The sequence below is a fragment of the Terrabacter aeriphilus genome, from assembly GCF_039542985.1.
Taxonomy (GTDB): Bacteria; Actinomycetota; Actinomycetes; order Actinomycetales; family Dermatophilaceae; genus Terrabacter; species Terrabacter aeriphilus.
Genome location: NZ_BAABIW010000006.1, coordinates 55,691 through 111,321 on the forward strand (window position 1 = coordinate 55,691; position 55,631 = coordinate 111,321).

Sequence of the window (55,631 nt, forward strand, 5' to 3'; positions counted from 1 at the left end):
CGGCGACGGGGTGGAGCCGGTCGCGCTCATGCCCGACGTGCACGTGATCCCGGGCATCTGGACGCCGATCCGCGGCTACGACGTGCTCCTCGCTTCGCTCGAGCAGCAGGGCTACCGGCGCGGCACCGGCGGGAAGCCGGCCACGCTCATCCCGTTCGCCTACGACTGGCGCCTCTCCAACCGCTACAACGGCGAGCGCCTCAAGGCCGTCGTCGAGCCGGCCCTCGAGCAGCTGCGCGCGCAGGGTGGGGCGTATGCCGACGCCGAGGTCGTCTTCGTCTGCCACTCCATGGGCGGTCTCGTCGCCCGGTGGTACGTCGAGAGGTGCGGGGGAGCCGAGGTGACGCGCACGCTGATCACCCTGGGCACCCCCTGGCGCGGCGCCACGGACGCGCTCGAGCAGCTCGTCAACGGGGTCAGGAAGGGGATCGGCCCGCTGTCGATCGACCTGACCGCCTTCTCCCGGAGCCTGCCCTCGCTCTTCCAGCTGCTGCCCGAGTTCGCGTGCATCGCCGACCCGGGCGCGGAGGGTGGCTACGCGAAGACGACGGAGGTGTCGCTGCCGAACGTCAGCACCGCGATGGTCGCCGATGCGATGGCCTTCCACACCGACCTGCAGGCGGCGGAGGCCGCGCGACCGGGCAGTCGCGCGGCGCACCTCGTCGTCGGCGTCCGGCAGCCCACGGCGACGACCGTCCAGATCGCCGGCGGCCACGTCACGACCTACCGGGGCTTCGGGGCCGACGACGACCTCGGCGACGGCACGGTGCCGCTGACGGGCGCGGTGGGGCTCGGGGAGTCGCTCGACACGAACCTCGCGGTGCGGGTGCCCGAGCAGCACGCCAACCTCCAGTGCAACCAGACCGTGCTCGACCAGGTGCAGGAGATCCTCTCGGCCCGGCCGCTGCGCCGGCGCGAGCTGACGGACACGAGCGTGCGCGCCGTCGTGCCCGACCTCGTCACCGCGCAGGAGGGCCTCGGCGTCGCCTTCGACCTCGAGCCCGACGTGGCCGGCGTCGACCCGTCGGGCAAGGCGGTCACCGTCACGGTGCGCGCCGCGGACGGCCGGGTGCTCGCCACGGCCGCCCCGTCGGTCGTCGACGGGCACGGTGAGGCGTCCTTCGCGGGCCTCCCGCCGGGCACGCACACGGTGACGATCGCGGGGTCGGCCCCGAGCTCGACGGTGCGACCCGTCACCTCGACCACGCTCGTGTGGCCCGACGGGGTGGTTGGGTAGGTGCAGCGGGACGGGCGCACCGACGCGCCGGCCCGAAGCGACCGGAGGACCCATGAGCGACACCAGCCGTCCTGACAGCACGATCGGCTACGACTGCGTCGCCCTCGACTGCGCCGACCCGGCCGGGGTCGCGCAGTTCTACGCCGACCTGCTCGGCGGCCGGGTGGAGGCCGACCCGGACGGCGACTGGTTCAACGTGCTGTGGGACGGGCCGCGCATCGCGACGCAGCTCGCGCCGGACCACGAGTCGCCCGACTGGCCACGAGGCCAGCAGCAGGCCCACCTCGACTTCGTCGTCGTCGACATCGCCGCGGCCCACGAGCGCGTGCTCGCCCTCGGCGGCACCGCCCTCGACCCCACCTCCCCGCCGCAGCCGGCACCGGACCGGGGCTTCCGGGTCTACGCCGACCCGGCCGGCCACCCCTTCTGCCTCTGCCGCCCGACCGAGGACGCCTGGGGCTGAGCCCTGCTCACCCCACGGGGTCGCGGCGCTCGAGGACGATCCCGAAGTGCTCGACGAGGGCCCGGCGTACGTCGTCCTCCGAGAGCCGGGTCTCGTGCCGCCGGCCGTGCGTCGTCGTAATGAGCCGGTCGCCGCTCAGGGTGACCCGGCCGGTCGGGGTGAGCCGCGAGACGACCCGTGAGCGCGTGAAGTGGCTCTCGGGCGAGGTCTGCTGCCAGTGGTGGCGCGCCTCGAAGTCCGAGAGGGCGTGCGGCGTCGCCGTGAAGACGTACTGCGTGCGCCACGGCTCGTCGGGTCGGCGCTCGCGGTAGTGCCAGTCGGCGCCGGCCGCGAGGAGGCCGACGTGCTTGCCGGGCTCGGCCCGCTCCTCGTGGTCGCGCAGCACGAGCGGCTCGACGAAGGCGTCGCCGAAGCCGACGTCCGCGAGCACCGGCCCGTCGAGGTCGCCCCCCGAGACCACGAGCGCGAGGTGGTCGAACTCGGGGGTGAGCCCGCCGTCGCCCGTGGCGACGCGGGCCGACACGAGGTCGACGGCATACCCGAGGTGGCGCAGCAGCAGGGCGAAGAGGCCGTTGAGCTCGTAGCAGTAGCCGCCGCGCCTTCGCCTGACGACCTTGTCCAGCAGGGCAGCCCGGTCGAGCCGGATCGGCCGGCCGAGCGAGATGTCGAGGTTCTCGAAGGGCACGGCCAGCAGGTGCGCGAGGTGCAGCGACGAGAGGGCCGCGCGCGTCGGGGCGTGCGGGGCCGGCGCGCCGATGCGCGCGAGGTAGGCAGCCGCCTCCGTGTCGGTCAGGGCGGGGCCTTCGAGGGCGGGGTCGGTCGGGGTCACGGGCCCATGCTGCGACCTCGAGCGCACCTGAGGTCAAGCGGGGGCGGGCAGGGGCAGGGTGACGCCGACGAGCGTGACGCCGCGCCCGTCGCGGTCGTATGCCGTCTGCTCGAGCAGCTGCCCCGCCGCGGTGCGCAGGGCGGCGGGGTCGAGGGTCGGCGCGTCGAGCGGTGCGCGCTCGACCGCGGTGGTGCCGTCGTCGTAGCGGACGAGCACCTCGAGGCGCCGGGGGAGCCGGGGCGGGTCGTCGAGGCCGCGGACCCGCGTGACCGCGCGCTCGATGCACGTGTCGAGGACGGCGACGACCTTCGAGCGGGTGCGCGTGGCGGGGAACGAGCGGCTCGCGCTCACGGACCGTCGCGCGCCGGGGAGGCGGATCGTCGCGTCGTCGGTGCCGCGCGCGATGGAGACGAGCCGGCGTGCCATGGCCGTGCCGACGACGAACGTCAGGTCCTCGACGTCGAGGCCGTCGAGGTCGGCCACGTCGAACAGCCCTGTCGCGTGGAGCTTCTCGTACGTCGTGGCGCCGACGCCCCAGAGGTCGTCGAGCCGCAGGCCCGGGCGGAGGTGGGCCTCGAGCCCTGCGTCGACGACGACGAGGCCATCGGGCTTCGCGCGGCGGCTCGCGAGCTTCGCCATGAGCTTGGTGCGTCCGACACCGACCGAGACGGGCAGGCCGACCTCGGCGCGGGCCGCCTCGCGCAGGGCGCGCGCGAGGCCGACCGGGTCGCCGTCGTCGCGACCGGTCACGTCGAGGAAGGCCTCCTCCACCGAGCCGGGCTCGACGAGCGGCGTGAAGCGGTGGAAGAGCGCGAAGAGCGCGGCCGAGGCCTCGGCGTAGGCCTCGTCGCGGTAGCCGCTGACGAGCACCTGCGGCCACCGACGCTGCACCTGGCGCAGCGGCATACCGGCGTGGATGCCGAGCGCGCGGGCCTCGTAGGACGGGCAGGCGACGACCTCGTGGGCCACGACCATGGGCCGCCCGCGCATCCGCGGGTCGTCGCGCTGCTCGACCGCCGCGAAGAACGCGTCGGCGTCGGCGTGCAGGATCACCACGGGACGAGTCTGCGCCTGACCACCGACAGCTGCCGGGCCACCGACAGCGGCTGGACCACCGACACCGGCTCAGTAACCGGCGTGGTCGAGGGCCTCGGTTGTCAGCTGCCGGCCGAGCTCGATCATCTCGGCCGCCCGGTGGAAGTCGAGGGTGCGCACGGCGTTGGAGGGCACGGTGACGAGGACGTCGGGCGGGTTGCTCGCCATCCGGTAGCGCGAGATGAGGGCGCTCATCGTGTCGAACGACATGTTGAGCAGGTCGACGAGCCCGACGTCCGCCGACCGGACGACGAGCGCCTCGGTCGGGGTCTGCGGCACGGCCGCGTCCGCCCCGGGCGGGAGGGGCGCCTCCGGGTCGACGTCACGGGGGTGCGCGCCGAACCGGCTCGTGATCGCCCGCACGCGCTCGGACTCGAGCACCTCGGTGGCGCTGCGTCGCAGCCGGGTCGCCCACTCCTCGCGCGGCCGCTGCTCCGACGACTCCTTGACCGGCGTCGTCGGGCCGCCGGTCGCGCGCATGCCCGAGAGCGACACGGCGATGGTGAGGTCGGCCGAGGCGGCGGCGGTCGGCTCGATGGGGATCGGGTTGATCAGGCCGCCGTCGACGAGCACGCGCCCGTTGATGACGGCGGGAGTGATGACGCCGGGGATGGCGATCGAGGCGCGGATCGCGTGCTCGACCGGGCCGCGCTGGAACCACACCTCGCGGCGCGCGTTGATGTCGGTGGCGACCGCGGTGAACGGGATCGGGAGGCTCTCGATGGTCGCGCCGTCGAGGATCTCGCCCACCTTCGCGATGATCCGCTCGGCGCGGATCGCGCCGCCCGGCGAGGCGATGTTGAGGTCGAGCAGGCGCCACACCTCGCGCTGCGTCAGGCTGCGCGCCCACGCCGTGTACTCCTCGAGCCGCCCGGCTGCGGCGACCCCGCCGACGAGCGCGCCCATCGAGGTGCCGGCGATCGAGACCACCTCGAAACCGCGCTCGGCGAGCACCTCGAGCGCCCCCACGTGGGCGTAGCCCCGGGCGCCGCCCGAGCCCAGCACGACCGCTGCACGCATCCCCTCAGCCACGCTCCGACGATAGCCCGAGGTACCAGATCTCCATGGCATCGAGGCGGTCGCGGTCGGCGACCATCTCCACGCGCGTGACGCGGTCCTGCTCGACGGTGAAGCGGAACGCGACCTGGGGGCGCCCGTGCAGCGTCCACACGGCACCGAGGCCGCCGTCGAAGGCGGCGAGCCGTGCCGAGCGGGCGCCGCCGTTGAACCGCCCGGCGACGGCCTCGGGGCCGTGCAGCGCGGCTGGCGCGCCCATGACGACGGCGGCCTCGTCGGCGGTCAGCACGACGTCGGGGTCGAGCATCGTGAGGAGCGCGGCGAAGTCGCCGCCGCGGGCGGCCGTCAGGAAGGCGCTGACCACCTCGCGCTGCCGGGTGCGCGCGGGAGCGTGCTCACCGGCGTCCGCCGCCCGCACGCGCCGCCGGGCGCGGCTCGCGAGCTGGCGCGTCGCCGCGGGGGAGCGGTCGACGACGTCGGCGATCTGCTCGAAGGGCATGCCGAAGAGGTCGTGCAGCACGAAGGCGAGCCGCTCGGCAGGTGCGAGCGTGGCGAGCACGACGAGGAGGGCGAGGCCGATGCTGTCGGCGAGCTCCGCCTCGCTCGCGGGGTCGGGCGCGGGTGGTGCCGCCACGGCGTGAAGGCAGGCCGTCCCGGCGGCTCCGGCGCCGCCCCCGGCCGCGACGAGCTCGGCGAGGCCGCCGTCCCAGTCCTGCTCGCGCCGGCTGGCGCGGGATCGCAACATGTCGAGGCTGATCCGGCCGACCACGGTCGTCAGCCAGCCGGCGAGGTTGTCGACCTCGCTCGTGTCGCTGCGGTGCAGCCGCAGCCAGGCCTCCTGCACCGCGTCGTCGGCGTCGGCGGCCGAGCCGAGCACGCGGTGGGCGACCGCGCGCAGCCGCGGCCGGTGCTCCTCGAAGGCCCGGGTGAGCCACTCGTCGCCGTCGTCACCGGCCCCGCCTGCGCCGGTCCCGTCGGTGTCCTTCTCGCTGGTGTCCATCGTCGTCACATCCTCCGCTCGGCATCCGTCATAGCACTGACGAGCCGGAGCCACTCGATGTGACGACGGCGTCCCCGAGACACGAACCCACTAAGGAGCGCACCATGTCCGCCGTCAACACCCTCATCTACCCCGTCACCGACCTCGCCGCCGCCAAGGCGGTCTTCACCGCGCTGCTGCACACCGAGCCGCACACCGACGAGCCCTACTACGTCGGCTACTCCGTCGACGGGCAGGAGATCGCCCTCGACCCGAACGGGCACCGCAAGGGCCTGACCGGCGCCACGCCGTACTGGCCCGTCGACGACCTCGGGGAGGCCCTGACCGCCCTCGTCGAGTCCGGTGCAACCGTGTGCCAGCCGGCCACGGAGGTCGGCGGCGGTCGCACCGTCGCGGTGCTCGCCGACGCGGACGGCAACATGGTCGGGCTGATGCAGGGATGACGGGCGACGGCCACCTCGATCTCATCGCCCTTCTCCGCGTGGATCTGCACGTCGTGACCGTGCTGCGCGCCGGCGACTCCACGACCGTGGCCTGCCGTGCCGCGCTCGGCGCACCCCGGGCCCGCTCCGGTGCGTCGTCTCCGGGGACCGATGACGCAGCTTCGTGGTGGGTGTCCGCTCCCACGGGACCAGCGACGGGGGCAGGGTGCGTCATCCGTCCGCGCGGAGGGCGGCAGGAGGTCCTACCGTCGCGGTGCTCTCGATGCGGACGGCAAGTGGTCGGGCTGATGCAGGGCTGAGCTACGCGTCTTGACGGGTCGCGAATCACACTGTGCCGCAACGGCTTCCGACCCATCATGAGCGCGAGGGGGCTGAGTGGCGGACGCGGTCGACGGCATACGGCCGGGGGAGGACCTTGCGCCCGGGCTCGGACCTGTGCACTATGGAGGGACAGATGTAAGCGCTTACACCGAGCGCGACGTGACTCGACGACGAGACCCGGAGGAGGATCACCATGGCCACCGTGCCCTCGTCCTCCCCCTCGACCGGGGCCACGATCTACTCCGTCGCGGAGCGGGCCGGCGTCTCGATCGCCACCGTCTCGCGGGTGCTGCAGGGCGCCGGCACCGTGTCGTCGAAGACCTCCCAGAAGGTGCTCGACGCCGTCGACGCCCTCAACTACGTGCCCCTGGGCGCTGCCCGAAGCCTCGCCGTGCGCCACCACGAGGCCCACGGGCTCGTGCTGCCGGAGCTCTCCGGTCCCTACTACTCCGAGCTGCTCATCGGGTTCGAGTCGCGCGCGGCCGAGCTCGGCCAGAGCGTGACGCTCATGCTGACCGAGGGCAAGGGCGACATCGGCCGGGCCGTGCGCCAGCTCGCCACCCGGGTCGACGCCATCGCGGTGCTCGGCTCGGCCGCCATGCCGCCCGCGGTCGCGCGGGCCCTGCACGGGCAGAAGCCCGTCGTCATCATCGCCGGCACGCCCCAGGACGGCATCGAGGGCGTCGGCGCCGAGAACGCCGCGAGCGCCGAGCGGCTGACCGAGCACGTGCTGGCACACGGGCGCACCCGCCTCCTCTTCGTCGGCGACCCCGCCGGCGCCCCCGACATCGCCGACCGCCACGTGGGCTTCGTCGCCGCGCACGCGGCGCGGGGCCTCGTGCCCGCCGCACCGGTGCGCGTGGCCTTCCGCGAGGCCGACGGCCGGGCCGTCGCCGAGCGGCTCCTCTCCGGCGAGCTCGAGGCCGACGCCCTCGTGTGCGCCAACGACGAGCTCGCGCTCGCCGCCATGACCCGGCTCCAGGATGCCGGCCGCGACGTGCCCGGCGACGTGGCCGTCGTCGGCTGGGACGACGTCATGACCGCTCGCTACGTGCGCCCCGGCCTCACCACGGTGCGCCAGCCCGTGCGCGAGCTCGGCGCCGTCGCGGCCGAGCGGCTGCACGACCGCGTCGCGGGGGGCGCCCCGCGGCTCGAGCCACAGGTGCTCGCCACCGAGCTCGTCGTCCGCACCTCGTGCGGGTGCCCACGCCCCTGAGGCTCGCGCCGGCCCCGGGCGCCTCGCCCCGCCTGCCCCCGCCCACCTGACCCCACCTCGACCACCGACGCCTGACCCCCACCCCCCGACACCGCCGTCGGAGAACACCGAGAAAGCGAGAGACCGATGAGACGCACCACAGCCATCACCGTCGCGTGCATGACTGCCGCGGCCCTCACCGTGACCGCGTGCGGCCGCAGCGCCGACACCGGCGCCACCACGGGCGGCCAGACCGGCGCCGCCGTCAGCACCGGCAAGGCCACCGGCACCATCACCGTCTGGGCGATGGGCGCCGAGGGCGACAAGCTGCCCGAGCTGACCAAGGACTTCGAGGCGGCCAACCCCGGCGTCAAGGTGCAGGTCACCGCCATCCCGTGGGACGCCGCGCACGACAAGTTCACCGCCTCCATCGCCTCGGGCAACACCCCCGACGTCGCCATGGTCGGCACGACGTGGATGGGCGAGTTCGCGAGCAGCGACGCGCTCGACCCGACGCCGGCCCAGATCGACAAGAGCGGCTTCTTCGAGGGCGCGCAGAAGACCACCGAGGTGAACGGCACCTCCTACGGCATCCCGTGGTACGTCGAGACCCGCGTGCTCTTCTACCGCAGCGACCTCGCCAAGAAGGCCGGCTTCGACGCCGCGCCCACCGACTGGCAGGGCCTCAAGGACATGGCCAAGGCCATGCAGACCAAGGCCGGTGCGCAGTACGGCATCGGCCTGCAGGCCGGCGGCGAGGGCTCGTGGCAGACCGTCATGCCGTTCGCCTGGAGCGACGGCGCCGACCTCACCAAGGACGGCGGCAAGGCCTACAACTTCGACAGCCCGCAGCTGCTCAAGGCCACGCAGTACTACCAGTCGTTCTTCACCGACGGCATCTCCAACAAGAGCGCCCCCGCGACCCCGACGACGGAGCCCGACTTCGTCAGCGGCAAGGTGCCGATGTTCATCTCCGGCCCGTGGATGATGTCCGCGGTCGAGAAGGTCGGCGGCGCCGGCTTCAAGGACAAGTACAACGTCGCCCCGATCCCCGCCGGCTCAGCCGGGTCGTCCTCGTTCGTCGGCGGCTCGAACTTCGTCGTCTTCAAGAACACCAAGAACCGCGACACGTCGTGGAAGTTCGTCCAGTGGCTGAGCGACCCCAAGGTCCAGGCCAAGTGGTACACCCTCTCCACCGACCTGCCCTCGGTCAAGAGCGCGTGGGACCAGGGCGACCTCGCCTCCGACGAGAAGCTCGCCGTCTTCGGCAAGCAGCTCGAGACCGCCAAGGCCCCGCCGTCGTTCCCGACGTGGGAGCAGGCCGTCAAGGGCCTCGACGGCGAGCTCGAGAAGATCACGAAGACGGGCGAGGACCCGGCGACGGGCCTCAAGACCGCCCAGGCGTCGGCCGAGTCCATCGGGACGGGTCTGTAGTCCGATGACCGTCCAGACCGGCACGACCGGCACCCGTCGGCGGGACGACTCGTCCCGCCGGCGGGAGGGGCGGGCGGCCTGGATCCTCGCGATCCCGTTCTGCCTGCTCTTCCTCGCCTTCACGGCGTGGCCGGTGATCCAGTCGCTCTTCATGAGCTTCACCGACACGAAGGCGCGCGACCTGCGCAACCCCTTCGCCGTCAACATCGTCGGGTTCGACAACTTCGCCAAGGCCCTGTCGGACCCGACCTTCCGCAAGGCGGCCGGCAACACCGCCTACTTCGTCCTCGTCGGCATGCCGCTCACCCTCGTCGTCGCGCTCGCCGCGGCCGTCGCGCTCGACAAGGGCATCACCCGCTTCCGCGCGATCTTCCGCCTCGGCTTCTACATGCCGGTCATCACCTCGATCGTCGCCGTCGCGGTCGTCTGGCGCTTCCTGCTGCAGGACCCGGGCGGCCTCATCAACACCGTGCTCGGCTGGGTCGGCATCACCGGCCCCAACTGGCTCGGCGACCCGAACTGGTCGATGCCCTCGCTCATCCTCATGGCGGCGTGGCGCAACTTCGGCACCGCGATGATCATCTTCCTCGCCGGCCTGCAGGCCGTGCCCGCCGAGCTGCACGAGGCCGCCGCGATCGACGGCGCCGGGGCGTGGAAGAGGTTCCGCTACGTCACGCTCCCGCTGCTGCGCCCGACCCTGCTCTTCGTGATGGTGACGACCGCCATCGGCTACCTGCAGTTCTTCGAGGAGCCCTACGTCATGACCAAGGGCGGCCCCCTCAACAGCACCATCTCGCTGTCGATGAGCACCTACCAGCAGTTCGGCTTCGGCAACTACGGCCTCGCCTCGGCGATGAGCTACCTCATCTTCGTCGTCATCGCGATCGTCACCGCCATCCAGTTCCGACTGCTCCGAGAGAGGACCTGACATGTCCGTCGACACGAAGGCCCCGCCCGCCGCGGATCGCTCGCGTCGCGCGCACCGTCCCGCCGGGCCCGCCCGCGCGTCGTCCGGCATGGCCGGCTCGAGCCGCGGCAACCGCTGGTGGCTCTACCTCGTGCTGACCGTCGCCCTCGTGGCCGTCATCGCACCGTTCGTCTGGATGGTGCTCGGCAGCTTCAAGGGCGAGGGCGAGCTGCGCCAGGTGCCGCCCACCTGGCTGCCCGAGAGCGCGTCGCTCGACAACTACACCCAGCTGTTCAGCAAGCTGAACTTCGGCCAGTACTTCTCCAACTCGATCGTCGTCGCCGTCGTCGTCACGGCCGGCAACCTCATCTTCTGCTCGATGCTCGGCTACGCCCTGGCGATGCTCGACTTCAAGGGCAAGAAGGCGATCTTCGTCGCGGTCATGGGCACGCTGATGATCCCCGGTGTCGTGACCTTCGTGCCGCTCTTCGTCCTCGTCGCCAACGCGGGCCTCGTCAACACGCTGCCCGGTCTGTTCCTGCCGTTCCTCGTCAGCCCGTTCGGCGTCTTCCTCATGCGCCAGTTCATCCTCGGGCTGCCCAAGGACCTGCTCGACGCCGGTCGCGTCGACGGTGCCGGCGAGCTGCGGATCTTCTTCCGCATCATCCTGCCGCTCTGCGGGCCGGCCCTCGCGACCCTCGGGATCCTCACCTTCCTCGGCAGCTGGAACAACTTCCTCTGGCCGCTCGTCGTGGCCCAGACCGAGGACCACTACACCCTGCCCGTCGCGCTGGCCCTCTACTCCACCGGCCAGAACAGCACGAACTACGGGCTGCTGCTCGCCGGCGCCACCGTCGTGATCATCCCGATCCTCGTCGTCTTCCTCATCTTCCAGAAGCGCTTCATCGAGGGCATCGCCACCACCGGCCTCAAGTAACGGAAACGGAGCACCGCCGCATGACCGACATGACCGACAGGACCGACCGCACCCCGCAGACCCTGCTCACCCCGAGCCGGCGCAGCCTCATCGTCGGCGGCGCGGCCTCCGTCGCGGCCCTCGCGCTCGCCCCGGCAGCCCGAGCCTCCACCGCGCCGACGGCATCCGCGACGGCGGCAGGCGCCCCGGCGCTCGTGCGCCGCGGCGGCCTCGCGTTCGACCGCCGCCGCGTCCAGCGGTGGGCCTCCGACACGTGGCGCAGCCTCGTCGCGATGACCGACGCCCGCACCGGCCTGCCCGCCGACAACATCCCCGAGTCGCTCGCGGCGGGGGACCGGTCGGGCTACACGTCGCCGACGAACATCGGTGGCTACCTGTGGTCGACGATCGCCGCCCGCGAGCTCGGCGTCATCTCGGCGCGTGAGGCGAGCGCGCGGCTGGTCCGCACCCTCACCACGGTCGAGCGGATGGAGCACCACACCCCGAGCGGGATGTACTACAACTGGTACGACGAGGCCACCGGCAAGGCGCTGCTCTCGTGGCCCGGCTCCGGCGACCGCGTCGACCGCTTCTGCTCGAGCGTCGACAACGGCTGGCTGGGCGCCGCCCTCCTCGTCGTGGCCGGCTCCGACCGCACGGCAGCGCCCCTCGCGCGCAAGATCTTCGGCCGTATGCGGTGGGACGCCTTCTACGACGACAACAGCGACCCGGCTCACCAGGTGCGCCCCGGCGGCCTCATGCACGGCGGCTTCTACCCGTACGAGGACGGGCGCCCCGGCGGCACGTACCAGGGCACCCACATCGGCGGGGACCCCGTGTGGCTGACGACCCACCACTACGACACGGCCGTGTCGGAGACGCGCATCACGACCTACCTCGGCATCATCACCGGCCAGGTCCCGGCCACGGCGTACTACGCCACGTGGCGCACCTTCCCGGACGCCTGCGACTGGTCGTGGCCCGAGTCGCAGCCCACCGGGGTGAACCGCACCTACTTCGGGATCGACGTCTTCGAGGGCGCCTACACCTACCGCGGCATGCACGTCGTGCCCGGCTGGGGCGGCAGCATGTTCGAGGAGCTCATGCCCGACGTCTTCGTCGACGAGGCCCGCTGGGCGCCGCGCAGCTGGGGTCTGAACCACCCGCTGCACGTGCGGGCCCAGCGCGAGCACGGTCTCGACGAGGCCGGCTACGGCTACTGGGGCTTCAGCCCGTCGAGCGACCCGTTCGCGGGCTACCGCGAGTACGGCGTCGACGCCCTCGGCCTCAACCCCGACGGCTACTTCTCCGACAAGGAGATGACGAACTACGACCCGGGCTTCGGCGACTGCCGACCGGCGACGAACGCCACGCCGCGCTTCGGCGACGGCGTCGTCACGCCGCACGCCTCGTTCCTCGCGATGATGCACGAGCCACGGGAGGCCTACGCCAACCTCGCGCGACTGCAGGGCGACTTCGACGCCTACGGCCGCGGTGGCTTCTTCGACGCGGTGGCGGTGCGCTCGGGCACGGTGGCCCGGCGCTACCTCTCGCTCGACCAGGCCATGATCATGGGCGCCGCCGGCAACGTGCTCGGGCATGACGTCATCCGACGCGCCTTCAGCAGCAAGGCCGTCGAGCGACGGCTGCGTCCCGTCATCGGCATCGAGCGCTTCGGTGCGGGCCCGGCCTGACGGCCGACCCCAGAGATCACTCCCCCCCACGAAAGGCAGCCCCGGTGCGACCCGAGCTGAGCACGACCGAGGACGGCGTCGCCTACCGCGACCTCAACGGCAACGGCCGGATGGATCCCTACGAGGACCCCCGGCTGCCCGTCGAGGAGCGGGTCGCCGACCTGCTCGCCCGACTCTCCCTCGAGGAGAAGGTCGGCCTGATGTTCCAGACGGTCATCGAGGCCGGGGCGGACGGCACCGTGCTCGAGCACCCCGGCTCCATCAGCAAGTCGCCGACGAGCACCGTCGTGCTGGAGAAGCACCTCAGCCACTTCAACGTGCACGCCCTCGACGACCCGCGGACGGCGGCCCGGTGGAGCAATGCGCTGCAGGCCCTCGCCGAGCAGTCGCCGCACGGCATCCCCGTCACGGTGTCGACGGACCCGCGTCACGCGTTCATCGACAACGTGGGGGTGTCGTTCTCCGCCGGGGCCTTCTCGCAGTGGCCCGAGCCGCTGGGCCTCGCGGCCCTGCGCGACCCCGACACCGTGCGCCGGTTCGCCGACATCGCGCGGCAGGAGTACGTCGCCGTCGGAATCCGGGCCGCCCTGCACCCGACGCTCGACCTCGCGACGGAGCCGCGCTGGGCGCGACAGGCCGGCACCTTCGGGCAGGACCCCGACCTCGTGACCGAGCTCGGTGTCGCCTACCTCAAGGGTTTCCAGGGGGATGCGCTCGGCGCGGCGAGCGTCGCGTGCACGAGCAAGCACTTCCCGGGAGGTGGGCCGCAGAAGGACGGCGAGGACGCCCACTTCCCCTACGGCCGCGAGCAGGTCTACCCCGGTGGGCGGTTCACCGACCACCTCAAGCCGTTCCCGCCGATCATCGCGGCCGGCACGGCGGGGATCATGCCCTACTACGGCATGCCGATCGCCCTCGAGATCGACGGGGAGCCGATCGAGCCGGTCGGCTTCGGCTACAACAAGCAGGTCGTGACCGGCCTGCTGCGCGAGAAGCTCGGCTACGACGGTGTCGTCGTCACCGACTGGGAGCTCGTCAACGACAACCACGTCGGCGACCAGGTGCTGCCGGCCCGTGCGTGGGGTGTCGAGCACCTCGACCCGCACGGGCGCATGGAGCTCATCCTCGAGGCCGGTGCCGACCAGTTCGGCGGCGAGGAGTGCGTCGAGCTCCTCCTCGACCTGGTCGCCCGGGGCCGCGTCAGCGAGGCGCGGGTCGACGAGTCCGCCCGGCGCATCCTCGCCGTGAAGTTCCGCCTCGGCCTCTTCGAGAACCCCTACGTCGACGAGGACGCCGCGTCGGCCACCGTCGGGCGACCCGACTTCCGGGCCGAGGGGTACGCCGCCCAGGCGCGGTCGGTGACGGTGCTGCAGAACGCCGACGACCGGCTGCCCCTCGAGCAGGGCCTCAAGATCTACGCCGAGCGGGTCTCGCCCGAGGCCGTCGTGCGCCACGGCAAGCTCGTCGACCGTCCCGAGGACGCCGACGTCGCCATCGTGCGCCTGCCCGCCCCGTTCGACCCGCGGTCGGACCTCTTCCTCGAGTCGTGGTTCCACCAGGGCTCGCTCGACTTCCCGCCCGGTCTGATCGCGCGGCTCGAGCGCATCGCGGCCGTCTGCCCGCTCGTCGTCGACGTCGTGCTCGACCGGCCCGCCGTCCTCACCCCGCTGCTCGGGGTGGCCACCGCCGTCGTCGGCAGCTACGGCAGCAGCGACGACGCGCTCCTCGACGCGCTCACCGGCACCATCGCGCCGACCGGCCGCCTGCCCTTCGACCTCCCGCGGTCGATGGAGCAGGTGCGCGCGCACGGCGAGGACGTGCCGGGCTACGACGACCCGCTCTTCCCCTTCGGCCACGGGCTGGGGCTCGCCGCCGGCTGACCCGCGCTCGGGTCAGCCGGTGTACCCCTCGACGGTGCGCTCGCTGCGCACCTGCGCGTCGTCGGGGTCCTGGCCGAACTCTCGCTTGGCCCGGCGCTGCCGCAGCAGGTCCCAGCACCGGTCGAGCTCGACCTCGACGCTGCGCAGCCGGGCGTGCTCCTCGTCGGGCGTGATCTCACCCGACTGGAGGGCGGCGCGCAGCCGGTGCTCCTCGTCGATGAGCGAGCCGATGCGGTCCTGGATCGAGGGGTCCTCAGCCATGTCGCCACCCTCGCACGCGTCGGCCTCCGCGTCGAGGGCCTCGCGGCCCAGGGCGGGCGGCTCAGGGGCGGGCGGGCACGCCGAGGGTCGTCTCTCGGGCCTCGAGGCTCCAGGCGACCTCGACCTCCTCGGCCGGGCCGTCGTCGCCGTCGATGCGGCGGGTCAGCAGCTCGAGGGCCGCGCGCGCGAGGCCGGTGAGGTCGGGCGAGATCGTCGTGACGGTGGGGTTGGAGTAGCGGGTCTCCGCGATGTCGTCGAACCCGACGATGGCGACGTCGTCGGGCACGCGCACGCCCGCCTCGACGCAGGCCCGCAGCGCCCCGACGGCCATGAGGTCGTTGAAGCAGAAGACGGCGTCGGGGGGCTCCGGCAGGGCGAGCAGCTCGCGCATGGCCGCGTGCCCGTCGGCGCGCTCGAAGTGCGGCACGCCGATGACGAGGTCGGCGTCGTAGGGCAGGCCGGCCGCCTTGAGCGCCTGGCGGTAGCCGCGCAGGCGCGCCGAGGCCGTGCCCTTGGTGGTCTCGCGGCCGACAGCGGCGATCCGCCGGCGACCTTGCGCGACAAGGTGTTCCGTCGCTGCCCGGGCGGCGGCGACGGAGTCGACGGCGATGTGGTCGAACCCGGTCGGCACCGGCCGCTCGCCGAGCAGCACCATCGGGAGGCTGTCGGCGCGTCGGCCGATCTCGTCGGCCGAGAGGGCGAGGGGCGAGAAGATGACGCCGTCGATGACGTGCGAGCGCATCCCCTCGAGCACGACCCGCTCGGCGTCGGCGTCACCGCCGGTCACGTCGAGCAGCACGATGAAGCCGAGGGCGGCCGCCTCCTCGGTGATGCGCGCCGCGAGCTCGGCGAAGTAGGGGGAGTCCATGGCGGGCACGGCGAGCGCGAGGAAGCCGGCCCGACCGTGCTTGAGGCTGCGGGCCGACAGGTTGGGCCGGTAGTGCAGCTCGGCCATGGCCGCCTCGACCCGTTCGCGGGTGCTGGCCTTGACGTGCGGGTGGTGGTTGAGCACGTTCGAGGCGGTCTTGACCGACACGCCGGCACGCTCCGCAACGTCCCGTAGCCGCGCCGCCACCCGTGCCTCCGTCCGTGCCCGGAGGGCTCGCCCCTCCGTCGTCCGAGGGACAGGCTAGCGCCCGTCGGGCGTGCCCGCGCCCCACCCGCAGCCCACCCGTCGCCCGCGCGCAGGGGTCTGGACAGATTTCGGTAACCGTTGTAATTTTCAGGCACACGCCAGCTGGGTAACCGTGGCAACGACGGCACGACCCCGGCACCGATCGGTCAAGGAGGACCGGATGGGAGAAGCGACGGTACGGCTCGACCCCGCCTTCACGGTGGGGCCCGTCCGCCCGAGGACCTTCGGCTCCTTCGTCGAGCACATGGGCCGCTGCGTCTACACGGGCATCTACGAGCCCGAGCACCCCGACGCCGACGAGCTGGGCTTCCGCACCGACGTCGCGCAGCTCGTGCGCGAGCTCGGCGTGACGACGGTGCGCTACCCCGGGGGCAACTTCGTCTCCAACTACCGGTGGGAGGACGGCGTCGGCCCCAAGGCCGACCGTCCCACGCAGCTCGACCTCGCCTGGCGCTCGGTCGAGACGAACCAGGTCGGCACCGACGACTTCGTCGACTGGGCCCGCGGCGTCGGCGTCGAGCCGATGATGGCGGTCAACCTCGGCACGCGGGGCATCCAGGAGGCCGTCGAGCTGCTCCTCTACTGCAACGCCGAGACGGGCACGAGCTGGCCCGACCGGCGCGCCAAGAACGGGCACACCGAGCCGCACGACATCCGCGTCTGGTGCCTCGGCAACGAGATGGACGGCCCGTGGCAGATGGGCCACAAGACGGCCGAGGAGTACGCCCGGGTCGCCGAGGAGGCCGCCCGCGCCATGCGTCGCTTCGACGACACCCTCGAGCTCGTCGCCTGCGGCTCCTCCAACCGCGGCATGCCGACCTTCGGCACGTGGGAGCGCGTCGTGCTCGAGCGCTGCTTCGACCTCGTCGACCACATCTCGGCGCACGCCTACTACGAGCCCGTCGACGGCGACGTCGACTCCTTCCTCGCCAGCGGCGAGGACATGCACCGCTTCATCGAGTCCGTCGTCGCGACCGCCGACCACGTCGCCGCGGTCAAGGGGTCCGACAAGCGGATCATGGTCAGCTTCGACGAGTGGAACGTGTGGTTCCAGGGCCGCTTCGACGGCGAGAACTCGCTCGCCATCCGTGAGGCGCCCGAGCTCATCGAGGACGTCTACGACGTGACGGACGCCGTCGTCGTCGGCAGCCTCCTCATCACCCTGCTCCAGCACACCGACCGCGTCGCGATGGCGTGCCAGGCGCAGCTCGTCAACGTCATCGCCCCCATCGCCACCCGGGCCGGGGGCGGCGCGTGGCGCCAGACGATCTTCCACCCCTTCGCCCTCACCGCACGGTATGCGCGCGGCACCGTCCTGCGCCCCGCCGTCGTCTGCGACGTGGTGCAGACCAAGGCCTTCGGCCCCGTCGACCAGGTCGTCGTCACGGCCACGCACGACGAGGAGACCGGCGACCTCGCGGTCTTCGTCGTCAACCGCAGCCGCACCGAGGCCACCACGCTGACGCTCGACGTCGCGGCCGCCGTGGGCGGCCACGACACGGCATACGCCCTCGTCGAGCACCTCACCCTGCACGACGACGACACCTCGGCCACGAACACCGAGGAACACCCCGACCGAGTCACGCCGCGCCCGGGGGACGCGGCGGTCGCGGGCAGCACGCTCACGGCAACCCTGCCACCCACCTCATGGCACTGCATCCGCCTCTCCGAAGGGACCGTTCAATGACGAACACGACCTCACCCTCGCCGCTCTCGCGACGCACCGTCCTCTCCGGGGCGCTCGGCCTCGCCGGCATCGCCGGTCTCGCCGCCTGCGGCTCGGGATCGGGCGCCGTCCCCGGCCAGGCACCCGCCGTCTCCGCCGGCGGCGGCGCCACGGGCTACGCCGGCCCCAAGGTCGCCCTGCAGTTCTGGAACGGCTTCACCGGGGGCGACGGCCCGTTCATGAAGCGGCTCGTCGACCAGTTCAACTCCGAGCACGCGAACATCGCCGTCAGCATGAACACGATGCAGTGGGCCGACTACTACGCCAAGCTGCCCGCCGCGGTCACCGCCGGCAAGGGACCCGAGATCGGCATCATGCACGTCGACTCCGTCGCGACGAACGCGGCCCGCAACGTCATCCAGCCGCTCGACGACGTCGCCACGGCGCTCAAGCTCGACGAGAGCGACTTCGCACCGGTGCCGTGGAAGGCCGGTGTCTACAACGGCAAGCGCTACTCGATCCCGCTCGACGTGCACCCGCTCGGCTTCTTCTACAACAAGACGGTCATGGAGAAGGGCGGCATCGACCCCGAGAAGCCGCCGATGACGGCCGACGAGTACATGGCGGCCCTCGAGACGATGAAGGGCAAGGGCGTCGAGGGGCACTGGGCGAGCCCGTTCCCCTTCACCGGCGGCCTGTCGATCCAGTCGCTCATCTACCAGTTCGGCGGGGCGCTCTTCTCCGACGACGCCAAGCAGGTGCTCTGGGCCGACGACGCCGGCGTCAAGGCGGTCACGTGGTTCCAGGACCTCGTGACGAAGGGCTACTCCGCGGGCAAGATCGCCCAGGACGCCGACATCGTGGCGCTGCAGAACGGCCGGACCGCGTTCAACTGGAACGGCATCTGGACGATCAACACGCTCAAGGAGAAGTCGGGCCTCGAGTGGGGTGTCGCGCCGCTGCCCAACATCGGCGGACAGAAGGCCGCGTGGGCCGGCTCGCACCAGTTCGTGCTGCCGACGATGCGCACGTCCGACGAGAACAAGCAGGTCGCCGCCCGCGTCTTCCTCAACTGGATCAGCACGAAGAGCCTCGAGTGGGCCAAGGGCGGCCAGGTGCCGGCCCGCAACTCGGTGCGCGACTCGGCCGAGTTCAAGGCGCTGACCGACCAGGAGACGCTGGCCACCCAGATCGACGACCTGCACTTCCCGCCGGCCGTCGCCGGCATCGGCGACGCCATGCCGGAGTTCGACAAGGCCGTCAACGCCGCCATCCTCGGCGGGCAGGACCCGAAGACGGTCCTCTCCGACGCGGCGGGCCGGGCCACCAAGATCCTCGAGGCCAACGCGAAGAAGTACGGCGGCTGACCCGATGGCTGTGACGACGGCACAGCCCACGAGACCCTCCTCGGGAGCACCGCCCGCGCCGGGCGGGCGGCGCTCCCGAGGAGCGACATCCGGCATCCACGGCTCACGGTGGACGCCCTACCTCTTCCTCACCCCCTTCCTCGTCCTCTTCCTCACCTTCGTTGCGGTGCCGGGCGTGCTCGGCATCTGGATCTCCTTGCACGACTGGGACTTCCTGCTGCCCAACAAGCCCTTCGTCGGCGGCCAGAACTATGCCGACCTGCTCGACAGCGGTTCGCCGCAGTTCGAGCCGTTCTGGAACGGCATGAAGGCGACCGGCATCTTCGTCGTCATCAGCGTGCCGTTCCTCGTCAGCCTCCCGCTGCTGCTCGCGATCGTGCTCAACCGGAAGTTCCCGGGGCGCACCTTCTTCCGGGCCGTCTTCTTCGCGCCGTTCGTGCTCGGCGTGGCGGTCGTCGGCCTCATGTGGCGCTACCTGCTCGACCCGTCGTTCGGCATGGTCAACGGCCTCCTCGGCGCCCTCGGGCTGCCCGACGACACCGCGTGGACCACCGAGCAGCCGTATGCGTGGATCTCGCTCGCCGCCGTCACCATCTGGTGGACGATCGGCTTCAACGCCGTCATCTACCTCGCCGGCCTGGCCGACATCCCCGTGGAGCACTACGAGGCGGCCGAGATCGACGGAGCGAGCGCCTGGCAGAAGCTGCGCTACATCACCATCCCCGGCCTGCGGCCCGTGCTGGTCTTCATCGTCGTCACGACGATCCTCGCCAGCGCCAACATGTTCGGGCAGAGCTACCTCATCACCAAGGGCGGGCCGGGCGACTCGACGCGCACGGCGATCATGGAGATCACCGACCTCGGCCTCTCGCAGTACCGGATGGGCCAGGCGTCGGCCATGAGCTACGTGCTCGCGGTCTTCCTCGCGCTCGTCTCACTGCTCAACTTCTGGCTCCTGCGCGAGAAGAAGGCCAAGGGGGAGGCGTCGTGAAGCGCCGCAACGGACCGCTCTTCTGGGTCGGGATGGGGGCTCTCAGCCTCGTCTTCATCGGTCCGCTCCTGCTCGTGCTGCTCACGGCGTTCAAGTCGGCGAGCGAGTCGCGCACCGTGCCACCGACCTACTTCCCGTCGGAGCCGAGCCTGCGCGCCTTCGACGTGCTCTTCTTCCAGGACGCCGCGAGCCCGGTCCTGCGGTGGTTCCTCAACTCGATGGCGGCCGCGACCATGCACGCCGCGCTCGTCCTCGTCGTGTGCTCGCTCGCCGGCTACGCCCTGGCGCGCATGGAGTTCCGCTTCAAGAAGGCGATCTTCACGGTCATTATCCTCACGCTCTTCGTGCCGGGCTTCATCTTCCTCATGCCGAACTTCCTGCTGCTCGACAAGCTCGGCTGGCTCGACCAGATCTGGGCGCTCGTCGTGCCCGGGGCGGCCGGGGCCTTCGGCGTCTTCTTCATGCGGCAGTTCTTCCTCGGCCTGCCGAGGGAGCTCGAGGAGAGCGCCCGCCTCGACGGCGCCGGACCCTTCCGCACGTGGTGGTCGATCGTGCTGCCCAACGCCAAGCCGGCCCTCGTGACGCTGGGCGTGCTCAGCTACCTCGCGAACTGGAACGACTTCATCTGGCCCATCTACGTGCTCTTCTCGCCCGAGCGCCTCACGCTCCCCGCCGGCCTCAGCCGCTTGCAGGGCGCGTACACGATCGACTACCCCGTGGTCATGGCGGGCGCCATGCTCGCGGCCATCCCCGTCCTCGCGCTCTACGTCTTCGTGCAGCGCTACGTCATCGAAGGCGTCGCGAGCAGCGGCGTCAAGGGCTGAGGAGTCCGTATGCGTACACCGACGTCCCAACGGACCCGCGGCCTCCGCCGTGGAACCGCTTGCCTCGCAGCACTGGCCACCGCTGTCGGTGTGACGGCGGCTGCGCCCGGCGTGGCCGCCGGGTCACCGCGCCCGGCGGACCGCGCCACGTACGAGAACGCCGTGTCGGACCCGTTCTCCGACACCTTCGCCGACCCGTCGGTCATCCGCGGGAAGGACGGCTGGTGGTACGCCTACGCGACGTCCGACCCGCTGCGGGCCGGCGACGCCCCCGGGGCGATGCACATGGCCCGCACCCGCGACTGGTCGAGCTGGGAGTACCTCGGGACCGTCTTCGACGACACGAACCGCCCGGCGTGGGCGACCGCGTCGGCGGGTCTGTGGGCGCCCGACATCCGTTACGTGGCAGGCCGTTACGTCCTCTACTTCACGGTCACCGACACGACGCTCAACCCTGGCGACGACGCGGCGATCGGCGCCGCCACGGCGCCCTCGCCGTCGGGCCCCTGGACTCCCGCCCCCGCGCCGGCCGTCCCACCCCGGCCGGCGCCGGGTGGCGGGTTCCTCTGGACGTTCGACCCGGCCGGCTTCACCGACTCGGACGGTCAGCGCTACCTCTACTTCGGCAGCTACTTCGGCGGGCTGTGGGCGACGCGCATGTCGGCCGACGGGCTGACGCCGGTCGGTGACGCCACGCAGGTCGCGATCGACAACCGCTACGAGGGCTCCTACGTCGTGCGGCACGGCGGCTGGTACTACCTCATGGCGTCGGCCGCGAACTGCTGCGCCGGGCCGACGACGGGCTACTCCGTCTTCGCCGGGAGGTCACGCTCGCCGATGGGGCCCTTCGTCGACGCGGAGGGCACGTCGCTGCTCACCTCGCGCGTCGGCGGCACCCTCGTGCTGACCCAGAACGGCAACCGCTTCGTCGGCGCCGGCCACCACGCCGTCGTCACCGACGCGGAGGGCCGCGACTTCGTCGCGTACCACGCGATCGACCGGACGAACCCGTGGCTGGCGCAGCCCTTCGGGATCAACCGCCGGCCGATGCTCCTCGACCGGCTCGACTGGGTCGACGGCTGGCCGCGCACGCGCGCCGGCGCCGGCCCGTCCGACACGCGCCAACTCGCCCCGAGCCTCGCGTCGGGCCTCGGCATCACGGCGACCGACCCGGCCGCGCGGGGCTTCCGCGGTCTGGCCCGGGGCCCGGTCGACCCGGTCGGCGGGCGCACGGGGCTCGTCCGCGGCACCGCGTCGACGACGGCACCGGCGCCCTCGGGGCCGCTGCACGTCCGCCTCGACCACCGCGGCGCCGAGCCGCTCCGGGTGCAGGTCGGGGGCGACACCGCCGTCACGGTCACCCTCGACCCGAGGCACCGCCGGCTCACGGCGCAGGTCGACGGACGTGGCCGGCCACGCGCCCTGTCCACCGCGCTGCCGACCCTGCCCGCCGGGGCGTGGCGGACGCTGACGATCGAGACGGGGCGCGACGGCGTCACGGCCGAGGTCTCCGAGAGCGACCTCGCCGACGTCGTCGCCCGCGTCGCGGTCGACACCGACGCCCGACACGACGCCGGCGACGACCGCTCCAGGGGCGCGGCCGCGCACCGGGCCGGTCGCACGGGCGCGAACACGGGCACGGGCCCGGCCGTGCGCCTCGTGAGCGCCGGCGCGGTCGTCGACAACGTCGTCGTCACGCCGAAGGCGCAGGACGCCCGGCGCCTCGCCGCCGAGCCGCGTGCCGGAGCCCTGCTGTCGTCGGAGGACTTCGACGACCCGATCCTCGCCGGGTTCAGCTGGGTGCGGCGAGACCCCGCCGTCACGGTCTCGGGAGGCAGCCTCCGCTGGCCCGTCGAGGGCACCGACCTCGTCGGCGACGGCAACACGGCGAGCGTGCTGCTCCACGACACCCCGGGCGACGGCGACTGGATCGCCGAGGCGAAGACGACCCTCGACCTCGGTGTCGACACGGTGCGCAACTACCAGCAGGTCGGGCTCGTCGCCTACGAGGACGACGACGACTTCGCCCGGCTCTCGAACGTCGCCATCTGGAACACCCGCCAGACGGAGTTCGGCCGGGAGACGGCCGCAGACCCGGGCGACCCCGACGGCCCGACGAGCTACGGCGGCGCCATCGTCGGCACGTCGGCGCCCACCCTGTGGTTGCGGCTCGCGCACCACCGCAACGCCGCCGGCGAGCACCTCTACCGCGCCGGCACGAGCCGCGACGGCACGCACTGGACGTGGGGCGCGACGTGGACCTTCCGGGCCGGCACCTCGCCCCGCATCGGCCTCGTCGCACACGGCGGTGCGTCCCCGGCCGTGACCGCCGCGGTCGACCACCTGCGCTTCTACGCCTCCCGCTGGCCGGCCGACGCGGGCGCGGGCCGCGCCGGATGAGACGCCGCGCCACCTGTTCCACCGCCACCGCTGCCCTCGCCGCCGTGCTGCTCGCCGGCTGCGGGGGCGGCGCCCAGAGCCCCTCCGGAGGACCCGTGACCCCGTCCACCCCCGCCGTGACCCCCGAACCCGCCCAGCCCTCGGATCCGACCGAGGCCGCCGCGACGAACCCGGTGTGGCCGAGCAACTTCCCCGACCCGCAGGTGCTGCCCGACGGTGACGGTTGGGTCGCGATCGCCACGAACGGCAACGGGATGAACGTCCAGACCCTCGTCAGCGACGACCTCGCGACGTGGAGCCAGGGCAGCGACGCCCTGCCGCAGGTGGCGTCGTGGTCGACGTCGGGGAAGGTGTGGGCCCCGGAGGCGCACCGCTTCGGCGACCGGTGGGTCATGTACTACACGACGATGGCGCCCGACCCGGCCATCCAGTGCATCGGCCTCGCCGTCGCCGACGACCCCAAGGGCCCCTACCGCGACACGAGCAGCCAGCCTCTCGTCTGCGAGGAGGAGCAGGGCGGCTCGATCGACGCCTCGCCCTTCGTCGCGTCGGACGGCACGGCGTACCTCTACTGGAAGAACGACGGCAACGCCGTGGGCATGGACACCTGGATCTCGGTGCAGCGGCTGTCGCCCGACGGCCTGCGGCTCGAGGGCGAGCCGAAGCGGCTGATCCGCCAGGACCTGCCGTGGGAGGGGCAGCTCGTCGAGGCGCCCTACGTCTGGGAGCGCGACGGCGTCTTCCACCTCTTCTACTCCGCCAACGACTACGGCAGCGACAGGTACGCCGTCGGTCACGCGACCGCGTCGTCGCCCACGGGGCCGTTCCGCAAGGACGACGAGCCGGTGCTGACGAGCACGGACGTCGCGGCCGGCCCGGGCCACTGCGCGCTCTTCGAGCAGGATGGGCGGGTGCTGATGGCCTACCACGCCTGGGCGCCGGACTCGATCGGCTCCGAGGTGCCCGGCCGCACGATGTGGCTGAGCGAGGTGACCTTCGACGGGGCGGCGGTCACGGTCACCCCGCCGGCGACGACGCTCCCCGAGGGCCTCTGACGCATCGGTCGGGACGCGTGTATCAGCGCGCCTGTGGCGCGCACTGACGGGCAGGGGATCGGTGCGGGGCCCAAGGGGGCGGCCCCGCACCACACCCGACACGCTTGGGCGGCTGGCCCGTTGAGGTACGTTAACCGCCGTCAGGGCCCGGAGTCGTCGACCTGCGCAGTCGCGGACCGGGCCCCCAGCGCGCCCAGCTCAGGTGCGGGCCGACGCCAGCACGCGACCGGTGCCGGTGCGCACCTCGAGCGTCTGGATCTCGTTGGGCCGCAACGCCGTCGCGCCGGTGACGCGGGAGTAGCCGGCAGGCGTCGCCCGCCACGAGGCCGCCGTCGTGGCCCGGCCGTTGCGGTCGACGACCCAGAGCAGCAGCTCGCCGTCGGTCGGCATGTCCTCGCAGTCGATGTCGAGCTGCGTGCCCCAGCCGCGGGTGACGAGGGCGACGTCGATCTTGACCGCGCTGCCGGGGGCGGGCGCCGCGACGACGTGCGTCGTGGGCAGGGCCGGTGTGTCCGCGGCGAAGAGGCTCGGACCGAGCCAGGCGCCCCCGGCGAAGACGGCCGCGGCCGCAGCCGCGGCCGCGAGCGAGAGCCCCGCGCGCCGGCGCCGGCGTCGGGCGGCCACCGCCGTCAGCAGGCTCGCCACCCGGTCCTCACCGGCTCCGCGGACGACCTCCTCGGGCGCGCCGGGCTCCGGCGCCGAGAGGTGCGGCCCCCCGGTGGGACCGGCGAGGTCGAGCAGGCGCGGCAGGCCCGAGACCTGCCCGAGCTCGGTCTGGCACTGCGCGCACGTGCGCAGGTGCTCGCTGAAGGCGCGGTGGTCGGCGTCGGACAGGCCACCGAGCACGAACGCGCCCAGCAGCACGTGCAGGTCGGTGGGGTCGGTGGTCATCTCGTCACTCCCATCTCGTCGAGGATGACGCGCAGGTTGCGCACGGCGTAGTAGGCCCGGGACTTCACGGTGCCCTCGGGGATGCCCACCCGGTCGGAGGTCTCCGCCACGGTGAGGCGTTCGTAGTAGAGGCAGCGGACGATGTCGCGGTGGTTGGTCTGCAGCCGGCCGAGGGCCTCCTCGACGAGCACCTGGTCGAGCGCCCGGTCGAGGGCGACGTCGGCCTCGGCGACCTCGACGAGCTGGGTCTGCTGCGGGCGCCGGCCGGCTGCGCGGTGCTGGTCGACGATGAGGTGGCGGGCCGTCGTGATGAGGTAGGCGCGCAGGTTGTCGGCCGCGGGCGCCTGCTTCCAGACCCGGAGGATGACCTCCTGGACGATGTCCTCGACGCGGTTGGGGTCGCTCGTCGCGCGCCACACGACCCGGCGGAGCATCGGCCCGTGCTCGCGGTAGATCTCCGCGACGGCCTCGTCGTCGAGCGGCATGCCGCGTCACCCCCCTTCCTCTGCCCGTCGTCCTCGGCCCGTCGTCCTCGGCCCGTCATCCGTCCCACAGCGGAGACGCCCCGGGCCCCGTCGAGGTTCACTCCCGGCGTCGTCGGCCTACCGTGACCACCATGCCATCGTCCTCCATGCCACCGACCTCCATGCCGAACCCGGCACCGCACCCGGTGACCGGCGAGCTGTTCCCGTCTCCCGTGCCGCCGGGGTCGGGCTGGCCGGGCGACCCGGCGACGGTTCGCACCCCGGTGGCCACCACCGCGGACCAGGTGCGGCGGCTCGCCGAGGGTGCGGACGGCATCCGGGAGCTCGACGCCCGTGTCAGCGTGTGCCGCGCCTGCCCGCGACTCGTCACGTGGCGCGAGCACGTCGCGATCGACGGGCGGCGGGCCTCGTTCGCCGACCAGCCCTACTGGGGAAGGCCGGGGCCGTCGTTCGGCGACCCGGACGCGGAGGTGCTCGTCGTCGGCCTCGCGCCGGCGGCCAACGGCACCAACCGCACCGGCCGGATGTTCACGGGCGACCGCTCGGGGGACTGGCTGTACGCGGCCCTGCACCGGGGCGGCTACGCGAACCAGCCGACGTCGGTGGCCTCCGGCGACGGACTCGAGCTGACCGGTCTGCGCATCGTCGCGACCGTGCGCTGCGCGCCTCCCGCGAACAAGCCGACGACGGAGGAGAAGGCGACGTGCGCCCCGTGGCTCGACCGCGACCTCGAGCTCTCGGAGCCGCGGCTGCGCTCGATGCTCGCGCTCGGCTCGATCGGCTGGGACGCCGCGCTCGGCGCGGCCAGACGGCGCGGCTGGTCGGTGCCGACCCCCAAGCCCCGCTTCGGCCACGGCGCGGAGGCGGTGCTGACGCTGCCGGGCGGGCGCACCGTGCGGCTCCTCGGCAGCTACCACGTGAGCCAGCAGAACACCTTCACGGGCAAGCTGACCGAGGCCATGCTCGACGAGGTCATCGCCCGGCTCTGACCGGCCCGTCGGCGGGTGCCAGCAGGGCGTGGCCGGCCGGTGTCGCGGAGTAGAGGACCGACTTGCCGGCGCGCGCGCCGCGCACCAGTCCGGCCCGCCGTAGGCCGTGCAGCTGCTGGTTGACCGCCGAGGGCGTCTTGCCGAGCGCGGCCGCGAGCTCGGTCGTCGTGCGGGGCTCGGCGAGGGCCGCCAGGAGGTCGGCCTTGGCGCGGCTCAGCAGCGCGGCCGCGCGCACGGGCGAGTCCGGGCGCACCGCCTGCCGCTGCCCGCGGGCGGGGTAGATCACCATCGGCGGGGCGGCGTCGCTCGAGGGGTGCGAGGCCGCCAGCGTGAAGAGCGAGGGCACGAAGACGACCTGGCGCCCGCGCACCGGCGCGGCGTAGGACGGGCCCATCCGGCTGCGCGCGCGCAGCGCGGTCTCGTCGACGCTGATGCTCGGGTGGAGCTCCGAGAGCGCCTGCAGCAGCCCGAAGCCGGCCGACCGCGCGGCGCGATGGCGCACGTCGGCCTCGAGGATGCTGCGGTGGCGCAGCCAGAAGGCCGCGAACGCCCACGTCCAGTAGGCCTCGAGGGCGACGAGGACGCGGGTCAGCACGGCGGCGGAGGGGCCGTTCACCGCCGGCGGCGGGCAGCCGGGCCAGAGGCGGTCGAGGTCGTGCATGAGGGCCCGCGGCGGCGCGGCGGCCAGCGACCGCAGCTCGCTCGTGAGGCGCGGCGACGGCGACTCCGGCCGCGGGTTGACGACGTCGGGCGTCGAGAGCTCGTCGTTGACGAGGGCGAGCAGGGTGCTGCGGTGCGGCCTCGCCTCGGGCCGGTGCAGGAACGACTCGGCCACGGACGACGCATACGTCCCCGGCGCGCGCAGCCCTCGCAACGACAGGCACATCTCGTTGAGCGGGGAGATGCCGAAACGGCACGTCACGACGTCCATGGGGGTCATCTCGTAGCGCAGCACGCGATCGCTCCTCACCGATGGCGGCGTCCAACCGGGGCTCCCTCACCGTGACACGGGGCGGCCGGCCCCGCCACCGGGGGCGGTCCTGACGCGGGGGCCGACCGTGTCGATGAAGCCCGCCCCTTCAAGGATTGCCGCCCGCCCCCGCCGACGTCTGGACTGGGCGCAGCGCCGAGCACCACGACGCAGCTCACCGCAGTCCCACCCTGCAGTCCCATCCTGCAGTCCCCCCTCCGAGAGGAAACGACCATGCCCACGACCATCAAGCAGCAGCAGCAGCAGCAGCGCCGCCGCCGGCTCGGCGTCCTCGCCAGCACCGTGGCGCTCGCCGCCACCACCGCGTTCACCGGGGCCGGCACGGCGTCGGCCGCCGGCTACTTCGAGGCGCCCTACCCCGCGGGTGAGAGCTACACCGTGAGCCAGGGCAACGGGGGCGGCTACTCGCACACCGACGCCTACAACCGCTACGCGTGGGACCTCGCCCTGCCGGAGAACTACGAGGTGTCGGCCACGCAGGAGGGCACGATCGTCGTCTCGAACTGGTCGCCCTACTGGCAGAACGGGATCGAGGTCATCATCCGTCACCCCAACGGGCAGTGCTCGCAGTACGCCCACCTCAACCAGTCCTTCTTCGAGCCCGGCGACTGGGTGCCGCAGGGCCGCGTCGTCGGCTACACCGGCCAGACCGGCGCCGCGTCCGCTCCGCACCTGCACTACTCCGTCATCGACTGCAACACCCGGGTGTCGCAGCCCTCGACCCTCGAGGGCTACGTGCCCGGTGGCGGCGCCGCGCTGCTCAGCTCCAACCAGCGGGCGTAGTCGGCGGTCACCCAGGCCGTATGCCGTGGGCGCACAGGGGTGCCCACGGCACACGGCCCCACGCTCGGGCATGGCAGGATCAGGCGGCGTGACGCAGCCCTTGGACTTCCGCGCCGTCGTCGGCGAGGCCGACGCGGCCCTCGACCAACGCCTCTCCGACGAGCTCGACGCCGTCAACGCCGCGGCGACGGCGGGCACCCCCGCAGCGCGCGAGCTGACCGTCCGGCTCGACGACGCCTCGGGCGAGCTCGCCGCCGGCGTGAGCGGCTGGACGTGGGGCGTCGCGGCCGGCATCGGCATGACGTGGGTGCGCGAGGACGCGCGTGGCGCAGGTCTCGGCGAACGGCTCCTCGCGGACTTCGAGGCCGAGGCCCGCTCGCGCGGCTGCACGCACGTGTTCGTCACCTCGTTCACCTTCCAGGCGCCCGGGTTCTACGAGCGGCAGGGCTACCGCGAGATCTTCCGCTGGGAGGGCGTGCCGACGCCGGACGCCGCGGACGTGCACCTGCGCAAGGAGCTGGCGCCCTCCTGAGGGCCTTTCCTGAGCACCCTTCCCGGGCGCCCCTCCTGAGCACCCGTGCGGATGCCGGGGCGGGCCTCGTGCGCCACGGTGGGGGCGTGGAACCACGCAGCGTCCGCCCGTACCTGATCGCCCTCGGCCTCCTGTGGGTGGTGCCGGCCGTCCTCGTGCTCGTGCTGCACGTGGTGCTGCCGGACCACAACGCGTCGGGCCAGTGCAGCGGCATCGGGTTCGGCTGCACGCTGACGCCCGCCGACGCGGTGCTCTTCTTCGGCTACCTCGGGGCGCTGCCGCTCTTCCTGCTCGGCCTGCTCGCCTGCCTCGTCATCGCGATCGTGCAGTCCCGGCGCCAGCGCCGTGCCGACGCCGACGCCGATGCCGACGCCGGTGCCGGCGCTGCGACGTCCGCGGGAGCGGAGCACCCCGACGCCTGACCCGGTTCAGAAGACGATGGTCCAGCCCTCGCGGGCGGCCTGGGCCTTGGTGTAGGAGACCCCGTCGACCTTGAGGCCCTCCCCGTCGAGCAGCGTGATCGTGCCGCCACCGTTGCCGAGGGCCGCCTCGCCGGTGAGCATGACGAGCCGCGCCTCGCCGGCCTGGAGGGTCGCCGCGTCGGTGCCGACGAGTACGGGTGCCGGGTGCTTGAGGCGGTCGGCGAGCTGCCAGCCGGTGAGGTCCACCGGCTCGGACGACGCGTTGACCAGGGTGACGGTCTCGCGCTCGGGCGCCGGCCCGTTCGGGTTGACGAGAGCAGCCACGATGCGCACCCGCGGCGGGGCCTCGGTGGGTCCGGTGGGTCCGGTGGGTCCGGTCGGGCCGCTCGGCCCCGTCGGGCCGCTGACCGTGTGGCCGGTCGTGTCGTCGGTGTGCCACGCCTGGCTCTGGAAGGCGAGGAAGATCCCGACCCACTGGTCCTGCCCGGGGAAGCGGAGCAGCAGGCCGCCGTCCTGCCAGACGCCGTCGTCGCCGGTGAAGGCTCCGCTGTTGCCCTGGTTCATGTGGATGTCGTGGACGCCGTTGCCGGGTCGGAACCCGAAGACCTTGTCGGCGACCGATGCCTCGGGTCCCCAGCGCTCGCCGAAGACGAACAGTCGGGCCTCGGGGTCGTCGACCGCGCGCGAGACGTAGAGGCCGAGCAGGTCGGAGAGGTCGTTGTCGGGGCCGCTCGCATCCGGGGGCAGCAACCGCATCCGCGTGTGGTCGAAGAGGTTGCCGCGGATGAAGTCGAGCCCGCCGCCCCCGGGGCGGCTCGCCAGCGAGGTCCAGCCCGAGGCCGGCAGCTGGTCGAGCACGGGGTGCGAGAAGTGGTCGTCGACGAGGTAGAGCAGCTCCGACGGCGACTGCTGCGACATGACGTTGACGGCGATCCGGAAGTCGTGGCCGCCGTCGTCGACGACGTGGATCTGGAAGTGCGGTGAGTCGACGCCGCTCTCACGGTGCTGGCCGACCGCGCGTCCGACGAGCACCCCGTAGTCCTCGAGTGGCATGGGACACCTTCTCCGTCTGGTTCGCGATGCGTGCGGGTCGACGCGTCCGTCCACGGATGAGGTGACGGTGGTCCGCGCCACTGATACACCGTCGGGCCTCGGCCGGGGCGGTTGTGGCCTCAGTCCTGCTCGGTGCCGGCCGCGACCTGAGGGGTGAAGTCGACGAGGTGGAGGTGGAGGGTCTCACCCGAGGGAGCGGGATAGCGCCGGCCGAGGCGCGCAGCGGGTCCGGTCGAGGGTGCGCCTCCCCGGCCGACCGTGGCGACGGTGGTGCGGTCGCTCCGGGTGGACGGGTTCTCGGCCGGGCGGGCCACGACGGCCAGCGCCGGAGGCCTGGTCCGCGCGGGCGGGCCGATGAGCAGGCCGTGCTCGGTCTCGAAGGTGAGGCCGTCCAGGAGCGTGGGGTCGCCGGCGATGGTGAACTCGCCGCGGTGGTGGCCGTCGTGGTGGAAGGGGCAGAGGGCGAGGAGGTTGTCCAGGTCGGTGCGGCCCCCGTCGCGCCAGTGCAGCAGGTGGTGGATCTCGAGGTGGTGCCTCGTGGCGCAGGCGGGGAAGCGGCAGCCGCGGTCACGGTCCAGGACGAGGTCGCGGAGGCGGTCCGGCACGACGCGGTAGCTGCGTCCGAGGTCGACGGGCTGGCCCGCGGTCTCCCACACCGGGGTCAGCGTGCCGTCGCAGGTCAGCTTGTCGGTGACGTGCTGCGGCAGCCGAGGTCGGCCCGTCAGCCACGCGCCCTCGGTGTCGAGGTGGACCTGCACGCGGTAGCGCGCCCATCGTGCCCACCCCGGCCACCGCGTCGGAGGTGCCTCCGGGGCGTCGGGCGGGCCCGACGTGGCCGGTACGGGCGGACGTGGATCGGCCGCTGCGCCAGGCGCGGTCGTCGGACGTGGACCGGTCGACAGAGAGGCTGCGTCCTGAACGGGACAGCCTTCGCCGGGCCCCGACTCTCTGGAGCAGTGCGTGCGGCCGGAGGCGTCGAGCGACCGGGTGGCCATCAGGGCCAGGGCGTCGGCCCAGGTGATCCGTGGCCGGCCTCCTGCGCACACGTCGTGGTCGGGGTCCAGCACGTCACCATCGAGGGACCTCCGGTCGCGCGGCTCGCCGTCCTCGTCGAGGGACGTGCTGAGCGCGCGGAAGAGGTGGTCCTTGGTCTCCCGGAGGGCGGCCTCGACGAGGGCGCCGATCTCGGCGGGGGCGTCGTAGCGCAGTCGGAACCGGTCGTGCTCGTCGTAGCCCATGCTCGGGTGCGCCGGCTCGACCGCCTCGGGCTGCGCCGCCGTCCGCGCCGGCCCGCCCATGGCCTCCGGCTGTCCGCCCACGTCCTGTCCCGCTCCGGATCCTGCCTCGCCGCTCGATGCGGCAGCATTCGGACCCAGGTCGTCGTGCCCGTCCTCGGGCTCGCTGCCTCGAGAGTCCTCGGCCTGCCCATCGCCGTCCGCCTCGCCGTGCTCGCCGTGCTCGCCGTGCTCGCCGTGCTCGCCGTGCTCGCCGTCGGCATCGGGCACCGGGTCGGGGCCACGGTCATCGTCCGGCTCGGGGTCGCCGAGGGTGAAGTCGTAGCGGCTGACGCTGCGCTGCAGCTGGGTCACGGTGGCGTACTGCGCGAACTCGGCGACGGCGGAGTCGAACTCGGGCGGGGTGTGCCGGGCCACGACGGCCGCCTGGTCGAGGCTGATCCGCCCGTCGCGCAGCGCTGCGAGCGTCAGGGGCAGCTCCTCGGCACGCCGAGCGAGGAGCACGACGGCATCGGCCTGCGCGCGGCACAGCCCGACGCGCAGCATCAGCCAGTGGGTCGGTGAGCGCAGCCCGGCGGCCTGCCAGGACCCGTCCGCCAGCACTGCCACGACGAAGTCGACGAGGCGGGCGTGGGCGTCGTGCAGGTCGGCGGCGAGGAGCACCACGTGCTCCCAGTCCTGCTCGATCCGCGCCGCGCTGCTCATGCTCCTTTAGTACAAGTGTTCGAATCCCGACGGGAGAGTTGTCCACCGTCAGGCACCCTGCCGCACCCGGGTTCTCGCCACGGACGAGCGAGGTGTGCTTGGCTCGGACCATGGTGCCCAGCTCGGACGTCACGCTGGCCGGCACGTCGTGGTTCGTGGTGGAGATCGTCGGCCGGGCCACGTCGGAGCCCCGGCCGCAGCTGACCTTCGGTGACGACGGACGCGTGGGTGGATCGACCGGGGTCAACCGCCTCGGCGGCAGGTATGCCGTCGCCGACGGGGTGCTCACCGTCACGGACGCCGTCATGACCCGCATGGCCGGCCCGCCGGAGGCGATGGACCAGGAGCAGCGCCTGCTCGAGGTCCTGGGCGTGCCGCAGCCCCTGACGACCGTCGAGGGCGGCCTCGCCCTCGGCGAGGCAGGCGGCGTCGCCCGACTCGCCCCCGCCCCTGACCCGTCGGTTACCGTGGAGCGATGACGGGCCAGCCGTACTGGGAGAGCCCCGTGGAGAAGCAGATCCGCGAGGCGCAGGAGCGGGGCGAGTTCGACAACCTGCCCGGCGCCGGCAAGCCCCTCGACCTCAGCGACTCGGGCGACCCGGACTGGTGGGTCAAGCGCTTCGCGGCGCGCGAGAACCTCGACCTCGGCGGCGCCCTGCCGGGTGCGCTCGCCCTGCGCAAGGAGGCCGCCGGCTACCCGGAGTCGCTCGCGGACGTCCGCACCGAGGCGCAGGTGCGCGAGATCGTCGAGGACTACAACAAGCGCGTGCTCGCCGACCGGCTGCGTCCCGCCGTCGGCAACCTCCCGCCCATGATCGCGAGGACGGTCGACGTCGACGAGATGGTCGAGCAGTGGCGCCCGCTGCGGGCGCGCGTCGAGCTGGAGCAGCGCGCGGCGCGCGAGCGGCGGGTCGCGGCCCAGCAGGCCGCGAACGAGGCGCGCACGCCGTGGTGGCGCCGCCTCCTCGGCGGCTGAACGGGACGATCCCTACCCAACGGCGGTGCGCGCGTGCCACCATGCCGGAAAGCCGTGTGCCACGCCGCCCGTGCGAGACACACACCCGTGCGTCGACGTCGCGAAGGTGCGCATGTCCACAGCCTCCGGACTCGAAGCGGCCCTGACCGCCTTCGAGGACCCCACCGCCAAGGCTCGCGACCTGCTGCGCCTGCACCGGGCGTGGGCCCACACGCACGAGGTGCCGGCCGGTGCGCGTGGCGTCGTCGCACGCTCGTGGCTGCGCCAGTCGCCCGAGGGCGACAAGATCTCGACCCCGATCTCCGACCACGCCCTGCTCGCGCGGCGCGAGCGCTCCCGGCTGCTCGGGTCGGTCGTGCCGATCCTCAAGGACCGACTCCTGCCCCTCGCGCAGGAGGCCGGCAACGAGCTCGTCGTCAGCGACGACGAGGGCTACCCGCTGTGGATGTTCGGGCCTTCGCCGATCCGCCGGCGCAGCGACGGGCTCGGCTTCGTCGAGGGGGCCCGCTGGCGCGAGGGTGACGTCGGCACGAACTCCCTCGGCACGGCCATGGAGGAACGGCGGCCGGTCCAGATCTTCGGGCCCGAGCACGCCCGCGAGGACCAGCACGCGTGGGTGTGCACGAGCGCGCCGATCCTCGACCGACGCGCGCGTGTGCCGCTCGGCGTCGTGACCCTGAGCGGCGCCTTCCGCACGGCCCACCCGCACACGCTCATGCTCGTGACGATGGCCGTGCGCGAGGCCGTCGACACCCTGACCGGCCAGCACGAGCGCGACCTGCGCCGGGTCGCGCGTGCCAGCGAGCCGTATGCCGGGTCGGGCCGTTTCGTCGTCGTCGACCCGCACGGGTGGGTGGCCCGGGCGGAGGGCTACGGCGTCGGCGAGCGGGTCTGGGTTCCGAGCCTGCACGAGGGCACGCTCTGGGTGCCCGAGATGGGCCAGGTGCGGGCGGAGCGGATCTCCGGGGGATGGGTGCTCGCCGAGGCGGACGCCGCGCCGGCACACGTCGAGGTGGTGCTCCGGCCGAGCCCCCGCGTGCTCGTGACGACGGCCGGCTCCACCGTCGAGATCGCCCTCAGCGAGCGGCACGCCGAGATCGTCGCCCTCCTCGCGCAGCACCCGGCCGGCCTGGACACCGCCGCCCTCATGGCGCTCCTCGACGGGGCCACGACCCCCGTGACGATCCGGGTCGAGATGTCGCGCCTGCGCAAGCGCCTCGGTGGCCTCGTCGACAGCCGGCCCTACCGGCTCACCGCGCGCGCGACGGTGCGGGCCGACGCGGGCTGAGCTCCCGGCATACGCCCTCGACGTGGGGTGTGGGCTGCAACGTTCTGCAACCCTGTGCGGCGCGCGTGCGGGTGCCTACCGTCGAGCCGACCCCACCACGTGGACGAAGGAGTTGGCGATGGGTGAGCAGCGAACGGCAGGGGAGTGGCTGGCACGGTTCTCGGAGGCGCTGGCGACCGGTGACGTCGACCGGGTCGCAGGCCTCTTCGGCGAGGAGTGCTACTGGCGCGACCTGCTCAGCATGACGTGGAACCTGCACACGGCCGAGGGGCGCGAGCAGGTCGCGGCCATGCTCGCCGGGGTCGGGCGCGGCGCGTGGCCGGCCGAGCTCGAGGTGACGAGCGAGTCGGAGGCCGACGGCGTGCACGAGGCGTGGTTCACCTTCGGCAACGAGACCTTCACGGGCAAGGGCCTCGTCCGGGTGCGCGACGGCCTCGCGTGGACGCTGCTGACGAGCGCGCAGGCGCTGCGCGACCACCCGGAGCCCTCCGGTGCGCGCCGCCCCCGGGGCGCCGAGCACGGCGTCAACGTCTCCACCGAGAACTGGCTCGACCGGCGCCGCCAGCGGGTCGAGTCCTACGGCCTCGACGCCGAGCCCTACGTGCTCGTCGTCGGCGGCGGCCAGGGCGGCATCGGCCTCGCGGCGCGGCTCGGGCGGCTCGGCGTGCCGACGCTCGTCATCGACAAGCACGCGCGGCCGGGCGACCAGTGGCGCAGCCGCTACCACTCGCTCTGCCTGCACGACCCGGTCTGGTACGACCACATGCCCTACCTGCCCTTTCCCGACCACTGGCCGGTCTTCACGCCCAAGGACAAGATGGGCGACTGGCTCGAGAGCTACACCAGGGTCATGGAGCTCGACTACTGGACGAGCACGGAGGCGACGTCCGCGACCTTCGACGCCGACGCCGGCAGCTGGACCGTCCACGTGACCCGGGAGGGGCGCGAGGTCGTGCTCCACCCGGCGCAGCTCGTGCTGGCGACGGGCATGAGCGGCATCCCCAGCGTGCCGACGCTGCCCGGGCAGGACGTCTTCCAGGGCGACCAGCACCACAGCAGCCAGCACCCCGGCGGCGCTCGCTACGTCGGCAAGAGGGTCGTCGTCGTCGGGTCGAACAACTCGGCGCACGACATCTGTGCGGACCTGTGGCAGAACGGCGCCGAGCCGATCATGCTCCAGCGGTCGAGCACCCACATCGTGCGGTCCGACTCGCTCATGGACAAGGTGCTCGGACCGCTCTACTCGGAGGAGGCCGTGGCGGCCGGGATCGACCACGACACAGCCGATCTCGTCTTCGCGTCGATCCCGTACAAGATCCTCGCCGACTTCCAGCGCCCGGCGTTCGACGCGATCCGCGAGCAGGACAAGGACTTCTACGCCGCGCTGGAGGCGGCCGGATTCGACCTCGACTTCGGCGACGACGACTCCGGGCTCTTCCTCAAGTACCTCCGCCGCGGCTCGGGCTACTACATCGACATCGGCGCCTCCGAGCTCGTGGCCAAGGGCGCGATCCGTCTCGTGCGCGGCCAGGTCGACCACCTCGAGGAGCACTCCGTCGTGCTCACCGACGGCACGCGCATCGAGGCGGACGCCGTCGTCTACGCGACGGGCTACGGCTCGATGAACGGCTGGGCCGCCCGACTCATCAGCCAGGAGGTCGCCGACGCCGTCGGCAGGTGCTGGGGACTCGGCTCCGACACGACGAAGGACCCCGGGCCGTGGGAGGGCGAGCTGCGCAACATGTGGAAGCCGACCCGGCAGGACAACCTGTGGTTCCACGGGGGCAACCTGCACCAGTCGAGGCACTACTCGCGCTACCTGGCGCTGCAGCTCAAGGCGCGGATGGAGGGCATCGACACCCCGGTCTACGCCCTCGCGGAGACGCACCACCTCGCCTGACGGGCGGCCGGACGCACGAGGCTGGGTGGAACCTGGGAGCTGGATGCCATTTCGCTGGGATTGCCCCCGTGGCGGGTCGCGAGACCCCCACGGGGCCGCCTGCAGGACTAGCGTCGAGCGGCCACCCGCACCCGAGCAGCCCCCAGAGGTGAACCCATGAGGCATCCCACGCCCCGCACCACCACCCGCGCGGTCCTCGCCGTCGGCTCCGTCGTCGGCTCGATCGTCCTCGCCACCGCGGCCCCCGCCCTCGCCCACGACGGCGGGGCCGGCGGCGGGCACGACGACCACGACCACGGTCGCCCCGGCTCGTCGCACACCCAGCCCCTCACGCCGCGCACGCACTTCGTCATGGCGGCCGACGGCTCGAGCGGCGCGCGTCCCGACGGCGCCGGCATCCCCAACATCGACAGCGTCAAGAAGACCATCGCGACGTACTACGGCGACCCGGGCACCGGCCTGGCCGACCGCACGAGCTCGCCGTACGTCTCCGAGATGACGCGCCTGACGAAGCACCTGCGTGACGGCCTGCGCCACGCCTACGCCCGGGCGGAGCGCGCGGGCAAGAAGCCCGCCATCGTGCTCGACGCGGACGACACGACGCTCTGGACCTACGACATGGAGGTCGGCGACATGAAGTTCGTCTTCGACCCCGTGCGCCAGGACTACTGGGTGCAGAACCAGCTCTTCCCCGCGACGCCCGGCATGACGGCCCTCGTCAACGAGGCCGACGCCATGGGCTTCACGATCTTCGGGCTGACGGGCCGCGGCGCCACGCAGAAGGACGCGACCCTCGGCAACCTCAAGGACGTCGGCTACAACGCCTTCACGCCGGACCACTACTTCACGAAGTGGGCCGGCTCGACGCCCCCGGCCTACATCACGTGCGCGACGGAGAAGTGCACGACGGTCGAGTACAAGGCCGGCACGCGCAAGCACATCGAGCGCGACCTCGGCTACGACATCGTGCTCAACATCGGCGACCAGTGGTCCGACCTGCAGGGCGGCCACGCCGACCGCACCGTCAAGCTGCCCAACCCGACGTACTACCTGCCGTCGCCGAACCTGCCCGGCGTCAAGGAGCCGCGGCTCTCGCCCCGCACGCACTTCACGATGAAGCCGGACGGCTCGAGCGGCCGCACGCAGGGCGGCGAGGGCATCCCGAACATCGACTCGGTCAAGAAGACGATCGCCACCTACTACGGCGACCCGGGCACCGGCATCGCCGACAAGGCCCGCTCGCCCTACATCACCGAGCTCGCCGCCCTCGAGCGCCGGACCGCCGCACACCTCGTCGAGGCCTGCCGCCAGGGCCAGCGCCGCGGCGCCCGTCCGGCTGTCGTGCTCGATGCCGACGACACGACGCTCTGGACCTACGACATGGAGGTCGCGGACATGAAGTTCGTCTTCAACCCGACCCGCCAGGACTACTGGGTGCAGAACAAGCTCTTCCCCGCGACGCCCGGAATGCCTTCTCTCGTCGAGGCCGTCGCCCGCTCGGGCTGCACGGTCATCGGGCTGACCGGCCGCAACACCGGCCAGAAGGCCGCGACGATCGCCAACCTGCACGAGCAGGGCTACCCGCAGTTCACCGACGCGCTCTACTTCACGAAGTGGCGCTCGGGCGAGCAGCCGCCGGCCTACATGCAGGGTCACTGCGTCGCCTACCCGACGTGCACGACGATCGAGTACAAGTCGACGACCCGCGCGCACATCGAGAAGGACCTCGGCTACGACGTCGTCGGCAACCTCGGTGACCAGTTCAGCGACCTGGTCGGCGGGCACGCCGACCGCGCCGTCAAGCTGCCGAACCCGACGTACTACCTGCCCTGAGTCCTACCGGTCCTCGGCAGGCTGACCCGACCCGGCCGGGTCGTCGACGAAGCGGACGAGATCCGCGACGGAGTCGACGATCCGGCTCGGGCGGTACGGGAAGTGCTCCACCTGCTCGCGGCTCGTCGAGCCGGTCAGCACGAGCACGGTGCGCAGGCCCGCCTCGAGACCGCTGATGATGTCGGTGTCCATCCGGTCGCCGATCATGATCGTCGTCTCCGAGTGTGCGTCGAGGCGGTTGAGCGCGCTGCGCATCATGAGCGGGTTGGGCTTGCCGATGTAGTACGGCTGGCGGCCGGTCGCCGTCGAGATGAGGGCCGCCACCGAGCCGGTGGCCGGCAGGGTGCCCGCTGGGCTCGGCCCGCTCGGGTCGGGGTTCGTCGCGATGAAGCGGGCGCCCTTCTCGATGAGGCGGATCGCTCGCGTGATCGCCTCGAAGGAGTAGGTACGCGTCTCGCCGAGCACGACGTAGTCGGGGTCGCGGTCGGTCATGACGTAGCCGACGTCGTGCATCGCCGTCGTGAGCCCTGCCTCGCCGACGACGTATGCCGTGCCACTCGGCCGCTGCTCGGCGAGGAACTGCGCCGTGGCGAGCGCCGAGGTCCAGATGGCCGCCTCCGGCACGTCGATGCCGCTCGACAGCAGCCGCGCCCGCAGGTCGCGCGGCGTGAAGATCGAGTTGTTCGTCAGCACGAGGAACGAGCGCCCGGACGCCTCGAGGGCGCGGACGAACTCGGCCGCGCCGGGGATCGCGTCCTCCTCGTGCACGAGGACGCCGTCCATGTCGGTGAGCCACGTCTCGACGGGCCGGGGATCGCTCATGGGGCCATTGTGGCGGCACGGACGCCGATCGGTCGCTCATGCTCGGTTTGTCACGACGTGTACCCGGTGGCAGCCGGTGGGCCCCGCCGGGGCCGCCAGCGGATCATGGCGCCGGCGCCGGAGCGAGGTCGAAAGCCTCGTCGGGCACGACCGGGGGGCTCTTCACAGGGGCCGGCCGACACCTTCCAAGACCTCGACGCGTACTACGACAAGAGCTGGGTCGGTGGCGCCGGGCGCTCGGCCGTCCTCGTCATCCACGCCGGCAGCGCGTGGCCGGCCCAGCGCACCGACGCCGGGCTCGCCATCACGTGGGTCAAGGACAACGCGCGCCGTTTCGGCGTCGACCCCAAGCGCATCGCGCTCCACGGCTTCTCGTCCGGCGGGCACATCGCCGTCGCGACGAGCGGCTCCCTGCGCAACGTCCGCGCCGCCGTGTCGGTCTCGGGGGTGCTGCAGCCGCATGGCGTCATGGACGTCGCCGTCAACGGCGGCACCGGCAGCGACAGGCGCACCACCAGCGTCGTCATCCGGTCGCAGTGGACCGCCCTCGCCGTCCAGTGCCCGTACCTTCCGGCGTGGGGCGAGTGCAGCGCGCGGTGGAACTCCTTCAAGCCCGAGACCCACTTCTCCGCCGCCGCCCCGCCCTTCTACGCGATGATGGGCAGCGTGGACACCGTCGTGCCGTCGAGCACCCCTGCCGCCGTGGACTACTGGGCCACCCGCAAGGACCAGGAGCACCTCGCGGTCATGGTGCCCGGCGCGGGGCACGACGAGCGGATGCTGACCGGCAACCCGACCCGATGGGCGGCGATGTGACGTGGCTGCGCGCGCAGACCGCCTGAACCCCGGGCCGCCCGAGCACCTCGCCGCCCCCTGGGGGGCCACGAGCCACGTGGCCGACCTCGGCGGACCGGTGCACTGGGTCGAGTTCGGGGACGGGGAGCCTGCGCCGTCCGACGGCCTGCCGCCCCTCGTGCTCGTGCACGGCCTCGGCGGGTCGCACCTCAACTGGGTCGGCATCGGCCCGGCGCTCGCGCAGCGCCGCCGCGTCGTGGCGCTCGACCTGCCCGGGTTCGGGCTGAGCCCCGCCGCCGGCCGGCGCACCGGGGTGCACCACAACGCCGCCCTGCTCAGCCGCTTCGTCCACGAGGTGCTCGGCCGCCCCGTCGTGCTCGTGGGCAACTCGATGGGCGGCATGGTCTCGCTGCTGCTCGCCGACCGGCGCCCGGAGCAGGTCGCCGGCCTCGTGCTCGTCGACCCCGCGCTGCCCAACCCGGGCGCGCGCCCCGACCCGCAGGTGGCCGCGACCTTCGCCCTGTATGCCGTGCCGCGCGTCGGCGAGCTCGTGCTGTCGCGCTACGCGACGCGCTACACCGACCGCCAGCGCGTGCTCGGCACGGTCGCGCTGTGCTTCGCCGACCCCGCCCTGGCCGACCCCGCCGTCGTCGACGCGGGCGTCGAGCTCGCGGCCTGGCGACGCAGCCTGCCCGACCCGGAGGCCGAGTTCCTCGGCGCGGCCCGCTCGCTCCTGCGGGTGCTGCGCGGCCGCCGCGACTACGACCGCGTCGTGCGCACGGTCGAGGCCCCCGTCCTGCTCGTGCACGGCACCCGGGACCGCCTCGTGCCCGTGTCGGCGGCGAAGCGGGCCGCACGGCTCAACCCGGGGTGGCGCACGGCATACCTCGACGGGGTGGGGCACACACCGCAGCTCGAGGCGCCCGACGCGGTGCTCGAGGTGCTCGAGCCGTGGCTCGAGTCGCTCGGGACGGCCCCGCACCACGGCGAGGGCCACGGCGAGGGCAGCAGCGCCGTCAGCTGACGCCGTGCGACACCCGCGCCGCGAGCTCGACGCCCCACTGCTGCGCGCGCTCGAGCTCACCGGGCGCGACCGGGCCCGGCGTGCCCTCGACCCAGAACGTCTCGCCGCGCTCGGCCCGGTCGAAGCCGCGGTGGCGCAGGGCTTTGGCCGCGGCGCCGGCCGCCGAGCCGGGCAGCAGGCGCACGTGAACGCGGGTGTCGAAGGTGACGACGGGCAGGTCGGCGCGCGGGGTCAGCTGCTCGATCCACTCGCGCACGCCCTCGCGGGACGGCTCGCCGCCCTGCTTCACGGCGTCCGCACGGGTGTTGGGGCGGGTCATGCCGAGGGCGTGGGTCGGGCCGCCGACGAGGAGCAGCTGCACGTCGGCACCGAGCTCGGCGGGCGCCTCGTCGACGCGGACGACGCGGACGCCGTCGTCGGGCGCCCTCCCGCGGCGGAGGCCGCCGGCGATGGCCTCGGCCACCTCGTGGGTGTTGCCGAACATGGACTCGTGGACGATGAGGACGCTCATGCTGATCACTTCCCGCTCCCCAGCCTAGGGAGGCAGGTGGTGGCCGGCCGGGAATCGTGACGCACCAGACCGCCGGGGCCACAATGGGCGCATGGATGCCAGGGCCTGGGACGAGAGGTATGCCGCGCACGACCTCGTGTGGTCCGCGGAGCCCAACCGCTTCGTCGAGGAGGTCGTCGGGCCGGTGCCGCCCGGCCGTGCGCTCGACCTCGCGGCCGGCGAGGGCCGCAACGCCATCTGGATGGTGCAGCAGGGCTGGACCGTCGTGGCGGCCGACTACAGCGCCGTGGCGGTCGACCGGATGCGCCGGCTCGCCGCCGAGCGCCTCGGTGACGAGGCGGGACGGCTGACCCCGGTCGTCGCCGACGTGACGGAGCCGGCGCCCGGCAGGCCGGAGGCCTTCGACCTCGCGCTGCTCAGCTACCTCCAGCTGCCTGCCCCGGAGTGGGGCCTCGCGCTGCGCGCGGCCGTCGAGGCCGTGCGGCCGGGTGGCCTGGTGGTCGTCGTCGGCCACGCGGGTCGCAACCTCGAGGAGGGCTGGGGCGGACCGAGCGACCCGGCGGTGCTCTACGACCCGGACGAGGTCCTGGCCGCGGCCGCCGGCCTGCCGGTGGAGGTGCGCAGCTCCGCGGTGCGCGAGCGGCCGGTCGAGGCCGACGACGGCGCGCACGTCGCCCTCGACACCGTCGTCGTGCTGGGACGCACGGCCTGACGCCGGCCCGAAACTGCGTGGCCGAGCGGGCCCCGGTTGACGAGGATGGGCGCCATGGCCCTCACGCTCTCGCACACGACCGTCAACGCCCTCGACGCCCACGCCCAGTCGGTGTGGTGGGCCGACCTGCTCGGCTACCACGAGGACCCCGACGACCCCAACGAGCCGGGGCACGAGGAGTGCATGATCTTCTCGCCCGACGAGTCGCACCTGCTGCTCTTCATCGAGGTCGAGGACGCCAAGGTGCTGCGCAACCGGGTCCACCTCGACCTGCGGCCGACCGACAGGCCCCGCGACGAGGAGGTCGAGCGCGTCACGGGGATGGGCGCCACCGTCGTGCAGGACTGTCGCACGCCGGAGGGGCGTGGCTGGGTCGTCATGGCCGATCCCGAGGGCAACGAGTTCTGCATCCTGCGCAGCGACGAGGAGCGTCGCGCGGCCGGCGACCTCTGAGCGGGGTACCGGCGGGGACACGGCCCGGGACACGGGTGGGGACACGGCCGGGGACACGAGCGGGCAGTGCGACGATGACGTCGTGACCGTCACCCGCTCGATCCTGCTCTTCCTCCTCGCGGCCGTCGCCGAGATCGGTGGTGCCTGGCTCATCTGGCAGGGCGTGCGCGAGCACCGCGGCTGGGTCTGGATGGGCGCCGGCGTCGTCGCGCTCGGCCTCTACGGCTTCGTCGCCACCCTGCAGCCCGACGCGAGCTTCGGGCGCATCCTCGCCGCGTACGGCGGCGTCTTCGTGGCCGGCTCGCTGCTCTGGGGCATGGTCGCCGACGGATTCCGGCCCGACCGGTGGGACGTCGCCGGTGCGCTCGTGTGCCTCGTCGGCGTCGCGCTCATCATGTACGCGCCACGCCCGAGCTGATTCATACGGCCGGGGGTATGCTGGAGGGATCGTCGGACCCTGAGGAGGACGCCGTGGAGCTCGACCTCGACGAGATGCAGGCGGTCATCCGCCGCCTCAACCGTGCCCGTGGCCAGATCGGCGGCATCGTCAAGATGATCGAGGAGGGGCGCGACTGCAAGGACATCGTGACGCAGCTCGCCGCGGTCTCCAAGGCCCTCGACCGGGCCGGCTTCGCCGTCATCGCGACCGGGTTGCGCGAGTGCATCACCAACCCCGACGGGGAGACGATGGACGTCGCGCAGATGGAGAAGCTCTTCCTCTCGCTCGCCTGACGCGCGACCATGGAGGGCACGGAGGTGCCCATGAACGTCGAGTCGACCGTCGCGTCCCTCGCCGCCCACCTCGAGCAGGTGCGACGGCACCGCTCCGAGCTGCGCGAGTCGGTCGCGGCCGTCGACCTCGCCCTCGAGTCGCCCATCGCCCGGGGCGGCATGTGGCGCGAGCGCGTGCGGGCCGCGCTCGCCGAGCTGGCCCACGACTTCGACGACCACGTCGCGCTCACCGAGAGCCCGGGTGGCATCTACGACACGGCGCGGCACAGCGCGCCGCGGCTCTCCGGCCGGGTCGACCGCCTGCTCGAGGAGCACCGCGACCTCCGCGCGGCGCTGCACGGCTACCTCGCGGTGCTCGAGCACGACGGCACGGTGGCCGACCTCCCCGTCTTCCGCGAGGAGCTGACCGTGCTCGTCGGGCGACTCGTGCGGCACCGGCAGAAGGGCGGCGACCTCGTCTACGAGGCCTACGACGTCGACCTCGGCGGCTCCGGCTAGGCGCCCCGCACGCCCTCCGGCTAGGCGCCCCGCACGCCCTCCGGCTCCACCCGGGGTCGCAGCGGGAAACCCGACACGCCCTCGTGGCTCGTGCGCGACGCGAGCACCTGGTGCAGCTGGATCTCGTTGCGTTCGAAGGCGAGTCGTGACCCCGCGAGATAGAGACCCCACACCCGGGCCCGGCCGAGGCCGGCGAGCTCGACGCAGTCGTCCCAGTGCTTCGCCAGGTTGGCGTTCCACGCCGCGCAGGTGCGGGCGTAGTGCTCGCGCAGGTTCTCGTGGTGGCGCACCTCGAAGCCCTCGTCCTCCATGACGCGCACGATGTCGCCGCTGCCGGTCAGCTCCCCGTCGGGGAAGACGTAGCGGTTGATGAAGCCGCGCTCGGGCAGCCCGGCGTGCCGGTTGTCGGGCCGGGTGATGCAGTGGTTGAGCAGCCGGCCCTCGTCACGGAGGCGCTCGCGCAGGAAGCGGAAGTAGGCGGGGTAGTTGCCCACGCCGATGTGCTCGGTGAGGCCGATCGAGCTGATCGCGTCGAAGCCGCGTTCGGTGACGTCGCGGTAGTCGGCGTGGCGAACCTCGGCCCGGCCGGAGAGTCCCTCGGCCTCGATGGCGGACTGCGCCCAGCCCGCCTGCTCGCGCGAGAGCGTGACGCCGAGCGCCGTGACGCCGTAGTGCGTCACCGCGTGCCGCACCATGCCGCCCCAGCCGCAACCGACGTCGAGCAGCCGCATGCCCGGCCGCAGCCCGAGCTTCTGCGCGACGAGGTCGTACTTGTACGCCTGCGCCTGCTCGAGGGTGGCTCCGTCGGTGGGGAAGCACGCGCACGTGTAGGTCATCGAGGGCCCGAGCACCTTCTCGTAGAAGGCGTTCGACACGTCGTAGTGGTGGCTGATCGCCGCGGCGTCGCGCGTGCGGGCGTGCCGCAGGCCCTGGCCCAGGCGACGGACGCGGCTCGGGGTCTCCTCGCGGGGCAGGGTCGGCGGGTGCGGCGGGTGGTGGGCGAGGAAGCGGGCGAGCTCGACGGCGTCGTGGCCCGTAGGCCGGCGCGGCGTGAGCCCGTCGCCGATGACGCGCAGCACCTCGTACGGGTCGGCCTCGTCGATCCCCTCGATGAGCAGGTCGCCGAGCAGGTACGCCCGGGCGAGCCCGAGGTCGCCGGGTGCGGTGAGCACGTGGTTGAGGGCCTCGGGGCTCGTCAGCCGCAGCACGAGCCCGTCGGGGCTGCCGCCCTCGGAGCCGTCCCACGCGACGACCCGCACCGGGGCCTCGGGGCCGAACACGCGGTCGAACGCCTGTCCCACGGTCAATGTCATCGAGCCTGCACCGCCTTCTCGTAGAGCGTGGGGAACCGTCCCCTCGGGTCGTACCGCTGCTTGACGGGGCCGTATGCCGTGCCGCCGTAGAGCGCGGCGAAGGTGGCCTCGTCGTAGAACGCGTCGGAGTAGAGCGACTTGTGGCCGCCGAGCCGCGAGACCTCGGCCTCGATGCGGCGGTTCACGTCGCCGTCGGTGGCGCCGGGCGCGACGGCCACCGTCGACCAGAAGCCGACGTTGACGTAGCGCTCGCCGCGGCGCATCGGGTAGAGCGGCCACGGCGTCTCGCCGCGGGGCTCCTGCTCGCGCAGCTGGACCGGGCAGAGCCAGACCGGCTCGATGGGCACCTCGCGCAGGAACCAGTCGACGAACTCGGCCGTCGCGTCGAGCGGGATCTCGACGTCCTGCACGACGCGCTCGCGTCCCGGCAGGCCGCGCAGGCGCTCGATGCGGCCCATCACGTGGTGGCGGTTCTCGAAGGCGACGATCTTCCAGTAGACGTCGCTGCGCAGGAGCCGGCTCGGCCAGAGGCGCCGAACGGTGGGGTGCTGCGCCCCGAACGCGCGGCTGCACCAGAACCAGTCGGTGTCCCACCTCCACAGGTAGTCGTGGGCGGTCAGGACGTCGGTGCGCCGCTGCTGGATCGACCGGTAGAAGACCTGCTGGCCGGTGTAGTCGCTCGGCCGGGCCTGTCCCTCGAGGTGGTCGGTCCACCGGCCGAGGCAGAGGTAGGCCTCCGACGGCCCGAACACGACGCCGTCGACGAAGTCGACGCGGTCGCCGTCCCACGTCTGGGTCGCCATGACCTCGGCGGTGGCGCCGGTGAGGGCGCCGACCGTGTCGAACCGCACGTGCCGCAGCGCCACGTAGGGTCGCGCTGGCTCGAGCTCGATGAGCAGGTCGAGGGCGTAGCCGAGCGAGCCGTAGGAGTTCGGGAAGGTGTGGAACAGGTCGGCGTGCTCGCCGTCCGGGGTCGCCGTCACCACCTCGCCGTCGCCGGTGAGGATGCGCATCTCGAGCACCGACTCGTGCGGCAGCCCGTTGCGGAACGAGGCCGCCTCGATGCCGAGGCCGGTCACGGCCCCGCCGATCGTGATGGTGCGCAGCTGGGGCACGACGAGTGGTACGTAGCCGTGGGGGAGCAGCTCGTCGACGAGCTGCTCGTAGGTGGTGAGGCCGCCGACGAGGGCCGTGGCCGGCCCGCCGGCATGCCCGGGACGCACCTCGACGACACCGCGGAACGCCGAGAGGTCGAGGCCCGGGCCGGCGGCCGCGTGGCGGTCGCGGAAGAGGTTGGAGGTGCGCTTGGCGAGCCGCACCGGCAGGTCGGGCGGGAGGGCGGCATACGACCGCGTCACCTCGGCCAGCGCACGGGCGTGCCGCGAGGGGGAGGACGTGACCGAGGGGGTTGCCACCGTCGCAGTCAAACAGATCTCCTCGGGGCTCGGGGCTACTCGCGGACCAGCATCGTGGCGCCGAGGCCGACCATCATCACGCCGCCCGTGGCGCCGAGCGAGTCGAGCCGGGACGGCTTGCGGGCGAACCACTCCCGGGCCCGGGCGGCCAGCAGCGCCCACATGCTGTCGCTGCAGACCGCCATGACGCCGAAGACCGCGCCGAGGACGGCCATCTGCGCCCCGACGTGCCCGGCGCCGGCGTCGACGAACTGCGGGAGGAAGGCCACGAAGAAGAGGATCGTCTTGGGGTTCGTCAGCCCGACGACGGCGCCGATGCGCAGCGCGTGCCCGCGCTTGGCCGAGACCTGCGCCTCGAGCGCCTCCCGCGCCTCGTGCCGGTGGCGGATCGCCTGGATGCCGAGCCAGATGACGTAGGCCGCGCCCGCGACCTTGATGACGGTGTAGGCGGTGATGCTCGCGGCGACGACCGCGCCGAGGCCGACGGCCACGAGGACGGCCTGGGCCGTGACGCCGATCGCGTTGCCGACGACGCTGAGGAGCGCGTCACGGCGGCCGACCGTCAGCGCGCGCCCGATGGTGAAGAGCAGGCTGGGGCCCGGCACCTGGATGAAGAGGAAGGACGCGACGAGGAAGGCGACCCATTGGCTCGAGGACGGCACCGCACCAGTCTGCTCCCGGTCGCGCGATTCGGCAGGTGGTTTTCGGGGGTCGGACACTAGCGTCGGGGCCATGACGACACCGCCGCCGCCTCCCACCGTCCGCACCGTGCGCACCGACCCGCCGCTGGCCGCCGACGAGGCGACGACCCTCGTCGCGTTCCTCGACTTCCACCGCGACACGCTGCGCCAGAAGACCGAGGGGCTCACGGCGGAGCAGCTGGCCCAGCCGCTCGCGCCGTCGACCCTGACCCTCGGGGCGCTGCTCAAGCACGTCGCGCTCAACGAGGCGAGCTGGTTCGGCGAGGTGCTGCACGGGCGGCCGATGCCGGAGCCCTGGGCGAGCGTCGACTGGGACGCCGACCGCGACTGGGAGATGACCTCGGCGCGCGACGACAGCCCCGCGGAGCTGCGCCGGCTGATGGACGAGGCCGTCGAGCAGGCTCGCCGCGACATCGACGCGGCGCTCGCCGAGGGCGGCCTCGAGTTCCGGTCGGCGACGCTCTCGCGCAAGGACGACGAGACGTTCACCCTGCGGTGGATCCTGCTGCACATGATCGAGGAGTACGCCCGCCACAACGGGCACGCCGACCTCCTGCGCGAGGCCGTCGACGGCGTCACCGGGGAGTGACGGCCCGCCGGAGGCAGAAGCGACGCAGCGGCTCCACCGACATGACGTCGGCGAGGTCGCGGTAGCGCGCGGCTGCCTGCTCCTGCCGACCGGTGTGCCACTCGAGGTCGGCCAGCGCCAGCGACGCGTCCCGACTCGCGTAGGCCGGGCCGTGCCGCTCGAGGGACTCGAGCTCGCGCTCGACGTCGGCGAGGGCGGCGGACCGGTCGCTGACGGCGTGCGCCGTGGCGACGAGGCGCGCCACCCGGACCGAGGGGGAGGGCCACCGCTGCTCGAGCGCGCCGTAGAGGGTGACGATCCGCGGCCAGTCGGTGTCGGCGAAGGAGCGTGCGCTCGAGTGCAGGCCGGCGATCGCGGCCTCGAGCGCGAAGCGCCCGTCACCCGCGGCTGCGAGCGTCGCGTCGGCGAGGCCGGCTCGAAGCAGGTCGCCGTCCCACCGGCTGCGGTCGACCTCGTCGAGGGCCAGCCCGGTCCCGGTGTCGTCGACGCGGCCCGGACGGCGAGCCAGGCCGAGGCGGATGACGGCCCGCAGTCCGCGCACCTCGGTGTCGGCGGGGTGGGCTGCGACGAGGGCGTCGGCGATCGAGAGCGCCTGCCGGCCGGTGTCGGCCAGGGCGTCGGCCGGGTCGAGCACCGTGCGGTGGGCGACCGTGAACATGCCTGCGACGCAGGCGATCACGACGGGGAGCCGGCGAGCGCGTTCGGTCGCGTCGGGCACGCTGAAGGTGCCTCGCGCGTCGGCGAGGGCGCGCTTGGCGCGGGTGAGGCGGGCTGCGGCGGCGGTCTCCTGGATCCCGAGGTGCCCCGCGATCTCCGGGATCGTCAGGCCGCAGACGACCCGGAGGGCCAGCACCATGCGGGACGGGGCCGAGATGGCCTCGTCGCAGGCGACGAAGAGCAGCGCAAGGCGGTCGTCGAGCCCCTCGGTTCCGCGCAGGGGCAGGTCGTCGGCGTCCATGGCGGTGTGGTCCGCCTCGGGCCGGGCGAGCTCGGGGGCCAGTCGCCGGAGGGTGCTCCGGCGCCTGACGTCGTCGAGCCAGGCCCGCCTGGCCACGGAGGTGCACCACGCGGCATACGACTCGATGGGCGGCCCGCCGTCGCGTTCGTGCGCGGCGGCGCGGGCGACGGCCTCGGCGGCGTACTCCTCGGCGTCGTCGAGGCTCCCGGTGAAGGAGGCGAGGGCGCGCACGATGCGCGGCCACGCCTCCTCGAACTCACCCGAACCGAGCGGCACTCACATCCCCGTCGGGAAGACCTTGCGCCACTCGACGTGGCCGCCCGTGGGCACGAGCGCGGCCACGCGCCGCGCGGTGTCCTCGTCGTCGGTCTCGACCATGTAGAAGCCGGTGATGACCTCGGAGGTGTCGGTGAACGGGCCGTCGGTGTAGACGGCGTCCTCGACGAGGCGGCCCTCGGCGCCGGGCCTGACCGTGCCGCCGTGGCGGGTGTTGGCGAGGGCGGCGCCGCCGATGATGCGGGCCCCCAGCTCGGCCACGGCCTGCTGGAACGCCTTGTGCTCGGGGAACGACTCCTCGAGGTCGGCTGCGGGCGCGGCGCCGGGGGCCGCCGGCGCCGCGGGGTCCTTGCCGGCGGGCGCGGAGTCGGTGTCGCCGCCGAGGTAGGCGTCGGAGTCCCAGTCGCCTTCGCGGATGAGGTAGACGTACGTGTCGGTCATGGTCGGATCCTTCTCGAAGCGGCGCGGTGCGCGGGTGGCGACTCTCGCCACATCATCCTGACGAACTCAGGTCGTGGGAATCGACATGACGGCGCACGTTCTCGGAGCGGGTCGCTCAGCCCGCCCCGAGGCGCTCGAGACGACCCTCGAGGGAGGCCCGGCGGTGGGCGTTGCCGTCGAGGTCGAGGTAGCGCGTACCGAAGGTCGCGAGCAGGGCGTCGTCGAGGCGGCGCACCGCCCCCGGCGGGTACTTGTAGCCCATCCGAGCGATGAGGTCGGCGGCATCGACGGGGGCGACGACCGCGGCGAGGTCGTCGACGGAGGTGATGCCGAGCTCGAGGAGCAGGCCGGAGACCCACGTGTAGTGGTCGGTCCGGGACCAGCCGGCGTCGGCATACTTCGAGGCGAGGAACTTCGCGAGGTCCTGGGTGCTGATCCGCGGGTCCTGCACCTCCGGGTCGGGAGGGCTGGCCGGCAGGGCCATCTGGAGCCGGTCGCGGATGGCCGAGAACTCGCGGTCCGCGAGCTCGATGAGTCCGGCGGCGAGGGTGAATCGGCGGTCGAGGTCGTGGGCGTGCTCCTCGGGCACCGTGCCCTTGTAGCGGATGTCGTGCTCGAACTCGGCCCAGGCGTGCTGCAGCACGGTGCGGATCTGCACCGAGGCGCTGCGTCGCCGCAGCGGCTCGTAGCGCGACGGGACCGTGCGGCTCGCGTCGACGGCGACGAGCTGGTGGCGGCTGGCGTAGCCGAAGCGGCCCGAGCGGGCGGTCTCGAGGCCCATGTCGCGGTCGTCGAGGACGGCGAGCTCCTCGGCGAGCAGCTCGGCCACGGCCGTGACGTCGTCGTGCACGAAGGTGATGACCCGCACGCCGATCTGGTCGGTGATGTCCGTGAGCGGCTCCGGGTAGAGCAGCTGGCCGTCCCGGCGGCGCTCGGCCTTGGACGCGAAGGACGCGACCGTCTTCGTCCGCCCACCCACGCTGAGGTAGTTGATGCCGGCCTCGTCGAGCAGCCCCGTCACCATCTCGACGAAGAGGGCGGTCGCGGCCTCCACGTCGGGACGGATCGCGGCATACGCCCGCGCGACCTCGCTCGTCTCGGAGGTCTCGCTCGTCTCGGAGGGGTGGGAGGAGCCGGTCGTCACGCCTGCGCCGTCGCTGTCGGACATGCGGACATCCTGCCGTGCGGTGAACGCCGGTGGCGACCGGTGGTCGTGGTGCCACCAGAGGTCTTCGCGCTGGGAGGCTCCCCAGCCGTGGCGTGCACCCCACCATGACGGGATCCAGGCGTCCACGGCAGCGTGCGCCGGGAACGCGCGCAGGGCGGCGTCGACGAGCCCGACGGCGCCGTCGGACTCCCAGTCGTCGCACCGCGGGTGCACCTGCTCGCTGTGCGGGCACGGGAACACGTGGGCCAGCCCGACGGAGTAGCCGATCGTCCGGTAGAGCGCGATGGCCGCCTCGAGGGTGATGCCGTGGTGGCCGCTCTCGAGCTTGGCGATGCGGCTCGGCGACACACCGAGCCGCTCGGCGAGCGCCCGCTGGCTCAGCAGGTAGGTGCGGCGCGTGTGCCGCAGGGCGTTGCCGAAGGCGTCGACCCCGTGTCCGAGGGGGAGCGTCATGGGACCACCGTCCCGCGGTAGGCGGTCCGGCGCGGGGTCCTCGCCCGCGCCTGTGGACAGCCGGCCGTGCGGCCAGGGGGCTGTGGACGCGGGTCTGCGGGAGTGCCCCCGCGCGCTCTGCATTGCGTCGTCAGGCGACGCACGGACACGGGCCCGGCCGCGACGTCGCGCCGCTCCTGGGGCGGTCTCCTCGGGCGCTCTGCTTTGCGTCGCAGGGGGAAGCGGGCAGGGTGGGGCGGCCGGTGGACGGATGGCGTCGCCGGCGTCTGCGTCGCGTCGTCCGGTGACGCGTGCCGCTGGCGGGAAGGGCCACCGCGGTGCAGGACGCGCGTGCGTCGCGTGGGCGAGCAACGCAGAGGCTGTGGGTGGTACTGGGTCGGGTCGGGGTCGGGTTCGCGCGTGCGTCGCGTGGGGGAGCAACGCAGAGGCGGCGGGTGGGATGGTCGCCGGTCTCGGGTCGGGGGGTGCGTCCCGGTGGGGGAGCAGCGCTGGGGGGGCCGGGTCGGGTGAGGTGAGCTCATCGGAATCGCGTGGACGCGGGGGCGTGCCGGGTGCGAGCGTGGGGCCCATGCAGCTCGAGACGGCACGACTCACGATTCGCCCCTGGACGCATGACGAGGCCGAGCGCCTGCTCGACATCCAGAGCCGCGTCGAGGTGGTCAAGTGGCTCGGCGACGGCGAGCCGGTGCTCATGAAGGACCTCGACGAGGCGCACGCCCGGATCGACCGCTACACCGTGCGCAGCGAGGTGCCGCCGCTCGGCTTCTGGGCGGTCGAGGTGCGCGAGACGGGCGTCGTCGCGGGATCGGTCATCCTGCTGACCCTGCCGAACGCGGAGCACGACGAGGTCGAGGTCGGCTGGCACCTGCACCCCGACTCGTGGGGTCACGGCTACGCCACCGAGGCCGCCACGGCCGCCATCCAGCACGGTTTCGATGCGGGCCTGCCGGAGGTCTACGCGATCACGCACACGACGAACGAGCGGTCGCAGGCGGTCTGCCGTCGCCTCGGTCTCGACGACCTCGGCGTCATGACGAAGTGGTACGAGGACGAGTCGCGCGTCTACCGCACGACGCCGGAGCGCTGGGCCAACCGAGGCTGACGGGTGGCACCCGAGCGGTAGAGCAGGGCGAGGGCTGCCACCCCGAGCGCCCACAGCGCGTGCACGCCGTTCAGCACGAGCAGCGCGCACACCGACGCGTTCGCGGCGAGCGCCGTCCACCACACGCCCGAACCCCGCGGCAGCAGCCGGAGCGCGGCCGCGGTGCCGAGCACGTAGACGAGCGTGAAGCATCCCGTCGCGAGGAGCATGAGCGGCGCGAGGCCGAGGTCGAGCACCGCGGCCAGGGTGAGCGAGACGAGCGAGCTCGCCGTGACGACGAGGACGCTGCGACGCGGCACCTCGCCGGCGGCGTGGCCCCGCGCGAGCCAGGCAGGCAGCGCACCGTCGCGGGCCAGTGCCGCCCCCAGCCTCGCCCCTCCGGCGAAGTAGGCGTTCATCGCCCCGACGGTGAGCAGCACCGCGACGACGGCGGTCACCACCCTCGCCTGGTCGCCGAGCGCGAGGGCCAGCAGGTCGGAGAGCGGAGCCCGGCTGCGCCCCGCGGCGGGACCCAGCACGAGGATGCTCGTCGCCGCGAGGCCGAGGTAGAGCAGGCCCACGACGCCCACCGCCACCGCCGTCGACCGCGGTACGTCGCGCCTCGGGTGGCGGTAGTCGCCGGCCAGCGAGGCGACCGCCTCCCAGCCGGCGAAGCCCCACACGAGCACCGCGGCGGCCGTGCCGACGGCGGACCAGCCGTGCGGTGCGAAGGGGGTCAGCGACGCGGTCGTGCCGTGCGGCAGGGCCACCGCCATCGTGGCGAGCATGAGCACGGCCAGCGCCGACGCGAGCGCCAGCTGCGCCCGGCCGGAGAAGCGCAGCCCCACGAGGTTCATCGCGCCCGTCCCGAGGACGAGCGCGGCTGCCACCACCGCCGTGGTCGTGCGGCCACCTCCGACGACGTCCGCGACGTAGCCGCCGGCCATCATCGACGCCGGCGGCGCCCCGACCGGCACGGCCCAGTAGAAGCACCACCCGACCGCGCCGGCCGCCCGCTCGCCGAACGCCCTCCGCACGTAGGTCGAGACCCCGCCGCGGTCCGGGTGCCGCGCGCCGAGGGCGGCGAAGGTGCAGGCCAGTGGGACCGACAGCACGACGAGCGCCGCCCACGCGACGAGGGACGCGGGGCCTGCGACCTCGGCCGCGAGAGCGGGCAGGGTGATGACGCCCGTGCCGAGCACGGCGCCCACCGACAGGGCCGCGCCCTGCGGGACCGTGAGCGACCCGCCGAACGCGGTGCTGGCCATGGGTCGAGCCTGCCGCAGTGGTGGACCTGTCGGAAGTTCCACTTCTGGTGCATTCGTTTGGGCCAGTCTAGGCTCGGGCGATGGACGTCCACCTCACGTCGACCGGCTCCGGCGACCTGACGGCCCAGCTCTACGCCCAGCTGCGTGCGGCGGTCCTCGGCGGTCGCCTGCGCGGAGGTGACCGGCTGCCCTCGACGCGCGAGCTGGCCGCGGAGCTCGGCGTCTCGCGCGGGACGGTGACGACGGCATACGACCGCCTGCTCGCCGAGGAGCTGCTCGAGGCCCGGCGCGGTTCGGGCACCTTCGTCGCGGACGGCTGCGCGCCGCCGACCGACGGTCGTCGTGCCCGGGTGGGCGCGATCGCGCCGACGTCCGTCTGGGCGACGACGGGACCAGCCACCGACCGCACCCCCGACCGCACCCCAGACCGCACCCCCGACCGCACGACCGACCTCGCGACCGGTGTCGTGCACGACCTCTCCGTCGGGGTGCCGGACGTCTCGCTCTTCCCGATCGCGACGTGGCAGCGGCTCGTCCGGGGGGCGCTGCGCCGCGAATGGCTCTCGACGCGCACGTATGCCGACCCCGGCACCGGGGCGGCCGGCACGCGCCTCGAGGCGGAGATCGCCCGGCACGTCGGCGCGTCCCGCTCGGTCGTCGCCGCCGGGCAGGACGTCGTGACGACCGCGGGCGCCCAGCAGGCCCTCGACCTCGTGGCCCGCGTGCTCCTCGAGCCGGGTGACGTCGTCGCCGTCGAAGACCCCGGCTACGCCGCGGCCGCGCGGCTGCTCACGACCCACCGAGCCGTCGTGCGCGGCGTCCCCGTCGACGGCGAGGGTCTCGTCGTCGACGCCCTGCCGGATGCGGCGAGGCTCGTGCACGTCACGCCCTCGCACCAGCACCCGACCGGCGTCGCGATGTCGCGGGCCCGACGGGTCGCTCTGCTGGAGTGGGCCGTCCGGCACGACGCCGTCATCGTCGAGGACGACTACGACAGCGAGTTCCGCTTCGCCGAGCGCCCCCTCGAGCCGCTGCAGAGCCTCGACCGCGACGGGCGGGTCGTCTACATCGGCTCGTTCTCCAAGTCCCTCCTGCCGGCCCTGCGGGTGGGCTACGCCGTCGCCCCGGCCAGCCTCACCCCGGCCCTGAGGGAGGCCAAGCGCGTGACCGTCTGGGACGGCGACACCGCCACCCAGGGGGCGCTCGCCGACTTCCTCGCCGAGGGTCACCACGCGGCCCACGTGCGACGGGCGACGAAGGTCTACCGCGCCCGACGGGACGCCCTGCTCGACGAGCTGACGCGCGAGGACGGCCTCGCGCCGTGGCTCGAGGTCGTGCCGTCCGCGGCCGGCCTGCACGTGTGCACGCTGCTGCGCGACCCCGGCGCCGACGACGTCGAGCTGGCCGCCCGGTCGTTGCGGGCTGGGCTGCTCGTCGAGCCCCTGTCGGTGCGGCACGTCGAGCAGCGTCCCCGGCACGGCTTCGTGCTGGGGGTGGGTGCGATCCGCGTCGAGCAGGTGCGCCCGGCGCTCGCCGTGCTGCGCGCGGTGCTGCGCGACGTGCTCAGCCCGTCAGGTCGGGAACCGTCCCGCCCGGGACCCGGCGGCGGATGATCGCGAACTGCGTCGCGAGCGGGACGATGCCGAGGACCAGCACCATGGGGACGGCGAAGCCGAGACGCAGGTCGTCGGCTCCCACGGCGCCGGTGAGCACCGCACCGAGCAGCGCGCCGACGTAGTTGAACTGGTTGAAGCGCGCGATGACCGCGTCGACCGTGTCGATGCGCTCGCCGGCGGACGCGTCGTCACCGCCGGCCAGCGCCCCGGCGGCGGAGAAGCTGAGGGGGGCGATGGTGGCCACGGCCCCACCGAGCACCGTGAAGCCGACCACGGCGACGACCCACGAGGGCGCGAAGACGATGACGGCGAGGGCGAGCGACGCCACGACCCCGCTGATCCGCAGCAGCCAGACCGGGCCGTGCCGGTCGACGAGGCGGTCGCCGACCGCGCGGGCCAGCAGGGTCGCCACGAGGTAGGGGAGCGTGGCGAGGGCGGTCAGGCCGGTGGGGGCGTCGAGCGTGCCGTCGAGGTAGACCGGGCCCCACGTCGTCGCGGCGGTGTCGACCATGTAGAAGAGCACCATGGCGAGCCCGAGCAGCGCGATCCGGCGCCACGGCACGGCGACGTCGGCGCCGGGCGCGGCGAGCCG

General features: G+C 73.2%; 55 protein-coding genes (2 of these 55 running past the window's edge). 34 read left to right on the forward strand and 21 right to left on the reverse strand.

Annotation, left to right across the window (positions count from 1 at the left end):
* Nucleotides 1-1,237: the 3' portion of a lipase/acyltransferase domain-containing protein gene (locus tag ABD979_RS02505; RefSeq protein WP_345505853.1), read on the forward strand. 194 nt of this gene lie to the left of the window's left edge; 1,237 of the gene's 1,431 nt are visible here — the last part of the coding sequence; its start codon lies off the left edge, out of view; its stop codon occupies nucleotides 1,235-1,237.
* Nucleotides 1,238-1,289: 52 nt separating this feature from the next.
* Nucleotides 1,290-1,700: a VOC family protein gene (locus tag ABD979_RS02510; protein ID WP_345505854.1), complete on the forward strand. Its 411-nt coding sequence runs from the start codon at nucleotides 1,290-1,292 to the stop codon at nucleotides 1,698-1,700.
* A 7-nt stretch (nucleotides 1,701-1,707) separates the two neighbouring features.
* Here ABD979_RS02510 and ABD979_RS02515 read toward each other — a convergent pair whose 3' ends face one another.
* From ABD979_RS02515 to ABD979_RS02530, 4 genes are all read right to left on the reverse strand, one after another.
* Complete coding sequence (locus tag ABD979_RS02515) at nucleotides 1,708-2,529, reverse strand: arylamine N-acetyltransferase family protein (protein ID WP_345505855.1); 822 nt, start codon at nucleotides 2,527-2,529, stop codon at nucleotides 1,708-1,710.
* 33 nt (nucleotides 2,530-2,562) lie between these two features.
* Nucleotides 2,563-3,585 carry a Y-family DNA polymerase gene (locus ABD979_RS02520; RefSeq protein ID WP_345505856.1) on the reverse strand — a complete coding sequence of 341 codons (1,023 nt, stop codon included), beginning with the start codon at nucleotides 3,583-3,585 and terminating at the stop codon, nucleotides 2,563-2,565.
* 69 nt (nucleotides 3,586-3,654) lie between these two features.
* Nucleotides 3,655-4,656, reverse strand: coding sequence for a patatin-like phospholipase family protein (locus ABD979_RS02525; RefSeq protein ID WP_345505857.1), 1,002 nt, complete (start codon nucleotides 4,654-4,656; stop codon nucleotides 3,655-3,657).
* Entirely contained in the window at nucleotides 4,649-5,641 is a 993-nt protein-coding gene (locus ABD979_RS02530) for a sigma-70 family RNA polymerase sigma factor (protein ID WP_345505858.1), read from the reverse strand. Before ABD979_RS02530 ends, ABD979_RS02525 begins: the two co-directional genes overlap by 8 nt.
* A 104-nt stretch (nucleotides 5,642-5,745) precedes the next feature.
* Here ABD979_RS02530 and ABD979_RS02535 point away from each other — a divergent pair, with 104 nt between their 5' ends.
* The 7 genes from ABD979_RS02535 (at nucleotide 5,746) to ABD979_RS02565 (ending at nucleotide 14,431) form a co-directional block, all read left to right on the forward strand.
* Nucleotides 5,746-6,084: a VOC family protein gene (locus ABD979_RS02535; protein WP_345505859.1), complete on the forward strand. Its 339-nt coding sequence runs from the start codon at nucleotides 5,746-5,748 to the stop codon at nucleotides 6,082-6,084.
* Nucleotides 6,085-6,598: 514 nt separating this feature from the next.
* The gene (locus ABD979_RS02540) at nucleotides 6,599-7,621 is read left to right on the forward strand and encodes a LacI family DNA-binding transcriptional regulator (RefSeq protein WP_345505860.1); all 1,023 of its coding nucleotides are present in this window, start codon (nucleotides 6,599-6,601) and stop codon (nucleotides 7,619-7,621) included.
* Nucleotides 7,622-7,780: 159 nt separating this feature from the next.
* On the forward strand, nucleotides 7,781-9,034 hold the full coding sequence (locus ABD979_RS02545) for a sugar ABC transporter substrate-binding protein (RefSeq protein WP_345505861.1): 1,254 nt from the start codon (nucleotides 7,781-7,783) through the stop codon (nucleotides 9,032-9,034).
* 4 nt (nucleotides 9,035-9,038) lie between these two features.
* A complete protein-coding gene (locus ABD979_RS02550) occupies nucleotides 9,039-9,962 on the forward strand; it encodes a carbohydrate ABC transporter permease (protein WP_345505862.1) in 924 nt (307 codons plus the stop codon).
* A 1-nt stretch (nucleotide 9,963) separates the two neighbouring features.
* Nucleotides 9,964-10,878 (forward strand): carbohydrate ABC transporter permease, encoded by a 915-nt coding sequence (locus tag ABD979_RS02555; RefSeq protein ID WP_425583897.1) that lies wholly within the window; start codon nucleotides 9,964-9,966, stop codon nucleotides 10,876-10,878.
* Between the two features lie 29 nt (nucleotides 10,879-10,907).
* Nucleotides 10,908-12,551, forward strand: a complete 1,644-nt coding sequence (locus ABD979_RS02560) for a glucoamylase family protein (RefSeq protein WP_425583911.1) — start codon at nucleotides 10,908-10,910, stop codon at nucleotides 12,549-12,551.
* A 44-nt stretch (nucleotides 12,552-12,595) separates the two neighbouring features.
* Nucleotides 12,596-14,431 (forward strand): glycoside hydrolase family 3 protein, encoded by a 1,836-nt coding sequence (locus ABD979_RS02565; protein WP_345505864.1) that lies wholly within the window; start codon nucleotides 12,596-12,598, stop codon nucleotides 14,429-14,431.
* A 12-nt stretch (nucleotides 14,432-14,443) separates the two neighbouring features.
* Here ABD979_RS02565 and ABD979_RS02570 read toward each other — a convergent pair whose 3' ends face one another.
* The gene (locus tag ABD979_RS02570; RefSeq protein ID WP_345505865.1) at nucleotides 14,444-14,692 is read right to left on the reverse strand and encodes a DUF2630 family protein; all 249 of its coding nucleotides are present in this window, start codon (nucleotides 14,690-14,692) and stop codon (nucleotides 14,444-14,446) included.
* Between the two features lie 61 nt (nucleotides 14,693-14,753).
* Entirely contained in the window at nucleotides 14,754-15,767 is a 1,014-nt protein-coding gene (locus tag ABD979_RS02575) for a LacI family DNA-binding transcriptional regulator (RefSeq protein WP_345505866.1), read from the reverse strand.
* A gap of 220 nt (nucleotides 15,768-15,987) precedes the next feature.
* Between ABD979_RS02575 and arfA the strand changes: the two genes are divergently transcribed.
* The 6 genes from arfA (at nucleotide 15,988) to ABD979_RS02605 (ending at nucleotide 24,130) form a co-directional block, all read left to right on the forward strand.
* Nucleotides 15,988-17,514, forward strand: coding sequence for an arabinosylfuranosidase ArfA (gene arfA / locus ABD979_RS02580; protein WP_345505867.1), 1,527 nt, complete (start codon nucleotides 15,988-15,990; stop codon nucleotides 17,512-17,514).
* Nucleotides 17,511-18,860, forward strand: a complete 1,350-nt coding sequence (locus ABD979_RS02585) for an ABC transporter substrate-binding protein (protein ID WP_345505868.1) — start codon at nucleotides 17,511-17,513, stop codon at nucleotides 18,858-18,860. Before arfA ends, ABD979_RS02585 begins: the two co-directional genes overlap by 4 nt.
* A 4-nt stretch (nucleotides 18,861-18,864) precedes the next feature.
* Nucleotides 18,865-19,851 carry a carbohydrate ABC transporter permease gene (locus ABD979_RS02590; protein ID WP_345505869.1) on the forward strand — a complete coding sequence of 329 codons (987 nt, stop codon included), beginning with the start codon at nucleotides 18,865-18,867 and terminating at the stop codon, nucleotides 19,849-19,851.
* On the forward strand, nucleotides 19,848-20,675 hold the full coding sequence (locus ABD979_RS02595) for a carbohydrate ABC transporter permease (RefSeq protein WP_345505870.1): 828 nt from the start codon (nucleotides 19,848-19,850) through the stop codon (nucleotides 20,673-20,675). The genes ABD979_RS02590 and ABD979_RS02595 overlap by 4 nt, the downstream gene beginning before the upstream one ends.
* Before the next feature lie 162 nt (nucleotides 20,676-20,837).
* Nucleotides 20,838-23,075 (forward strand): family 43 glycosylhydrolase, encoded by a 2,238-nt coding sequence (locus ABD979_RS02600; protein ID WP_345505871.1) that lies wholly within the window; start codon nucleotides 20,838-20,840, stop codon nucleotides 23,073-23,075.
* 116 nt (nucleotides 23,076-23,191) lie between these two features.
* Nucleotides 23,192-24,130, forward strand: a complete 939-nt coding sequence (locus ABD979_RS02605; RefSeq protein ID WP_345505872.1) for a glycoside hydrolase family 43 protein — start codon at nucleotides 23,192-23,194, stop codon at nucleotides 24,128-24,130.
* Nucleotides 24,131-24,328: 198 nt separating this feature from the next.
* On the opposite strand, the gene ABD979_RS02610 is transcribed toward ABD979_RS02605, so the two are convergent.
* Both ABD979_RS02610 and ABD979_RS02615 read right to left on the reverse strand, forming a co-directional pair.
* Entirely contained in the window at nucleotides 24,329-25,021 is a 693-nt protein-coding gene (locus ABD979_RS02610; RefSeq protein WP_345505873.1) for a zf-HC2 domain-containing protein, read from the reverse strand.
* Complete coding sequence (locus ABD979_RS02615) at nucleotides 25,018-25,506, reverse strand: sigma-70 family RNA polymerase sigma factor (protein ID WP_345505874.1); 489 nt, start codon at nucleotides 25,504-25,506, stop codon at nucleotides 25,018-25,020. The genes ABD979_RS02610 and ABD979_RS02615 overlap by 4 nt, the downstream gene beginning before the upstream one ends.
* 131 nt (nucleotides 25,507-25,637) lie before the next feature.
* Here ABD979_RS02615 and ABD979_RS02620 point away from each other — a divergent pair, with 131 nt between their 5' ends.
* On the forward strand, nucleotides 25,638-26,495 hold the full coding sequence (locus ABD979_RS02620) for a uracil-DNA glycosylase (protein WP_345505875.1): 858 nt from the start codon (nucleotides 25,638-25,640) through the stop codon (nucleotides 26,493-26,495).
* Here ABD979_RS02620 and ABD979_RS02625 read toward each other — a convergent pair.
* Nucleotides 26,479-27,450: an ArsR/SmtB family transcription factor gene (locus ABD979_RS02625; RefSeq protein ID WP_345505876.1), complete on the reverse strand. Its 972-nt coding sequence runs from the start codon at nucleotides 27,448-27,450 to the stop codon at nucleotides 26,479-26,481. The two genes, ABD979_RS02620 and ABD979_RS02625, sit on opposite strands and share 17 nt — an antisense overlap.
* A 249-nt stretch (nucleotides 27,451-27,699) precedes the next feature.
* Here ABD979_RS02625 and ABD979_RS02630 point away from each other — a divergent pair, with 249 nt between their 5' ends.
* From ABD979_RS02630 to ABD979_RS02640, 3 genes are all read left to right on the forward strand, one after another.
* Nucleotides 27,700-28,269 (forward strand): M23 family metallopeptidase, encoded by a 570-nt coding sequence (locus ABD979_RS02630; RefSeq protein WP_345505877.1) that lies wholly within the window; start codon nucleotides 27,700-27,702, stop codon nucleotides 28,267-28,269.
* An 88-nt stretch (nucleotides 28,270-28,357) separates the two neighbouring features.
* Nucleotides 28,358-28,801, forward strand: coding sequence for a GNAT family N-acetyltransferase (locus ABD979_RS02635; protein WP_345505878.1), 444 nt, complete (start codon nucleotides 28,358-28,360; stop codon nucleotides 28,799-28,801).
* An 86-nt stretch (nucleotides 28,802-28,887) separates the two neighbouring features.
* The gene (locus ABD979_RS02640; RefSeq protein WP_345505879.1) at nucleotides 28,888-29,223 is read left to right on the forward strand and encodes a hypothetical protein; all 336 of its coding nucleotides are present in this window, start codon (nucleotides 28,888-28,890) and stop codon (nucleotides 29,221-29,223) included.
* A 6-nt stretch (nucleotides 29,224-29,229) separates the two neighbouring features.
* Here the strand turns inward: ABD979_RS02640 and ABD979_RS02645 are convergent, their stop codons facing one another.
* Together ABD979_RS02645 and ABD979_RS02650 are read right to left on the reverse strand one after the other, a co-directional pair.
* On the reverse strand, nucleotides 29,230-30,276 hold the full coding sequence (locus tag ABD979_RS02645) for a DUF2278 family protein (RefSeq protein WP_345505880.1): 1,047 nt from the start codon (nucleotides 30,274-30,276) through the stop codon (nucleotides 29,230-29,232).
* Between the two features lie 119 nt (nucleotides 30,277-30,395).
* Nucleotides 30,396-32,216: an HNH endonuclease signature motif containing protein gene (locus ABD979_RS02650; RefSeq protein ID WP_345505881.1), complete on the reverse strand. Its 1,821-nt coding sequence runs from the start codon at nucleotides 32,214-32,216 to the stop codon at nucleotides 30,396-30,398.
* Between the two features lie 110 nt (nucleotides 32,217-32,326).
* On the opposite strand from ABD979_RS02650, the gene ABD979_RS02655 reads away from it, so the two are divergent.
* The 5 genes from ABD979_RS02655 (at nucleotide 32,327) to ABD979_RS02675 (ending at nucleotide 38,213) form a co-directional block, all read left to right on the forward strand.
* A complete protein-coding gene (locus tag ABD979_RS02655) occupies nucleotides 32,327-32,695 on the forward strand; it encodes an META domain-containing protein (protein ID WP_345505882.1) in 369 nt (122 codons plus the stop codon).
* Nucleotides 32,692-33,192 carry a DnaJ family domain-containing protein gene (locus tag ABD979_RS02660; RefSeq protein ID WP_345505883.1) on the forward strand — a complete coding sequence of 167 codons (501 nt, stop codon included), beginning with the start codon at nucleotides 32,692-32,694 and terminating at the stop codon, nucleotides 33,190-33,192. Before ABD979_RS02655 ends, ABD979_RS02660 begins: the two co-directional genes overlap by 4 nt.
* Nucleotides 33,193-33,304: 112 nt before the next feature.
* A complete protein-coding gene (locus ABD979_RS02665) occupies nucleotides 33,305-34,480 on the forward strand; it encodes a helix-turn-helix domain-containing protein (RefSeq protein WP_345505884.1) in 1,176 nt (391 codons plus the stop codon).
* Nucleotides 34,481-34,598: 118 nt separating this feature from the next.
* Entirely contained in the window at nucleotides 34,599-36,380 is a 1,782-nt protein-coding gene (locus ABD979_RS02670; RefSeq protein ID WP_345505885.1) for an NAD(P)/FAD-dependent oxidoreductase, read from the forward strand.
* A gap of 156 nt (nucleotides 36,381-36,536) precedes the next feature.
* Nucleotides 36,537-38,213, forward strand: coding sequence for an HAD family acid phosphatase (locus ABD979_RS02675; RefSeq protein WP_345505886.1), 1,677 nt, complete (start codon nucleotides 36,537-36,539; stop codon nucleotides 38,211-38,213).
* Between the two features lie 3 nt (nucleotides 38,214-38,216).
* Here ABD979_RS02675 and ABD979_RS02680 read toward each other — a convergent pair whose 3' ends face one another.
* The gene (locus tag ABD979_RS02680; RefSeq protein ID WP_345505887.1) at nucleotides 38,217-39,035 is read right to left on the reverse strand and encodes an HAD-IIA family hydrolase; all 819 of its coding nucleotides are present in this window, start codon (nucleotides 39,033-39,035) and stop codon (nucleotides 38,217-38,219) included.
* Between the two features lie 66 nt (nucleotides 39,036-39,101).
* On the opposite strand from ABD979_RS02680, the gene ABD979_RS02685 reads away from it, so the two are divergent.
* Both ABD979_RS02685 and ABD979_RS02690 read left to right on the forward strand, forming a co-directional pair.
* Nucleotides 39,102-39,851, forward strand: coding sequence for an alpha/beta hydrolase fold domain-containing protein (locus ABD979_RS02685; RefSeq protein WP_345505888.1), 750 nt, complete (start codon nucleotides 39,102-39,104; stop codon nucleotides 39,849-39,851).
* 1 nt (nucleotide 39,852) lies between these two features.
* On the forward strand, nucleotides 39,853-40,854 hold the full coding sequence (locus ABD979_RS02690; protein ID WP_345505889.1) for an alpha/beta fold hydrolase: 1,002 nt from the start codon (nucleotides 39,853-39,855) through the stop codon (nucleotides 40,852-40,854).
* On the opposite strand, the gene ABD979_RS02695 is transcribed toward ABD979_RS02690, so the two are convergent.
* Entirely contained in the window at nucleotides 40,847-41,365 is a 519-nt protein-coding gene (locus ABD979_RS02695) for a flavodoxin family protein (protein ID WP_345505890.1), read from the reverse strand. The genes ABD979_RS02690 and ABD979_RS02695 overlap by 8 nt on opposite strands.
* A gap of 91 nt (nucleotides 41,366-41,456) precedes the next feature.
* Between ABD979_RS02695 and ABD979_RS02700 the strand changes: the two genes are divergently transcribed.
* The 5 genes from ABD979_RS02700 (at nucleotide 41,457) to ABD979_RS02720 (ending at nucleotide 43,760) form a co-directional block, all read left to right on the forward strand.
* A complete protein-coding gene (locus ABD979_RS02700) occupies nucleotides 41,457-42,077 on the forward strand; it encodes a class I SAM-dependent methyltransferase (RefSeq protein ID WP_345505891.1) in 621 nt (206 codons plus the stop codon).
* Nucleotides 42,078-42,131: 54 nt separating this feature from the next.
* Nucleotides 42,132-42,530, forward strand: coding sequence for a VOC family protein (locus ABD979_RS02705; protein ID WP_345505892.1), 399 nt, complete (start codon nucleotides 42,132-42,134; stop codon nucleotides 42,528-42,530).
* 82 nt (nucleotides 42,531-42,612) lie between these two features.
* Nucleotides 42,613-42,948: a YnfA family protein gene (locus tag ABD979_RS02710; RefSeq protein WP_345505893.1), complete on the forward strand. Its 336-nt coding sequence runs from the start codon at nucleotides 42,613-42,615 to the stop codon at nucleotides 42,946-42,948.
* 53 nt (nucleotides 42,949-43,001) lie between these two features.
* The gene (locus ABD979_RS02715; RefSeq protein WP_345505894.1) at nucleotides 43,002-43,262 is read left to right on the forward strand and encodes a metal-sensitive transcriptional regulator; all 261 of its coding nucleotides are present in this window, start codon (nucleotides 43,002-43,004) and stop codon (nucleotides 43,260-43,262) included.
* A gap of 30 nt (nucleotides 43,263-43,292) precedes the next feature.
* The gene (locus ABD979_RS02720) at nucleotides 43,293-43,760 is read left to right on the forward strand and encodes a hemerythrin domain-containing protein (RefSeq protein WP_345505896.1); all 468 of its coding nucleotides are present in this window, start codon (nucleotides 43,293-43,295) and stop codon (nucleotides 43,758-43,760) included.
* A 20-nt stretch (nucleotides 43,761-43,780) separates the two neighbouring features.
* On the opposite strand, the gene ABD979_RS02725 is transcribed toward ABD979_RS02720, so the two are convergent.
* The 3 genes from ABD979_RS02725 to ABD979_RS02735 are packed head-to-tail and all read right to left on the reverse strand — an operon-like array spanning nucleotide 43,781 to nucleotide 47,150.
* On the reverse strand, nucleotides 43,781-45,061 hold the full coding sequence (locus ABD979_RS02725; RefSeq protein ID WP_345505897.1) for a class I SAM-dependent methyltransferase: 1,281 nt from the start codon (nucleotides 45,059-45,061) through the stop codon (nucleotides 43,781-43,783).
* An 8-nt stretch (nucleotides 45,062-45,069) separates the two neighbouring features.
* Nucleotides 45,070-46,488 carry an FAD-binding oxidoreductase gene (locus ABD979_RS02730; RefSeq protein WP_345505898.1) on the reverse strand — a complete coding sequence of 473 codons (1,419 nt, stop codon included), beginning with the start codon at nucleotides 46,486-46,488 and terminating at the stop codon, nucleotides 45,070-45,072.
* A 35-nt stretch (nucleotides 46,489-46,523) separates the two neighbouring features.
* Nucleotides 46,524-47,150: a LysE family translocator gene (locus ABD979_RS02735; protein ID WP_345505899.1), complete on the reverse strand. Its 627-nt coding sequence runs from the start codon at nucleotides 47,148-47,150 to the stop codon at nucleotides 46,524-46,526.
* A 70-nt stretch (nucleotides 47,151-47,220) separates the two neighbouring features.
* Here ABD979_RS02735 and ABD979_RS02740 point away from each other — a divergent pair, with 70 nt between their 5' ends.
* Nucleotides 47,221-47,778 (forward strand): DinB family protein, encoded by a 558-nt coding sequence (locus ABD979_RS02740; protein WP_345505900.1) that lies wholly within the window; start codon nucleotides 47,221-47,223, stop codon nucleotides 47,776-47,778.
* On the opposite strand, the gene ABD979_RS02745 is transcribed toward ABD979_RS02740, so the two are convergent.
* The 3 genes from ABD979_RS02745 to ABD979_RS02755 form a co-directional block, all read right to left on the reverse strand.
* Nucleotides 47,765-49,012, reverse strand: coding sequence for a DUF6596 domain-containing protein (locus ABD979_RS02745; RefSeq protein WP_345505901.1), 1,248 nt, complete (start codon nucleotides 49,010-49,012; stop codon nucleotides 47,765-47,767). The genes ABD979_RS02740 and ABD979_RS02745 overlap by 14 nt on opposite strands.
* Complete coding sequence (locus tag ABD979_RS02750; protein ID WP_345505902.1) at nucleotides 49,013-49,453, reverse strand: YciI family protein; 441 nt, start codon at nucleotides 49,451-49,453, stop codon at nucleotides 49,013-49,015. It abuts the gene before it with no gap.
* Between the two features lie 115 nt (nucleotides 49,454-49,568).
* Nucleotides 49,569-51,074, reverse strand: coding sequence for a helix-turn-helix domain-containing protein (locus ABD979_RS02755; RefSeq protein ID WP_345505903.1), 1,506 nt, complete (start codon nucleotides 51,072-51,074; stop codon nucleotides 49,569-49,571).
* 568 nt (nucleotides 51,075-51,642) lie between these two features.
* Between ABD979_RS02755 and ABD979_RS02760 the strand changes: the two genes are divergently transcribed.
* Nucleotides 51,643-52,176: a GNAT family N-acetyltransferase gene (locus ABD979_RS02760; protein ID WP_345505904.1), complete on the forward strand. Its 534-nt coding sequence runs from the start codon at nucleotides 51,643-51,645 to the stop codon at nucleotides 52,174-52,176.
* On the opposite strand, the gene ABD979_RS02765 is transcribed toward ABD979_RS02760, so the two are convergent.
* Nucleotides 52,137-53,423, reverse strand: coding sequence for an APC family permease (locus ABD979_RS02765; protein WP_345505905.1), 1,287 nt, complete (start codon nucleotides 53,421-53,423; stop codon nucleotides 52,137-52,139). The two genes, ABD979_RS02760 and ABD979_RS02765, sit on opposite strands and share 40 nt — an antisense overlap.
* 80 nt (nucleotides 53,424-53,503) lie before the next feature.
* On the opposite strand from ABD979_RS02765, the gene pdxR reads away from it, so the two are divergent.
* Nucleotides 53,504-55,036, forward strand: a complete 1,533-nt coding sequence (pdxR, locus tag ABD979_RS02770) for a MocR-like pyridoxine biosynthesis transcription factor PdxR (RefSeq protein WP_345505906.1) — start codon at nucleotides 53,504-53,506, stop codon at nucleotides 55,034-55,036.
* On the opposite strand, the gene ABD979_RS02775 is transcribed toward pdxR, so the two are convergent.
* Nucleotides 54,987-55,631, reverse strand: partial view of an MFS transporter gene (locus ABD979_RS02775; RefSeq protein WP_345505907.1) — the 3' portion only. 558 nt of this gene lie beyond the right edge of the window; only the last 645 of its 1,203 coding nucleotides appear in the window; its start codon lies beyond the right edge, outside the window; the stop codon is at nucleotides 54,987-54,989. The genes pdxR and ABD979_RS02775 overlap by 50 nt on opposite strands.

Bases quoted from the DNA above. Each gene is read 5' to 3' on its own strand.
- ABD979_RS02510 (WP_345505854.1), top strand. From the start codon at position 1,290: ATGAGCGACACCAGCCGTCCTGACAGCACGATCGGCTACGACTGCGTC.
- ABD979_RS02530 (WP_345505858.1), bottom strand. From the start codon at position 5,641: ATGGACACCAGCGAGAAGGACACCGACGGGACCGGCGCAGGCGGGGCC.
- ABD979_RS02535 (WP_345505859.1), top strand. From the start codon at position 5,746: ATGTCCGCCGTCAACACCCTCATCTACCCCGTCACCGACCTCGCCGCC.
- ABD979_RS02540 (WP_345505860.1), top strand. From the start codon at position 6,599: ATGGCCACCGTGCCCTCGTCCTCCCCCTCGACCGGGGCCACGATCTAC.
- ABD979_RS02545 (WP_345505861.1), top strand. From the start codon at position 7,781: ATGACTGCCGCGGCCCTCACCGTGACCGCGTGCGGCCGCAGCGCCGAC.
- ABD979_RS02550 (WP_345505862.1), top strand. From the start codon at position 9,039: ATGACCGTCCAGACCGGCACGACCGGCACCCGTCGGCGGGACGACTCG.
- ABD979_RS02555 (WP_425583897.1), top strand. From the start codon at position 9,964: ATGTCCGTCGACACGAAGGCCCCGCCCGCCGCGGATCGCTCGCGTCGC.
- ABD979_RS02560 (WP_425583911.1), top strand. From the start codon at position 10,908: ATGACCGACAGGACCGACCGCACCCCGCAGACCCTGCTCACCCCGAGC.
- ABD979_RS02570 (WP_345505865.1), bottom strand. From the start codon at position 14,692: ATGGCTGAGGACCCCTCGATCCAGGACCGCATCGGCTCGCTCATCGAC.
- arfA (WP_345505867.1), top strand. From the start codon at position 15,988: ATGGGAGAAGCGACGGTACGGCTCGACCCCGCCTTCACGGTGGGGCCC.
- ABD979_RS02585 (WP_345505868.1), top strand. From the start codon at position 17,511: ATGACGAACACGACCTCACCCTCGCCGCTCTCGCGACGCACCGTCCTC.
- ABD979_RS02590 (WP_345505869.1), top strand. From the start codon at position 18,865: ATGGCTGTGACGACGGCACAGCCCACGAGACCCTCCTCGGGAGCACCG.
- ABD979_RS02610 (WP_345505873.1), bottom strand. From the start codon at position 25,021: ATGACCACCGACCCCACCGACCTGCACGTGCTGCTGGGCGCGTTCGTG.
- ABD979_RS02615 (WP_345505874.1), bottom strand. From the start codon at position 25,506: ATGCCGCTCGACGACGAGGCCGTCGCGGAGATCTACCGCGAGCACGGG.
- ABD979_RS02620 (WP_345505875.1), top strand. From the start codon at position 25,638: ATGCCATCGTCCTCCATGCCACCGACCTCCATGCCGAACCCGGCACCG.
- ABD979_RS02630 (WP_345505877.1), top strand. From the start codon at position 27,700: ATGCCCACGACCATCAAGCAGCAGCAGCAGCAGCAGCGCCGCCGCCGG.
- ABD979_RS02645 (WP_345505880.1), bottom strand. From the start codon at position 30,276: ATGCCACTCGAGGACTACGGGGTGCTCGTCGGACGCGCGGTCGGCCAG.
- ABD979_RS02650 (WP_345505881.1), bottom strand. From the start codon at position 32,216: ATGAGCAGCGCGGCGCGGATCGAGCAGGACTGGGAGCACGTGGTGCTC.
- ABD979_RS02655 (WP_345505882.1), top strand. From the start codon at position 32,327: ATGGTGCCCAGCTCGGACGTCACGCTGGCCGGCACGTCGTGGTTCGTG.
- ABD979_RS02660 (WP_345505883.1), top strand. From the start codon at position 32,692: ATGACGGGCCAGCCGTACTGGGAGAGCCCCGTGGAGAAGCAGATCCGC.
- ABD979_RS02665 (WP_345505884.1), top strand. From the start codon at position 33,305: ATGTCCACAGCCTCCGGACTCGAAGCGGCCCTGACCGCCTTCGAGGAC.
- ABD979_RS02670 (WP_345505885.1), top strand. From the start codon at position 34,599: ATGGGTGAGCAGCGAACGGCAGGGGAGTGGCTGGCACGGTTCTCGGAG.
- ABD979_RS02675 (WP_345505886.1), top strand. From the start codon at position 36,537: ATGAGGCATCCCACGCCCCGCACCACCACCCGCGCGGTCCTCGCCGTC.
- ABD979_RS02680 (WP_345505887.1), bottom strand. From the start codon at position 39,035: ATGAGCGATCCCCGGCCCGTCGAGACGTGGCTCACCGACATGGACGGC.
- ABD979_RS02695 (WP_345505890.1), bottom strand. From the start codon at position 41,365: ATGAGCGTCCTCATCGTCCACGAGTCCATGTTCGGCAACACCCACGAG.
- ABD979_RS02700 (WP_345505891.1), top strand. From the start codon at position 41,457: ATGGATGCCAGGGCCTGGGACGAGAGGTATGCCGCGCACGACCTCGTG.
- ABD979_RS02705 (WP_345505892.1), top strand. From the start codon at position 42,132: ATGGCCCTCACGCTCTCGCACACGACCGTCAACGCCCTCGACGCCCAC.
- ABD979_RS02720 (WP_345505896.1), top strand. From the start codon at position 43,293: ATGAACGTCGAGTCGACCGTCGCGTCCCTCGCCGCCCACCTCGAGCAG.
- ABD979_RS02740 (WP_345505900.1), top strand. From the start codon at position 47,221: ATGACGACACCGCCGCCGCCTCCCACCGTCCGCACCGTGCGCACCGAC.
- ABD979_RS02750 (WP_345505902.1), bottom strand. From the start codon at position 49,453: ATGACCGACACGTACGTCTACCTCATCCGCGAAGGCGACTGGGACTCC.
- ABD979_RS02755 (WP_345505903.1), bottom strand. From the start codon at position 51,074: ATGACGCTCCCCCTCGGACACGGGGTCGACGCCTTCGGCAACGCCCTG.
- ABD979_RS02760 (WP_345505904.1), top strand. From the start codon at position 51,643: ATGCAGCTCGAGACGGCACGACTCACGATTCGCCCCTGGACGCATGAC.
- ABD979_RS02765 (WP_345505905.1), bottom strand. From the start codon at position 53,423: ATGGCCAGCACCGCGTTCGGCGGGTCGCTCACGGTCCCGCAGGGCGCG.
- pdxR (WP_345505906.1), top strand. From the start codon at position 53,504: ATGGACGTCCACCTCACGTCGACCGGCTCCGGCGACCTGACGGCCCAG.